Below are 43,391 nucleotides of genomic sequence, written 5' to 3'. Positions count from 1 at the left end.
GACTTAATACTTGCTCAATTTGAAGGAGTAAATCTGACGCTAACAGTGTTAAAAATTTCTCATTTAGAACAACTAAATAGCAAAATTTTTGCCTTGCCTACACGGATGTAGGTACCTTGGCGATAGCAGGACGCGGTAGCGGAGTTATTGACAAGATTTTCTCGCCTCAAAATAGACCACTGAATTAAGCAAATTGGTATAAGCTTAAAAAATATTGAAGATACAAAAATGCCGGACTTTGTCCGGCATTTTTTTAAGTCAAATTGGTATTACCACACAATCAATGTGCTGAAGTTAACCAGCTCAGAAACTGACGTGCTTCGCCGCCATTGGCGAATTGTGTGATCTTACGGCCTGTGCCGTCAGCAAAGATCACTTTAGATTTGTTCACCGAAATTGAGCGAATTGGTTGCTCAACACGGATCTCTGTTCCGTTATATGTATATGACATAATAAAACTCACTTTTATAATGCACAGCAAATTAGCTGATGCTTTTGATAGTAGATGAGCTTCATTACAGTTTAGCGAACAGGATATACTGTACTCACAACGACCCAATATGGGTATGACAGTCTGTACCAACATGCTGTTGGATTTTATTTCGCCTGACTATATTAAGCTCTGTTTGTATGTTTTATGCGGACTTACTGGATCAGGGCAAGGAGGCATTACTTGAGGTTTGCTTTATCTAGAGTGGAATTAATAAAGCAAGTCTTGAATTATACAGAATAGTTCTTATAAAAGCAAGCTTTTATATCGGTACAGCAAAAAGTGTTTTCGACATATATCCCGAGGCGTTAAGCCCCGAGACATAACCCACTTATTGGCATAGTGCTTGTTTGAGAGGTTGTTCACCATTAAATAGCTCAAACGTTAGATTCTGAGGATGCAAAGTGGCAAGGTAAGCTAGTGCGTCAGCGACATTCTCTCGATTTATTACAGCGTCTTCTCTATTTGCAGGGCGCGAAGTGGAGAATCCATCAGTTGCGGGCTCATTAAGTAATGTACCAGGTCGAACGATGGTGTAGTTTACGATACTTCTTTGTAGGTATTGGTCGGCCATGTGTTTGGCTACCAAGTACGGTTTGATTTCACTTTCAATGTTATCAGGATCGTCGGCACCAATAGAGCTGACCATAATAAAATGTTTAACGTTTGCTTTCACAGCATAATCAATAGCTTTAGTCGCAGCCCATAAATCAATCAGTAGGGTTTTGTCCGCACCCGTTTCTCCACCGGAGCCTGCGCTAAATATTACCTGCTCGACGTTGTCAAAAGCAGAGCTAAAATCGCTCTCAAGATCTTGCTCAGTGATAGTGAGTTGCTCAGATTCAATATCTGCCAACTTATCTTTATCACGCACTAACGCCACAACGTCGTGGCCTTGTTCCAGCATTTTCTTTGTCGTCATTTTTCCAATTTGACCACTGGCACCAATGATTAAGGTCTTCATAGATAAACTCCTTTAAAGTGTTTGCTTAACTAATACCAATTGAATTAATTCTCTAATCAATTTGAAGGGTGAAATAGCATATTAGCTTCGTTAAAAATTTCTCATTTAGAACAACTAAATAGCAAAATTTTTGCCTTGCCTATATGGATATAGGTACCTTAGCGGTAGCAGGACGCGAGAGCGGTGCTACTAAAGCTATTTCTCCGCTTCAAGATAGATCATTTACTTAATACAACTGGTATAAGACCTTGGGATCGTGGCGCAGATTTAAACCCCTGTAGTGTGAAATAAGTTATAAATAGGCGAGAAATTGCTGAGTTAATCTAAAAATTGCGGTGGTCAGGGAAAAGTTGACCACCGTAGGAAAAGCAAAGCTATCTGTTATTTTGTTACTTTGCGTGCTCTAAAGTTTCGGCCTTTCATTTTCCCTTCTGAAATTGTTTTAAGCGCTACGTTGGCAACACTGCGCTCAACTGCAACGTACGATGACATCGCAGTGACTTTGATTTTACCGATTTGATCACCTTTTAACGCTTGATTTGAGGTCAGTGCACCTAAGATATCACCCGGTCTTAATTTTGCTTTCTTACCGCCGTCGATTTGAATGGTTACCATCGGCGCTCGATTTATTTTGTTATTTAATACTTGATCGCTTGGCAGGGTATTGGGTTCAATGGTTTTGCCTAAATAGTCTTCGAGGGCATTTACTTTATGTGATTCCTTATAGCTCATCAAAGAGCACGCCACCCCTTTATTGCCTGCACGTCCAGTTCTGCCAACGCGGTGAACATGTACTTCTGGGTCATGGGCGATATGGTAGTTGATCACCATATCGACGTGATCGACGTCGATACCTCGTGCGGCGACATCCGTTGCTAATAAAATGGTGACGCTCTTATTCGCAAAGCGAACCAATGTGCGGTCACGGTCTTTTTGCTCTAAATCACCGTGAAGTGCTGCTGCATCAAAACCTAAACTATATAGGCTGTCGCATACGTTCTGGCATTCTGCCTTGGTGTTGCAGAAGATAACCGCAGAATTAGGTTGAAATTGCATTAACAGTTTTTGGACTGCAGGCAGTCTTGCATCGTTATTGTCGACTTCATAAAAGTACTGTTCAATTGAGCTATCATCGTGGGTTGATTCAACCGTGATTTTAGCTGCATCTTTCATGACATGCTGCGCAAGCTGTTCTATTTTTGGCGGGTAAGTTGCGCTAAAAAGCAGGTTTTGTCGTGTTTTAGGGCAGTGGTCAATGATACATTGTAATGACTCTTCAAAACCCATCTCCAGCATACGGTCGGCTTCATCTAGTACAAAGGTATTGACTTCATCTAGCGACAAGCGACCTTTGCGCAAATGCTCTTCAATGCGTCCTGGCGTACCCACAATGATGTGCGCGCCGTGTTCAAGAGAACCAATTTGCGGACCCATAGGTGCGCCACCACACAGTGCCAATACTTTAATGTTATGGATTGCACGGGCAAGCTTGCGAATTTCAACAGCAACCTGATCGGCAAGCTCTCGAGTTGGGCATACGACCAAAGCCTGCACACGAAAACGTTTCACATTTAAATTATGTAATAGTCCCAAAGAGAAAGCGGCGGTTTTACCTGAGCCCGTTTTGCCTTGGCCAATGACATCTTTACCCGCCAAGATAAGCGGTAAGGTTTGTGCTTGAATGTCAGTCATGGTGTGATAACCCAACGAAGTGAGGTTATCAAGTAAGGCGCTGGAAAGTGGAGTGCTGGAAAAAAGTGGCTGAGTCAAAGTCGCTGTCTCTGTAGTTCTAAAACAGCAATTATAACATGGCTCGAATGGATAGCGCGTGTAAGGCCGTGATAAAATTTTTTACCACGGACAAGTGCGTTAAAAAATGATTTTAAACATTTCCCATGAGCAAGGGTAGGTTGCATTACAACCAATAACCGTCGGCTCTGCATTTGCGCCCGAGCCACCATTACCAAGAGCCTGCACATAGTAGCCGTTGACGGATTTGAGCGCTACTTTATCACCGCTTTGGATGAGCGCACCGGGGTTATTTGGCAGTTCAATCGTKAATGTCTCCCAGATAGAGGCCGCGGTTCTATTGGCGTTTAGTTCACCTCCACCACCTTGTTCGGCAACAAAGTAGTAGCCAGATGTAGTCTGAATATGAACTTCATCACCGCTATTAAGGTCTCCGCCATTAATATCTACAAGGGTAAATTGCTCCCAAGGACCTATGGCTAATCGGTTTGCATTGACTGTACTGCCGCCGTTACCTTCAGCCACAAAGTAATATTGTCCGCCAGTTTCGAGCGACACATTAGCGTAGTTGGTGGGGCCGCAAGGCAACGTAGTGAAAGTGAGATCTTCCCCTTGGATTGTGGTGCGTGGGGGTTTTGGATCTCCACGGAAGCGGAAATGGTATTCAGTCCCACAGCTTAGGTTTGAAATTTGAGCACTTACGGGGCCATTTACTCCAGGTGGTGTTGCAAAGATACTACTGCCGTAGCTTGTGGTGGTGCCATAATCAAAAATCTCGCCACTTAGGCCTATGGTGGAAGAAGAGTAGCCATTTAATTGTGCGGATGTTTGGGTGATGTTGCTTGCAGGTTGGGTTAGATACTGTGTCCCCGCATGCGCTAAAAAGGTACTGCTGCATGCAGTCAACAGTAGTAATGTAAACTTATTCATAGCCTAGCTCCTTTAATGTTGATGCCGCAAGATGTATCGGCTCTATTAGCTTAGGAGGTAGTGCGTTATAGTCTATTACACGCGCTTACACGCTTCATCTAGTAAAAAAACAGCGCTGCAACATAGCAAAGTGCAGCGCATTTAAAATCAAGCTATTTAGTTTTTTCGCTAACAGCAGGCTGACCATATTTAGGCGAACGCGGTCCGTGTAGTAAGCCATTATGGATGTCAGACGAGAGTAAACGGCTGGAGGTAATAGCCGCGATATCAAACCCTCTGTCTGTGACGCTTTCTAGCACTTGGTTGAGTGCTGCTTCCACTAGCATGCCTACTAATCCACCACCATTGTTACCTCGAGTTTCTGCCGAAGATGCGGATGCTTTATCTTGCCAAAGCACTGTACCGCTCTTTAGATCAACGAGCGTTGCGGAAGCTGTCACAACCGTTTCACTCGATACCACAACGTAGCTGGTACCATATTCTTCAATGGTAATATAGAGCGCAGCATCAGCGCCAAAGATTTCATGAAGCTTAGTTACCGGAACTGCGTGGGTATCGCTGGCAACGGTGAGACCATTATTTTTAAATGTTTGCTCAACAACAGCCGCTGGAAAAACATAGTATCCCGACTCTGCAATCGGATGATAAATTTGAGACATCAAACTGTAAGGCGCAATTACCTCGGGTGTGTTATTGATCGGTGGTAGCACAATAATTGAATGTGGATCCGCTGTTCTAAATGCCGAGTAGTCATGCCCCTCAGGAGTGCTCACACAGCCTGTGATCAATGTCAGTGCTAAAAGCAGTAGTGTCAGTGTGGTCTGGCGCATATTATACTCCTGCAGACTTTAGTAAAAACGAGATGTAGTGCTCAGACTCTGGAAACAGCACCATTTCTGTTTCAAAATGCTGTTTACCAAGTTGGGCATTCCCTGTTTCAAAATACAACATGCCTAAGTGAGCATGAACGCCCGGTGCAACAGTTTTACTTTTAGCCTCGGCGGTTTGAATGATTTCTTGTAATATGCTGATTTGCTCTTCAAGAGTCACATCTTCTGCTTTAAAGTAGCTATATACGGCTTTGCCGTATTCTCCGTGGTAATAAAGTGGCTCAGTGGTTTTACAACCTGCAAGTACGAGTGAAGCCAATAAAGCTAGAGTATACTTTTTCATGTTCATTATTCCCTAGTTCGCCCAAGCGCCAGATTCTAGTCCATTGACTAGCTTATTAACGACCTCTCGAATCGCCAAATCTAGTACTTTACCATTTAGAGTCGAATCGTAGCTTGCTGTGCTACCAAAGCCGATAACCTCACGCTCAGACAAGCTATATTCACCAGCCCCTTGCACTGAGTAAACAACCTCTGATGTGGTTACATCCACAATATTAAGCGTTACTTTTGCGTAAGCAATTTGCGATTTACCTTTCCCCAATAAGCCAAATAGCTGTTTATCGCCTATGGCTTTGCGACCAAATTCGGTGACATCGCCTGTCACCACATATTTTGCGCCAGTAATTGACTGTTTTGTTCCTGTGTGCGCGGCTTCTTGTGCGAGCATTTCTAGATTGGCTCTATCAAGCACTCTAAAGCGATTAGTTTGTTGCAGGTGGCTCATTAACGTAGTTTTTGCCTGGTTGCCAAGCTTGTCATCACCTGTAGAAAAAATACCATTTTGAAAACTTGAACGGTTGACGAAGTTACCGACCACTAATTTGCTCTTTTTACCAGTATACTGGGTGTTATAGCTTGCAACTTTTGGCGTTTCTACAACCTGTGATGTGGTTGTGGCACAACCATTTAAAAAAGCAGCAGTGCCCAATACCAAAGCAAATGCTTTAGCAGGGTGACATTTTTGATTGATCACACTAAATCCCTATTTAGTCGTTGTTATTATACTTCCATTGAATGAGAAGAATGACTTGCTTGAACACTTTTTTACATTTGTTCGCAGGGCGCTTTGTACCTGATATTTTATATTTTTTCAATAAAAAGATGCAGCTAATTCACTTGGTTGGAAAATAGAAGCCCCACACTTATAGGTAGGGCTTTTTTGTATATCTTATTTACTACTTGATGAGCTTCGCTGAGTTGGCTTATTTTTTCTTGGAGCTGAAGAGCCAGGCTTATTGGTAGACTGTGATGGGCGACGTCTGCGGTTGCCATTGTTGTTACCAGTAGGTTTTCCGTTACCACTTGGCTTATTATTACGAGGACCTGAATTTTGCTTGGGTTTGTTTTTCGGCTGAGCAGAAGTTGCTTGCTCAGCGTCTGTTGTCTTTGGCTTTTTCGGTTTCTTTGGTTTTTTCGGCTTGATTGGGCGCGTATCTAACTTTGACTCAGGTACGGCAAGTTGCGGTTCAAATCCAGGTTCCACTTTACGCGGCACCAGCTGTTGAATTAGTCGCTCAATACCAAATAAATCGCTTGCGGTTTCTTGGGTAACAAATGAGATAGCTTCACCCGTTGCACCAGCACGGCCAGTTCTACCGATACGGTGAACATAATCTTCGTAAACATTTGGCAGGTCAAAGTTAACCACGTAGGGCAGCTCCTGAATATCCAAACCTCTTGCTACAATATCAGTGGCAACAAGTACGCGCACTTCACCGCTTTTAAAACCAGCAAGGGCTTTCATACGAGCACTTTGACTTTTATTACCATGTATTGCTGCGGCATTGATCTTGGCTTTTTCTAGATCCTTAACCAAGCGGTTGGCACCGTGTTTTGTGCGGGTAAATACCAACACTTGTTGCCAGTCATGCGTTTGAACTAAATGTTTAAGTAAGTTGGTGCGCTTACTTTTATCTACTGGATACACCCACTGAGTAACACTTTTGGCGGTGCTATTAGCCGGTGCTACAGAAACCTCTATAGGGTCATGGGTTAATCCTTTTGCTAACGCTCTAATCTCTTCAGAGAAAGTTGCAGAGAACATCAAATTTTGCCGACGAGCGGGCAGTACTTTGATTATGCGTTTGATATCGTGAATAAAGCCCATGTCTAGCATGCGGTCGGCTTCATCCAATACCAGTACCTCAAGGTCATCAAATTTGACAGCATTCTGTTGGTAAAGGTCTAGTAATCGTCCAGGTGTCGCTACTAAAACATCAATGCCTTTACGCAGCTTCATCATTTGCGGGTTGATCTTCACACCGCCGTAAACGACTTCAGAGCTGATAGGGAGGTGTTTGCTGTAGAGTTTAACACTTTGCCATACTTGATCAGCAAGTTCACGTGTTGGAGTTAGGATCAAGGCCCTTACATGGTTGGCTTTTGGTTTAGATCCCGACATCAGGTTTTGTAGCAAAGGTAGCGTAAAGCCAGCGGTCTTGCCTGTACCGGTTTGCGCTGCGGCCATCACATCTTTCCCAGCTAAAATGGCGGGAATAGCTTGTTCTTGGATCGGCGTTGGCTGGTCGTAGCCTTGCTCAACAACGGCTTGATTTATTTCTGGGGCTAAACCTAGGTGGCTAAAGCTCATGATTTGTTACTCTGTAGTAGGCGGCGGGCAAGAGTACAGTATTTACACCAGTTACGCAATTTTGCCACCGCCTAAATTACTGTTAAGTGTTCTCTGCTACGTATAATAGACTACAGGGGTTTAAAAATACGCTGTTCCTCGCACCTATACCAGTGATAGCGTAACAGAGTATAGCAGCACATCCTTGTGTGCTTAATTTCGAATAAAAATCTACGCTTTGAATAAACTGAGTTTACCAGAGAAGTTTTTAAGGTTTGGGAAAATCTGCAGCAGTGCACTGTCGTCTACCCCCATCCAGCTACCAAGGCTTGCAGCCAGTTGGTCAACAGCTGTGGTGGGAATGAGCCTGCCGCTACCCGCATCAAAGGCATGGTTTAATTCTGGGGGGGGGATATCGCCGAAAATAGTGCCACCATTGACTGCACCACCCATAATAAAGTGATGAGCGCCCCAACCATGATCAGTACCATCACCATTGACAGCAAGGGTACGACCGAAATCAGATGCGGTAAATAAAGTTACTTGCTTTTCTAACCCTAAGCTGGCAATGGCCGTATTAAACGCTACAAGTGCGCCATCAAGCGCTGATTGCAGTTTAGGCAAGCTCTGAGCTTGACCTGAGTGAGTATCAAATCCACCCATGCCAACAATATACACTTGTCGTTTGGTGTTGAGTTGCTGCCTTGTTGCAATACTTTGGCAAACATTCTTCAGCTGTTGCGCCAATGGTGTGGTAGGAAATTGTGGTAAGGTAAAACTAGTATTGGCAATGGCATCATTGTATTGCGAATTTGCCGCCATGGCGCTGCGAGTAAGCGTATCTAGGTCTTGCTGAAGTATATTATTGCTACTACTGTTTTCTTTGCCCGCAAAGTAGTCAGCGAGTGCTTGGTTGTTGTCGAACTCTTCTAAGATTTCTATTATTCCAGCTTTGCCATCACTCACATGGTATGGAAAGGTATTACTGCCGGTTAACCACAGATCAGCCTCGGCTGTGGTAATGGCATTAAAAGGCGTCTGCTGCGTTTTTCCTGTATTGATAAGCGCATCATTAATTAACCCGCCCCAACCAAATTGTGCCCCTTCCGTTTTACCAGACATCCAAGTTGACTGTTGATCATTATGAGAAAACAATCGAGGAGGCACACTTGCAGTGGCTTGTTCTAGATGCGAGGCATTAACAGGTTCAAGTAATGGTCCAACATTGCCAATTACAGACAGTTGTCCTTGATCGTAGAGTTTCGCAAGACCCGCCATTTCTGGAGGTAAGGCAAATTTGCGTTGATTAAATCGAGAGGGAGTACTGAGGGCGTGCAAATTTTGTGGTGTTCTTGGCGTAGGGTAAGCACTGAGTAGTGAGGATCTGTGTTTTGCCCACTGTTGATAGTTACTGTCATCTAGAGGAATAATCGTGTCATGGCAGTCCATTCCGCCGTATAAAAATACGCAAACAAGGGCTTTATAATCTTCGCCTTGTTCTGCTGCCGCAACGGCTTGACTCAACGAAAGCAAGGACGTTGACATCATGGTCGCGCCGCTTAGTTTCAAAAAATCACGTCTTTTCATCTTGTCTAGTCCTATTTTTGAATCAAATAATTTGCTGAGGTCATCACGAGTAAAATCGCCCATTGCACTCGAATAAGGCTATCTTGTGGTTCCTCCATCGGTAGTGTCTCAAGAATTTGGGTGATCTTATTCACTGTATGCTCAGTGAGCTGATCTGCGCTTAGGAGTAGATTTAAATGAGCCAATAGCGCTTTTGGGTCATCTGCCAAAGTGAGTTCGTATTCATAGTCTGCAAGAAAGCTATAAACAGCTTGACGAGCATCAAGCGGTATATTTTCGGCGTCATAATCCGCTTGTAAATCAGCCACATCAACATCTTGTTGATAGCCAAAAATATAATAGGTCATAAAGTTAATATAACCTGGGATTGACGAGGCGTTGGTAATTTGGAACTCAGGTGCAACCAGTTGGTTTTGCGATATTAGCGTTCCTGGTGCACTGTAACCCGGGCGAAAAAAGTTAAATACGCTACTTGAACGATAGGGGTGTTGATTTAATGCGTTTGCTGAACGAGTATCCCATAGTGGCTCTTGATACTCAGGCGTAATATTTTTTACCTCGAAGGCTCGGGCCCACTGCGTAAATCTTAATATTGGCTCTCTTAACTTGCCACTGCGCGCTGTTTTCTCGCTCCTAGCTTCTTTATCAAAGATAATTGCTGCAATCGTAGCGGTTAAATCTCCCCGTTGGCTAGCGCCCACTTTGGTACCATCGGGCAATACGTAGCTACCAGAATCAAAGCTTTCTACTGCCCTAGCAACATAGCTAGGTGAAGGGTTTGATGTTACTAAACGTTGGATTAACTGCTTAACCACAAATGGCCCAACATTAGGATGCGAAAAGATATGATCTAATGCGAGCGTGATTGATTGGTTGACATCGGTGCCAGCAGCTATGGTGTAGCCTAAAAAGGATTTGGCTTTAGTCGAATGTAGTTCAGGGTCTGCGACCATAGGTAGCGCGTACTCTTCTTGAGCGGCTTGTTCGGCGCCTGACTCATCAAGCACTAACCCAGTAAAAACACGGGCAAGACCAGTAATATCTTTATTGGTATACAACTCAATGGCTTGGTCATTGCTATCGCGTTTCTCGCTACCGTCTGGGTTTAACTCAACAAGACCCAAAGTAAAGAGCTGTAAGATCTCCCGAGCATAATTCTCATCAGGCATCCTGCCTGTTTGCTCGTCTCCCTTTTGGTTTCCTAAATATGTTAAGTAAGTTCCCATAGCGGGTGAGTAAGTTACCGCCTGAAGTAGCTCTCGATAATTGCCAAAGGCGTGCTCAATGAGTATATCTTGAAAGCGTGCTACTGCCGCTGGGATGTCAGTGAGCTCGTCACCACCGGCATTAGAAACTACTAAAATCTCAGATAAAGCGAAAGCTACTCGCTGACGCAGTTGATCTTCGCCAGTGATGGCATCTTGCCAAAACCCGATACTTGTTGATTCTACGAATAGGGTATTAAAACCGCCGTCTTCGGGGGTATATTTTGCAACTGAATTCATTTTCAAGCTTGGTTTTAGTGCTATTTGGTCGATGAACCATTTAGAAGCAGATTTGCCGACAAGCGTGTTGAGCTGTTGTGGTGTAGCGCCAAAAGTCGTTTGGTGTAAAAACGAGGCCGTACTTTGTGGTGTCGCAAACACATTATCCACTGCAATAGGTTGCGATGGCTCGGTAATTTCAGTGTTGTCAGTGAGCTGCTGATTGGCTTGCGCGACTTCGGTTTCTTGCGCACCGCCACAGCCTGTCGCTGTTAGGGTTAACACACACCAAACTGAAAAGTATTTAATGACTGATCTCATAACTTAACTCAAATAGTGAACGATAAGTTATGAGTGTAGGATGATTTTTGACTTTAGTGTTTTACAAGTTTGCGTGCGAAACCATACAAAATTGTAAACTAACCAAGTCAAAGCTTAGCTCAATCTATTAATGAGTTGGCACTTCAATATTAAACACAGCGCCCGGTTGACCCTCCAGCAAATAAATCCGAGCCTCATGTATGTCACAGATTGCTTTGACAATGCTAAGCCCGAGCCCATTACCTGAAGAGGAACGGCTGGTATCGGCACGATAAAAGCGCTCGAAAATATGTGCTTGGTCTGATGTTGCGATGCCAGGGCCATTATCACCGATTTGTAGTAATACGCCAGATGAGTGACTTTGCAGCCTGATCCATACAGACGCCCTTGGATTAGTATATTCAAGTGCATTTTCTAACAGGTTACAGACCAATTGCGCGAGCAAATCCGCATCTCCATAACAGCTGATATTTGGCAATATCGAGACGGATAAGGTTTTTTCTGCGTCTTCAAAAACCGGAGTGAAGCTATCAGTTAGATCTAAAAGCAGTGTTGATAAGTCAATCTGTTTAAAACCTTGTTGATATTTTCCAGATTCAATACTATTCAAGCGGATTAAATTATTAAAAGTCGAGATGATTTTTTCTAATTCTTCACAGGCCTTTTCAAGGTGAACGGCTAATTGTACCGGATCGTCTATGTCTTGCTCCATAGATTGCAATCGGTTTGCAACTCGGGTTAGAGGCGTTTTAAGGTCATGGGCAACTCCCACAGACATTGTTTTAATATTGTGATGGAGCTTGGTAATTTCGTCGAGCATCGTGTTGATCACACTGCATAATTGTAGCAGCTGTGGGTCATCGCTTTTTGCTACGGTGCGATGCAGCTCAGGCGCTTTAGCCACTAAAGAGAGCTGTTGACTCAGCTTGGTAATGGTATTGCCTTGCATTTGTCTAAAATAGACAAAGATGAGCAAAGGCGGCAGCCAGCAAAATATCGCTAGCCACACAATAAACTGGGTTCTGGCGTTCTGGGCAATAACAACATCGTGGTCAACACGCTGCCATAGATGTAAATGAAGACCATCGTTGATTTGCTGTGCCTGATAAAAAATGAGTTGTGTTTCTTCGTCTATTTCAGTTTGTGGCTGCGACTTTGAGGTATTTGCTCGCTCAAAACCCAAATCGCCACCAGCGATTGTCACGTCTTTTTGGTATAACGCCATAAGCCAGCCTTCCTCTTGCCAATGCTCCTGGGCTTCTTCTTTGGTCCAAGTTTCATTTTCTGCTAACTCAAATACTTCTACCAAAGACTCCAACCCATCACTATGGTAAAGCTCGACGGCTTCCTCAATAAGTTCAAGCATTTCGGTTTGTTGTCTGGACTGTTCACTTTTAGACACAAAGTGCGATACCAAAAGTGCTAGACCACATGTGAGTATCCAACATAGAAAAGAAAATTTAAGCGCCAGCACAAAATGGTATTTTTGAGTATTCGTTTTCATATTATTGTTCAGAAAGTAAGTAGCCACTGCCACGAATGGTTTTGATAACTTCACTGTTAAAAGGCTTGTCTAACTTGTTACGTAAGCGGCTGACATGTGTTTGAACTAAACTGGTTTTTGGGTCAAAACTAAACCCCCACACGTGTTCTAGCAGCATAGTTTTGGTAACCAGTTGATTAGGATGAAGCATTAAAAATTCCAAAATCTGATACTCTTTTGGCATTAGCTCAATCTCGTTTTCACCTCTAAACACTTGCCTTGATGTTCTGAGTAGTTTTACACAACCAACTTGTAATTCATTCACGGTTTGCGCAGCTGGTTTGCGACGATACAGTGCTTTTAGCCTTGCATGTAATTCGACAAACGCAAAGGGTTTAACTAAGTAGTCGTCTGCACCAGCTTCCAAGCCTTCAACCCGTGCTGCGGTGTCACTCAATGCCGTTAGCATAATGATAGGAGTTAAGATGTTGCTCGCTCGAAGGATTTTTACTGCGTCTAGGCCATCCATCGCCGGCAGTAGCCTATCAAAAATAATGGCATCGAATGAGGTGGTGGAGGCTTTTATTATTGCATCTTTTGGACACTGCGTATGATCCACAGATTCTCCAGCTTGCTTTAAGCCATTACAAATAAACTCTGCAGTGTCGTGGTCATCTTCTACAAGCAATATCTTCATTGTGCGGTTTGTTTGGTCGTTTAGCTATAGCATAACGCAGTTTTCAACGGGTTCAGAATACAATTTTGTATGATTATTGGAGCGTAGCGGTGTGAAATTTTTTTGCCGGAACCAAGGTCTGATGAGTGGCTGTCCATAAGCGAGTCGGCACTCGCCAGCGCAGTTTGTTATCTCAAGCTCGGTTTAATGAGGTTTTTATTTTTATGATTAGATATTCCTTGGCAAGGTTTTATGGAATAAGTGCGTTCGTCGCTTGGTATGGCGCGGTGCTATTTTTGACGCAATCGGCGCAGGCAAGCACAAAAGTTACCGCCCAACAATTTGTTGATTTACAACAAGGACAATCACACTTTCCCGGGTTTAGAAGGGCGCATGCCAAAGGCGTTTGTGTGTCGGGAGAATTTATATCGAATGGGTCGCTAACGCACTATTCGGATGCTGAAGTTTTTAGTGCAGGCGTTCACCCCTTTATTGGCCGGTTTTCTATCGCTGGTAACAATCCACATGCTGATGAGTTGAGTGCGCCTGTTAGAAGTTTTGCACTCAGCTTTGTTACCGGTTCAGAGCGTTGGAATATAGCCATGAATACACCTCCGGTAATGGCTGTGAGCAATCCGTATGACTTTTATCAGCAACTTGTCGCCATAAAGCAGGGTGGTGATGCAATCAAGGCATTTTTTGCCAAGCATCCTGAAAGCGCAGACTTTTTAGCATGGAAAGCAAGTTACACACCCACTGAAAGTTTGGCACTCGAGACTTACCATAGTATCAATGCCTTTTACTTACATGATGCACAAAGCAATAAGCAGGCCGTACGTTGGCAAATGTTACCATTAGGCGAGGCGAGCAAAAACCCGTTTACAGACAGTGCGGCGCTGCAAAAAGAGTTGGCGGCCAGAATTGCACAGGGCAATGTTCGTTTTACATGGCAGTTTACTCTTGCGGCACCGGCTGATGATGAAAATAACCCCGCTATTCAGTGGCCAAGTAATCGGGCTCAAGTAAACGCAGGGGAAATTAACATTACCCAGTGGCAACCACAATTGGAAGGAGCGTGCCATGCAATGAACTTTGACCCTTTAATCTTACCGACGGGGTTATCGGCAACAGCCGATCCTATTTTAAGAGCACGTTCGGCCGCCTATGCTGAGTCTTATAGACGCCGTGCGAAAGAACAGTTAATAGGGGCATTGGGAGGGCAAGAAAGTGAATAAGCAGGTGACTCGCTATACTTTTACCATGCGATTATTACACTGGTCGATGGCGGTTTTGATATTGTCTATGGTATGTGCAGGGCTTGCCATGGTGAGCTCACTGGAGCCATGGCAACTGAGCTTACTTGGATTGCATAAGTCATTTGGCGTGCTGGCGTTAATATTACTGATATTGCGTTTTATCGTGCGAGTACAATCGACAGCCCCAGCGCTGCCATCAACAATGCCCGTTATTCAAGTTAAGCTGGCAAAGTTTAGTCACTGGCTTTTGTATTTTTTAATGTTAGTCATACCGGTTAGCGGTCTATTGATGCAGTACTTTGGTGCAAGACCAATTGTCGTGTTCGACCTATTGACTATGCCAGCGGCAATGGTGCCAAATATTGAGTATTTTGCCGTGTTTCGTGAGGGACATGGTTTTGCGGTGCTACTACTGTTACTTGTTCTGGTCGTTCATATTGGTGCTGCATGTTTTCACCATTTTATACGCAAAGATGGCGTGTTTAAAAGCATGCTGTAATTGACGCAGAGTCGTTGTAAGTAAAAACAGTTAATCACTGCGCTATAACACTGATGTGCAATATCGGTCTCGAACGATCCCATGTTGCACATGGTTTATTAAATGGCGCTAACGCTGTGCTATTTCACAGTTTCTGGCGAGTTTTTATCATCACACAGGGCGCCAAAGTCGAGTCGCACAAGGTAAATAACGAGTGTTAAGTAACGAGAACTAAAAAAGTTTTGGATATCTTGTATGTGTTATTTGAACTAGCTGGTCTTTTTCCGACCGTTGTCATAATTTGTCTCTCAATCCATTGAGTGCAGGCTTAAAGTGTAGACGGCTGCTTTGGTATACACATATTAGCGGTGAGTGTCAGCGACTTTGCGTTGTAATGATTATCCGGCCGGCTCGAGTGGTATTGTGCTGTTGGATTGTGTATCTTACTCAAACAACAGCCTCCTTACCTTAGTCTAACTTAAGTAGCGTTGCAGTGGCGTTAAGTCTACTTTGGCTTGCAATTTGGCTGCGATTAAATATAACCCCGCCAGCTTTCGATGAATAAATAAAGCGTCTACAGGTGGTGTGTGCCACTCGTTGGAGTGGCGATTTAAAGCCAGTCCTTTTTCACTTATCTCTTTACTTAGCTGGCTGTTAGCAAAATCAAATGGACCGTCACACCGAAGTGGAGTTGTTGCAAGTAAAAACAGCTCAATAACCGCGTTACAGTACTCGGGTGCAATATCAGTATCAAAATATCCAATGTCACATGCAGCCTGTTTAACAGCTTCATGGTTTTGCTCTCTCGCTGCCCGTAACAGGTTTTTATAGCCAACACTAATCGCATCGTTGACGATGCGCGTTGCGCCAAAATCTAATAACACGATTTGGTGGGTGTCTTTGTTATATAAATAGTTACCAAAGTTAGGATCTGTTTGTATCAATTTAAGCTCAAACATTTCGATAAAGAACAGCTCAATGAGTGCAGTCATTATGTCATTGCGAACAGATTGTGGTAAAGCAAGGGTCTCTGCAAGCGGCGCGCCACAGACATATTCCATACTCATCAGATGCTGGCTACTTAGCGCTTGATGTACAGCTGGGACTTTAAAGCGCGTGTCATCAGAAAGTCCTCTGGCAAATTGCTGTAAATAATTTGCTTCTAATTGGTAATTGGTCTCCGCGAGAAGCTGCGACTTTGCTTCCTCAATTAAAGGGGCAATATTAATCCCTTTAGGAAGTAGCCCCGTCATATTGATTAGGCTCGCGACATTGTCTACATCGCTATGAATACTTTGAGCCACTCCTGGATATTGTATTTTGATTGCAAGAGGTTGCCCATTCTCGGTGGTGGCTTTGTGCACTTGCCCAATCGACGCTTGTGCGAAGCTTTTCAATTCAATATGACTAAACTTATCGAGCCAGTCTTGCCCTAATTCATGCTCCAAGACACCAACGAGTTGCTTATGTGGCATTGGCATAGCGTCTGCACGCAGGTGAGTCAGCAACATGGCAAGTTCCGGTGGTAGCAGATCTCCAGTATCCATTGAAAGTAACTGTCCTAACTTCATTGCGGCACCGCGCAAGTGACTCAGCTTCTTTGCAACTGCATCAATATTTTTGCTCTGTAGCAATAGATCGTTTCGTTTCACAGGTTGCCCTTGAAGCGCCTGCTTTGCGCCTTCAAATAACATATTTGATGCAACTTGACCTGCCAGTCCACCCAAATGAGCAAGGCGACTCAGCCTTGATGATGGTACCTTTCGCGAATGATTTTTCAAACCTAACCTCTTAGCGGTACAGCGTTATGGTTACACAATACGTCATAACTTTATCTCGGGTTCACCTCTTAGTGAACGGATCAAAGCGTGACTGCGTATTTATCCTGAGTTTACATTTATGGAGGATGCTATGTGGTGCGCAGATTGTGAAGCAATAGAGTCGTATTTTTTTGATAAAACATATTTTTGGTTTTTCTTACCGACCGGTAATGCAGAGCAAAACCTAAAGCAGATGTGTACCGAAATGGCCTTAACCCCTGAAGGGGTAGAAAGCAAATGTGTAAAGGTTGCAGTAGAAAAACGCGGCTTGAGTACATTTTTGAACAATATAGGCGGTTGCTTAGCTGGCCCTGAATTTGGCCAATCTAAAGTGACGACTATGGCACATGATGGTCATCCGGATATTAGTGCGATTAGTCGAGTGGCAAGTGTCGAAACGTTCGTGCGCCGTTATCAAGCGCGTTGGATAAAAACGGCAGTTGACAACGAGACCTACCAAAGTTGGTTCCAGCCTATTGTGAGAGCATATTCAGAACCGGGAAACCTAGATGTGTTTGCCAATGAAGCGTTATTTAGGCTATTCGATAATGAAAATAATATGGTGCCGCCAAACCTCGTTTTTAACTTAGCCGAGCAAAGCGGATTACTCTTTTCTCTTGATTTAATTGCGCGAAAGTCTGCTGTAGAGCATGCCGCAAAGGCGGGTTTACACTCAAAAATATTTATAAATTTCAACCCTTCTAGTATTTACGATCCGTCATATTGCTTACGTTCAACAGCCTCTGCTATCAGCGAACTTGGGTTTCAGCCACAAGACATTGTGTTTGAGGTCACCGAGACACATCAAGCCCGTGATATGAATCACTTAAGAGGTATTTTGGCATTCTACCGAAGCTGTGGTTTTGGCGTTGCACTAGATGATATTGGTTCTGGGTGGTCCAGTTTAAATATGTTGGCGCAACTAAGACCGGACTATATAAAGATAGATATGGAATTAGTAAGACACATAGACTCCAATCAACACAAACGAAGCATTGTCTCTCATCTCATTCAGCTTGCTCATGAAAACGGCATCGCCGTGATAGCTGAGGGTGTAGAGAGTCAACATGAGGCGCAAGTGCTACGAGAAATTGGAGCTGACTTTTTACAAGGTTATTACTTTGCAAAACCAGCGGCATTGAGTTCTCGGTTGTCCAACAATCTCGAAGACGAAATTACGCAAGGAGTGAAGCCTCTATCGAACGCAGCTCACAAGTTTGATACGTTGTGATGGACAAGGAAGGGTGGGGAGCTTATGAAGTTAGCGCTAGTAGTATTTAGCCTATCTAGGTAGCCGATGTCTAAATAAAATAATTAAGATGAAAGTTTCTCTTGCATCTATTTATCAGTTTACTTTGTAATAATGTCGTGTAATTGTTAGTCAGTATTATACCAGAGAATAACGGCTTATTTAGGTATTTTGATAGTGAATAAGGCGTTATATTTATAGTTTAATTAATGAGGTTACAGAATATATGTCAAAGGAATTGAAACCTTCATCAATGAAAGTGCAAGAGTTTTTATCCAAAAATGGTCAAGACTTTGTAGTTCAGGAAATGCCTAGCTCAACTCGTACAGCTTCAGATGCCGCAGCATCTATCGGGTGTACAGTTGCTCAAATCGCAAAGTCACTAATATTCAAACATGGAGAAACCGGTGAAGCGGTACTCGTTGTTGCTTCTGGTTCTAACATGGTATGCGCTGACAAAGTTAGAAAAGCAACAGGTATTACGCTTACCAAAGCTGATGCTAATTTTGTACGTGAAAAAGTTGGTTATGCAATAGGTGGCGTGCCACCAGTCGCTCATCATTCATCAGTTCATACAATATTAGACGAAGACTTGAATCAGTACTCTGAGATTTGGGCTGCGGCGGGCACTCCTAACTCAGTGTTTAAACTAAATCCACAGAAGTTAAGTGAGCTTACTCAGGGTCAATGGATAGATTTAGCAAAATAAATATTACAAGTAGCTAAAAGATTATATGTTGTTCATTAATGCAATTACCTTTTATAGGTATTTATGTGTGCTGACCCAATAATGGTATGGCTTGTTGATGACCGTTTGCTTTCAATTGCTTGCATTCGGTCTATTACAGTGACAAAACGTTGGGAAATCTGCTTTCTATGGTTAGTCGAAAATATTTAAAACTATAGCTGCTAAGCACTTTTAAAATGATGAAGTATCACTTGTCACTTGAAGTAATTAAAAAATTCGAAGATTAAGAGTTATGATTGTTAAAAGATAATATCAATGGAAGATAGTTGGATTAACAAGTGGTATTAATTTAAAATGGACTGTATATATAATAACAACTTGACAATATCTTTTTAATTCTTTTAAAATGCGCCACTTTTTTTAAGGATTAAATTATGAAAAAGACCATCATTTCCCTCCTTTTAGCGACATTATCGATTTTTATTTCTGGTTGTAAAACTGCTTCTAACACTGAAAGTACAGAAGTAGTTAAAAATACGATAGAGCTTGGCAGTGCTGAGATTAAAAAATCAGGTCATGCACAGCCTCTTTTTCAAAACAACCAACTTGTGGGGTATGAGTTCAAAAAAGGCTTTGCCGTACCTGCTGAGCTAGGAAACTTTTTTGGCTTTAGTTATCAAGTGAATCAATTAATCAATAGCACGACTGAAAATCCAAACAGTACGGGCTATGTTGCGACTAAAGTACCAGTTACTGTAACGGTTGTGCATCCAGAGATCATGATCAATGGAAAACCAGAAACAACCTCTTCTTGGGAAGATACATTATATTTTGGCCGTGATAATTTTGCGATGTGGAAGTTTGAAAGTCCGAATGAGCTTGTTAACGGCAAATGGACTATATCTGTTACTTACCAACACAAAGAAATCGCGACCAAAAACTTTTTTGTAAGTGTGCCACCAAAGATGCCGAAAAAAGTGACTCAAGTTTGCCAAGTTGAAATTGATAAGTTTCCACGTGCTTTGCAGCAAGCAAATACCGCATGTTGTACCAACAATGATGCGCAAGCATGTTATAACTTTGCATGGCGTGGTCTAGAGCGTATACGAGATAAAGAAGGCGCGGCATTATACTATGCAAAAAGCTGTGAACTTGGTGATATTTCGGGCTGCCGCCAAGCAGCGAAAATGGCAACGACTCCTGAAAAGCGCGATGCGTTTTATCATAAAGGTTGTGATTTAAAAGATATGGATAGCTGTATTGAAGTAAATCGATTAAATTAACCACGACTTAGTTCACACGTTAGCAGTTTGTATGAGGCGGGATCACCTGCCTCGTCATGCAAGCTAACCCCCACTTTTTATGGCTTTATTTGCCAATCTTTTTGTGTGCTTGAGCAATTCGATACTACCAATCGCACCATGACCAGGAACGACGATTTCTACATTAGGGTATTTTGATAGTACAGCAGCAACAGAATGCGGCCACCGCTCAATTTGAGCTTCTCCAGTATAGCCTAAGCTCAGCGATTGAAGGCTACGCACAAAACATCCTCCAAATAGCAATTTTGATTTTGGTAGCCAAACCACGATGTTATCAATTGTATGCCCGCCACCAGGGTAAAAAACTTCTAATAAGCCGTCAGCCAACACAAATTTATTCTTCTTGATAGAGTGCGTAGCTTGGGCCTTGCCTGCTTTTTCTAGCAAGTTATTGGTAAGGTCTGTTGCATAGGTTGAGACTCCATGTTCATTAAGCCATTTAATACCAGCGGCTCTGTCATCATGAGAATGGGTCGATATACTCCCTAATAAAGTAAACCCCCGCGAGTGTATCCAAGCAACTAATTTTTCCGTATCTCGAGAAGACCATGGAGTATCGATAATAAATGCCTTCTTATCTTCAACAACAATTAAGCCGTTTGCGCTTACCAAACCCCAGCCGGCAATCTGACTATATGATTTATGAATAAATACTCCCGGAGTCACCGGCTCAATTTCTAGCTCAGGTATTATTTCGTTGGCAGCAGTGTAACTGCTATATAAAATTGTTATAATTATTAAGTAATACATAGTCATGACCTATTTTTATGTGAAAAACATTATCCTCATTACAAATTGAACCAAAGCTTAACCTGAGTGGTATTAAACTTAATACAACCAGGTATTACAAGCCAATGTGATGTAGATGTGTTGCAAAGATATGCCGTTAAAAAATCGCTTTAAAGTTTATTTTAAAAAATAGGAGCTGTAAAAGAATGGTGGTGAATAAAAAAGAGGTTAAGTCACGTTATGAAATATCAAAGCCAGTATACGGTGATGGATATAATATATCGTTGAAATTGGGCCATGATGAATTGCTGACTAGCTTTGTTTCTAAAAAAGAAGATTTGGCAGCAAGAGTTGATAATATTAGAGAGTTTGCTGGTGATGAAATAAACTTTCATGTGATTAAAATGGACGAGGAGGAAGGCTTCTTTTTTAAATTAAGTAAGAGTGACAAACTTTACCGAGGCGATATATTGGCTTCGAGTGATATATTTGACTTTAGAAGTGAAGTAGAGTCGTTAATTAAGAGGGTGATACGAGAGTCACAAACAGTTGAAGTAGTCGATAATACTGAGTAAGCACAGCAAACAATTTAATAAACCCGCGATTTAGTTGTTGTGCTTAGCTCATTGGCAGTGTTAAGTAATGTTTAATTTATGCTTGTCATGTAACCGAAAAACCAAACCCCATGATAAAAACGAAAACGATCTTCAAGCACGCTCAGTCCAGTATTTTGGTGCTCCCTAAGCGCTTTTTGCTATGAAATATGGCTATCCAAGGAGTCCCATCAAGCATATCTTAGTTTCATTGAAAATAACGGAGTATTAGACAAGCTAAGTGCATTTCTTTTTGCACCACCAAGCATTAAATGCTTCAATATAACCGAGATCTAAAGGCTTAAGTGTTGAGTATTTGATATGCTGATTATTAATTGATTTAGGGCAAGAAATAATGCCTGTATAATCTTAATTAAGGTTTCTCTTTTATTTTTTAATTTAGGTTAAATAAAATATTATGTTGTATATTTTTGGAGGTCTCCCTGCGACTGGTAAAACTGAACTTGCTAGATTTCTTTCATCAATGTTCGGTGCAGTCCACATACGAGTTGATGCAATAGAGCAAACATTAAAAAATAGTGGTGTTAGTGATCTTTACGATGAAGGTTATAAAGTTGCTTATGCCCTTGCACTTGAAAATCTGAAAAATGGTATTCCAGTAATTGCTGATTCAACCAATCCGGTAGCGCATCTCGGGAAGCATGGTTGAATGTTGCGCGCACAGCAGAGTCATCGTATATCGAAATCGAAGTGATTTGCTCTGACCAAAAAATACATCGTGAGCGTGTAGAGAAAAGGCTGTCAGATATTCCTAATCTTATATTGCTGTCATGGGAAAGCGTAACGTCAAGAAAATACCAGCAATGGCAATCAGCTTGTATCGTGCTAGATACTTCAGGTAAAACACCAGAGCAAAGTAAGCAAGAACTGAATCGATTAATTATGGCTCACAATGAAACAAAGGATAGCTCTTTATAGACTCAAAAGCGAATAGCTGTGTATTCCCAAATTACTTTCGCTCGTACTATCAACAAGATCCCGGTAGCTCAAGATAAACCAATAGCTGAATAAAGTGGTACTACTCCCATTTTTGTTTTGGTATGTTATATTGTATCAAACTGAAGTGGGAGTAAGCGAATGAAACGACAAATTCTGGGAGATAAAATTGCAATTGGGTTATCAATACTGTGTATTTTTCATTGCTTGATTTTTCCTCTATTACTCATCGCCCTACCTGTTATGGCAAGTGTCGCGGTACTTTTTGATGAGTCGTTTCATCAATGGTTATTACTGGCGATTGTACCTATCAGTCTATCCATTCTTACACTTGGCTGCATGCGGCATAAATCTACAAAAGTATTCATGGTAGGGGTCGTGGGTATAGCTTTGCTGCTCACACCTTGGTTAATTGGAGAGGACAGAGTCAATGAAGCACTTGAAGTGTTTTTGACCGTAATAGGCTCCTTAGCCTTAGTCTATAGCCATTTCAAAAATTATTCGCTGCGCCAGTTTATTGAGTAAAAATACATTATATTGGGAAACAAATATGAGCAATTGTGTAGCACAAGATAGATCTACCCAACTAAGCCATTACCAAAGTGCTGATCAAGCCAACGTGCTAACCAAAATTTATCAGCCAGAGTGCAATCTTGCGGTATGGCAGCAGTCGCTATCAAGCCAATTACAAAAACAGATAAATGGCTTTTTAGAAACGGCGCCTGACATAGATATAGTAGCGCAAATTGCCGCTAACAATATTGCTGTTGAGATGAAAGATGCGCTCAGTCGATTACATATAGATGATGAGATTCTAGTTTATATTACCGGCATAGTTGACATGTTTAGTTGTCTATTTGACTTAACTGTAGTGGGGTTACGACTTAAAACTTTACATTCTGCGATGTGTCCTAAATTCCATGTCGATAAAGTACCAGTAAGATTGGTCACGACTTTGGCTGGACTTGGCAGCGAATGGCTTGATAATAACCTAGTTAAAAGAGAAAATAACAGGCTGATCATTGACTCTAATGTAACAGTCAGGTCTTTAGAATGTGGTGATGTGGCGCTTTTAAAGGGGGAACGGTGGGCTGGAAATGAAGGCAAGGGTCTAGTACACCGCTCTCCTAAAACGGCAAATCATCAGAAAAGACTGCTGCTAACGTTAGATTTTATTGCATAAACTAGGTTAATTATGACAACAACACTAAAAGCATTACTGCTCGCGTTTAGCGCTTCGATAACGGTTGCTGGGTGCAGCTCAACAGAAGAGGGGTCGACTTCAGTTGCACCGCTCAAAATAGCGTCGTGGAATATTGAACATTTAGCTTACCCTGCAAGTTCAGGGTGTAGACCAAGAAGTCAGGACGAAATATTGGCGCTACGCCAATATGCTGATGGTTTAGATGCTGACGTTATTGCGCTCCAAGAAGTAGACTCGGTAGCTGCTTTGGAGCAAATTTTTCCTGCACAAAAGTGGCAGCTGGTATTATCGGCGAGAGAAAATAGCCGTACGTATGACTGTAGAGGAAGTAGTTACACATCGACGCAACAAAAAACCGCTTTTGCAATAAAAAAAGAAATAGCACTTAGCAATGTAGAGAGCTTTGAGCCGTTAGCGATGGGAGTTGAAGGTTTAAGGCATGGACTAGAAGTCACCTTACAGACTCAAACTGGTGAAGTATCAGTACTCAATGTCCATCTCAAAAGCGGCTGTTTTGTCTCCGATTATCAAGACTCTGATAGGCCAGCGTGTCAGTTATTGGCTCGGCAACTACCAGTGCTGAAATCATGGATCCAAGCGCATGCTGACGAGCAGTATGTAGTGCTGGGGGATTTTAACCACCGCTTGAGTCAGGACGATAACGTCTTTTGGCGAAAACTGATTGATAACCAAACTCTAGAACAAGCTCCGCTGGTCAATGTGACAAAACCTCTACAGGGCTGTCATCCGCGTTACCCTGTGCCTATCGACCATATTCTAGTGAGCAAGGCACTGGCAAGCTCAGTTGCTATTGAACCGAACGTGCATTTTTTTGCTGATATGCAAGAGGACAAAATGCTAAGTGATCACTGTGCTATTTCAGTGTCGATGCGTGTGCAATAAAACATAATACCAATTTGACTTAATACTTGCTCAATTTGAAGGAGTAAACCTGACGCTAACAGCGTTAAAAATTTCTCATTTAGAACAACTAAATAGCAAAATTTTTGCCTTGCCTACACGGATGTAGGTACCTTGGCGATAGCAGGACGCGGTAGCGGAGTTATCGACAAGATTTTCTCGCCTCAAAATAGACCTCTTAATTAAGCAAATTGGTATAAAAAGGCGAGCACAGTATTATCTGTGCGCGCCAATTTACTTTAGGTGGTGTACTTTGCACAAGCTATGCTATTGCATTAGAACGTCCAGTTTAGGTTAGCAAAATAGGTTCGACCTATCGTATCGAACAAGCCACCGTCGGTTCCCAAATAGTAGTTGCCACCGCCACTGTAGGCATCTGGCATTTGCGGTGTTTTCTTATCAAACACGTTATTCGCACCAACATTAAAACGAAGAGTGTCACTGTAGAAATAAGACGCCGTTAAGTCGGTATAAATCATAGTCGGCGTCTCAAATGGCATAGCGAAAGATGCGTCATAATTTTCTCTACGTTTTTGCTTGCCAACATAGCGGGTAGAAGCGCCAAATCTAAACATATCATTCTCATAGCTAAGACTTAGCGTCGCTTTCCACTCAGGGAAAGCAAATAAGCCTTTTGTTGGCTCCAAGTCTAGTGTTGGGTCTGTTTGTATATCACGACGGATCAACTTCTGAACAATGGTGTTAATGCCTATTTCACCGGCCAGCGCATCAAACTTGTAGTTGGTAATAATATCTAAGCCACTGGTGCGTCGCTGGTTTAAGTTGAGTGTTTTTAATTCAACATCGGTAATAATACCGTTAGGCTGGCGGGTAAGTAGCTTACAAAACTGATTATCAAGGGAGTCTTGCTCAACACAGGCATCAACAACCGTTGCTACATTAAACTGGTCAATCAAGCCGTCAAGCTTAATGTCCCAGTAGTCAAATGTGACTTCAAAGTTTTCGACGGCAGTTGGGGTAATGACGACACCTGCGGTGAGAGTGTTGGCTGTCTCAACCTCAAGTTCAGTGTTACCAGAGCTCACGATGTTACCTGGTTGGTACCACCGGATGTCACTTGTGGTTTCTCCATCTTCATTGGTAAATACATTGACGCCGAGCTTTTTACAGTTTTCAACCACATTTGCCTTTGCTGTTTTGATACGGTTTTGGCTACAAGGTTGATATAGCCACTCAAAGCCTTCTCCAACCGTCGTAAACTGCTCGTTGATATTTGGCGCTCGAGCAGAGCGCGAACGTGAAACACGTAAAGTAATATCTTCGATAGGCTTCCATACTGCGCCTACATTCCAACTTGTATTTTGACCTGCCTCACTGTAGTGAGCTGAACGTGCCGATAAGTTAATATCTAGGCTTTTTGCAAATACTTGGTCACGAAGTATAGGGATGTTAAATTCTGCAAATACGTCTTTAACATCATAACTGCCGACGACTGGGCGAGCGACGGCATAACTTTGTCCAACACCTTGTCTTAGTACATCAGAAGGCGAAGTCTCACTTTTTTCTTTACGATACTCAGCGCCTATAGACATCGTGATAGGCCCAGCCCAAGTCTCAAGGAGTTCCCCGCTGGTGTTAAAATGAATAACTTGTTGCGACTGAGACTGAGATGACGTGTGCTCAAGCCCGATATAATCCAGCACTTCTTGTGTCATGGGTTTGAAGACGTCATGAGGAACGCAGTTGCTGTAATCATTGCCCGCTCTGGGCGCGGCGGTGCTGTCTATGGTTGCTCTGCATACGGGATCCCCATTTGCGTCTAATACAGCATCGAAGCTAGCTAACCAGCGATCTTCATAATAACTGTTAATGGTGGTTGAATCTGCTGTCGCTTTACCATATTGGGCGTAAAGCTCCCATCGCCAATCGCCACCAAAGTCACCTTGTAGCGATGCAACAATCTGATATACGTCACGGCTAAAGTCACTACCTTGTGCGCCCATCTCTGTGAAGTGTCGAGCGATGGGAAGTGAGGTCATTGCAAATTCATCCATTTTTGCACCTAGATCCGGGCGAATGAATGCGTTATCTCTGGCAAGCGGTACGCTGCCATAAAGCGAGGCCGGAAATAAACGGGATTCAGACTCAGTTTTTACGTACTTTGAGTCCATTGAGAAGAAAAGCCCCGAGTCAAATTCGTAGTTAATCGTATTGTTAAACATCAGCTTTTCTACAGGAACTTGTAAGCGCTGGAACTCATAAGCGCCAAGTTGCTCACCTCCCTCGTCGGTTTGTGCCCCGGTTAAACCGTTTTCAGGTCGGAAAAGTTGGCCACTTTTACCTAGTTTTACCGGGCGCATTGAGCCATCGGGATTAAAGGTGTAGGCTACACCACCAATAAATACAACGGTAGTAGGGCTTGCGGTGATAGAGTATCGCCTAGCGGTTAAGTTGTTTGGAATATCATCTGTGTCGGTTAGTTTAGTGACTTCTTCTGTTGTCATTCCCTCAGCAAGTAGCTTTTTGCGCTTCTCCACGTGAGCTGGATTTGGGTAGTACGCCCAGTTTGAATTAGCATATGGCCTATCTTTTGCGTTAACTTCGTCTTCTTCATTGTATGAAACATAGAAAGTGGCATTGCCTTTATTATCATCAAAGTTTAAGCCGTGAAGGAAGTTAAAACCTTGTTTTTGGCCATCAGAACGAGAGGTGATCCCCGCTGAGACGTTTAGCTTAGAGCCAACAAAGTCTTTTTTTGTAATGATGTTTACTACACCTGCAACGGCGTCTGCACCATAAATAGAGGATGCACCACCTGTCAAAATTTCAATTCGTTCAATGAGCCCCGTTGGGATTGAACTCATATCCACGGTACTTTCACCAGGGATTGAGCCCACATGACGACGGCCATTCACAAGGGTTAGCGTACGTTTCGTGCCTTGACCTCGTAAATCTTGAGTACTCATCCCCGCATTCCCATTATAATTACTTGTACCCGAACTTAGCCCGGGTGCCATGGAGGGGAGTTTGTTGAGTAGCTCAGATATATCGGTAGCACCACTTGCTAGGATAAACTCTTGATCTAAAACGGTAACTGGTGACGCAGATTCAGCCTCGATACTCAAAATCCGACTTCCCGTCACTGCTATACGTTCAATGTCTGAACTCGTGTTGGCATGTGCGACGTGAACCGATGAGATTGCCAAGCTCGTCAGTAATGTTTTAGTTATTATATTTATATTATTCATAGATTTTCCCTGTTAACGAAAGGCTTACTTTAGTTTGTTTTTATAAAGGGTACAAATCCGATGAGATAGAATTATGTACTCATTAACAGGAAATTGAGGTAACTTTTACCTGATATAGAAGAAAAGCGTGTTACTCATTGGTAAATAACGGATCTCAACAGTAGTAAGTGAGTATGCTCATTATCAAAACCATAGTCTATGTTGTTTCTTGACAATATAAAGTTGGATAAGTCAGGCTTTGAGTAACATTACCCATAATAATAAAAAGAATGACAGGAAGTTTTATGAAGCGATATCTATTTTCTCTCTTAGGTTTAATTGTCATCGCCGCCGCTGGTTGGAAGCTTACCCAGTATCAGTCTTATTACACTTCAGATTATGTTGATGTAGTATTGTCTTCACAAGTGCTTAATGAAGATCGCAAGGTCTTTATTCGCCTCCCAAAAGGATATGACAAGGCACATAGTTATCCACTCATTATTCGCACCGACGGCAACTTTAATCTCGCCCGTTGGGATGAGGTATTAAGCAGCCTTGCCGAACAAGGTAAGGTAGAAGATGCCATTTTAGTGTCTATTCCCAATCAATTTTGGACGCAGACCCGCAACCGCGACTTAGTGCCGCCTTATGCTCGACAAGATGTTGCGATTGAGGCCCGTCCAGAGAGTGACAATGATCCTGCCATTTTTGGTCGTGCAGATAGGTTTTTGCGGTTCATTGAAACCGAACTTTTACCTTATCTGGAAAAGAACTACTCAATTAATGACAATCGTATCTTAAGCGGATTCTCTGCTGGTGGAAGTTTTGTACTTTATACCATGGTGACTAAACCTGCGCTTTTTGATGGCTACTTTGCTTTTAGTCCTGCGGCGTGGTACGACGACTCCGTTGTCGTAAGAGAATTTGCAAAAGGCCTAGCCAATATTCAAAGCAAACCTAAGTATATTTACCTCTCCATTGGCGGTGCTGAGAATGACATCATTACGGGGTCATTTCACGGCTTATTAGATGCACTCGAACAGCATGCGCCCGCTAATGTGCGATGGGGGCACAGCATTAGCGAGGGCGCAGGGCACTCACAAAACCCAGTGGTTTCCGTGCCACTTGCGTTAAGTGAATATCATCACTTTAGAAAAAATCAGTTAATGTAAGTGTTGCAATGCTTTGATTTCAGAGAGCAAATGCTTTTGTTCGCTTTCACTTAGTCCTTCAAGCTTAAGCATGGCTTGATAGGTCTGTAGTAGCGATGGCTTATCTCCTTTTTGCTGATAAGCCATTGCCAATTGCTGCAGTGCATTGAGGGATTCTGAGTTGTGCTGGCTCACAAAGCTAAATAGGTTGATGGCCGCAGTGAAGTTACGTTCGAATAGGGCGGTATACCCTAGCGAAGTCAGTGCGTCGTAGGGGTAAGCCTTGAGTCCATATAGTGACTTAGCGATGGCGATATGCTTTTCTAGCTGAGTGACACTGGCAGCCGCTACTTTCAAGGATGGCTGATAATGGTTAAAGAGATGCTGCAAACCATGATAGTAGCTCGGGTAGACGACGCTCATATGGGTTTCGCCGCTAAAGTKCTGCGCTTTGAAGTCAATTCCATTTGGCTTTCGCCAAGCATCATTAAGACGTTGAAAAGGCTGCGTTATGATTGCACTTTCGTCTGCCATGCTGATGTAGATACACTTGTTGATTAACGCTTTTGCCAGTAAGTCATTTAATAATCGCTCTTTATCCCACCAGAGGCTTGGACTTGCCAACATCACACCATTAAATAAATCGGGTTTCTCAAGTAGCGCATAGGTTGCAAACAGCCCGCCAAATGAGTGTCCTGCTAACGCGCGATAGCCTGATGTTCGATAATGCTTGTCTACATAAGGGATGAGTTCTTTGTCGATAAATTGCAGTAGCATTTCTGCACCGCCCGGATTTTGCTGCCGTGTTGAACCTGCAAAATGTCCCAGTACCGCAAGGCTGCCTTTGCGATAAGATGGGGTCAGATCTCGAGTGCGGTGTTCGTTGGTTTCGATGGCAACAATGATAAGTTCCGGTATTTTATGTTGTTGTGCCAAGAAGCGAGCCGCTGAAGCGGTATGTTCAAGATTGCTCTGACCATCAGTTAGATATAACACTGGATAGCTTGTATTGCCTTGCTCATAGCTTGGTGGCAGGACGATATGAACCGTTCTTTTTTGCGAAAAATAAGCGGATGAAAGCTGCAGTGTCGAGTTCGGATCTGCTGAGTTATTAGCAACAGCGCTACCAATTGACAGCAATGTAAAAATAGCCACGATAACAATGTGAGTAACTAACTTAGTTTGCATAACCGCTCGTTCCTTGCTTAACAATCATCGCTAATTTAACACGAGTCAAAACGACAAGGAACGAGTTATATAGCAGCGCTTAGGGGTTATTTGTTTTGTCTTGAGCTCTCCAAGGTCACTATTACTCCATTCTTATTGGTGCTTGCGTCTTCTTTAGTAGTTTAGAAAAGATAGGTTTTAAGCAAAAAAGAGAAAACACTGAAACGATTGCCATCACTAAAATGCCAATTAGTGGAATAACATAACCAAAGGTAAAACTAGCACCGATTACGTGTCCCAATATGCATTCTGCGCGGTAGATTGGATAAAATAACCCAGCTATTAATAGTCCTAAGGCTGTATACATGGTGAGGCTTTGATAACCGAACTCCCAAAGGGCTGATTGCAACAAGCTAAAGATTAACATCACAAAGAATGCGACCAAAAACTCAGTAGGAATAACTACGGGGGCTGTTTTTTTAATGCTCTCTGTGCCACTTGCTTTATGAAGCCGCAGTGCAGTAAGCCAAGCTAATACGGGAATTATGATAATTCCCCATGCGTTAGATACTGCTGGAAGATCTGCTCTGTGAAGTAAGTAGTGACTCACTATTCCGCCATTTAAATGTTGCCACATCAGCGTTGATATCACGAGTAAGATTGCCGATGTAATTAGGCCTTTGTTGATTTTGTTCGCTTTGACTAAAAGCATGTTTCTACTCCTAACTAATTAAACTGTAATTTAACTAAAAAAGACCGCTGAAATGCGTGGCCACCACATCATGACAGCGGCCGCGCAAACGCCTATCGCGGTGATCACAAAACCTAAGCTCATCATCACCGCGATTATCCACACTGGTGCGCTAGCTTTGGTTTGGCGTTTTGCCCAAAAGTAGAGTTCTGCGAGTGTCATTGGTAGCAGATAGCAGGCAAACGAAATAAATATATCGACGGGGCCATCTAAGGTTGCGGTATTGCCATTGAAGCCTTGGTTGACCATGTACCAACCAAACAAATAAAGGCGAAACGTCCACACCCCATTAACCAAGAAAAAACTATGTACGGCATAGCGTTGATGTGTAGCGATATTTTTTTGTATGGCTGTACGCCAAGCAAAAAATATCGCAATGGGAATTAATATACCGTTGAGTGTGATACCAATGGCACCAACATCGCTTAGCCTAAGGCCGGTTACCCAAGTGAGGTATAACCCGGTGAGTGCGCCCGAAATACCGAGAATAAAAAATACTCTTCCGTTGTAGCGGTGAAAGCGTGGAAAGTGTTTTCGTACCTTAGGAATAAGCTGTAATAAGCCGCTGGTGGCCAAAATCACAGCGGGTAAAACATGGCTAAAAAATACCTTGGCATCTTTTGTGTGTCCACTCGCAGGTGAAGCGGCTGCACTTTGCTCTGTGAGCCCTGTGAAGAGCGGGATGGCATATAGGCTTAAGATGTAAACAGCAAACATCCATTGCCCGAGTAATGCAACACATACCCAGCTCTTTGTAGCACCATTCAATACGCTAAAGGGATTTAAGGAAACCCCTGTTGAATTGGTCAAATTGAGGGAAGACAAAATACTTATCCTTATAAATCAATAAATTTGATATATAAAATGACAAGGTTTTTCGATCTCGTCGCTTTGATTTTGAAAATCAAAGCAAAGAAAGTTGGCCAAACTTTGAAAATGGTGGTGTTAAGTTTACTTACAAAGTTAATTTGAATGCTTTTGGTGTGACTGTTAGAGTTTCTGTGTCTATCAATATTCTTTCAATCACCATGACTATTGAAAATTATTATCTACTTCTGCTTAGCCTATGTTGTACTTTGGTTGTTGCTCAGCTCTTTGTAAAAGAAAAAAAAGCAGCACACTTACTCTTTGCTTTAGTGTGCGGTTCAATAGCACTGGCTACGACCAAAAAACTAACTCAAGATTCCTTAAATGGTTATCAGTATTTAATTGGCATTGGTGCTTGTGTGACCTGTAATGGGTTCTGGCTGCTTGCTCGGGCATTATTTAGAGAAAAAAATGCCATTTTAAAGAGACATATTGTGTTTGCAGCTGCCATTGCTGCCTTGGTTGTGTGGCGACAAGGCTATTTGTTTATCGACAGCCAGTTACACATGAATGCTAACGGATTCGTGGAGTGGCTTAACAGTGCGGCGTATGAGCTTACCCTATTGTTGTCATCTAGTGTGCTCATGTTGGCATTTTGGGAAGGATGTCGAGGATTCTCCCAGTCTCAAGGGCCAGAAAAAGCACAAAGGGTGCTGTTTTTATGCGCTTATTTTATTTGTGTCGCAGGCACCAAATTGGCCGAAAATCGCTTTGCCGATAATCGTGAGGTTCAAGAATGGGCAGTGACAAGCGCAGCTATCCTCATCATATTGACAGCGCAAGTGTTACTGTATTGGCGATTTTCAACTCAACGTACAATAACGTCCGTAAGGTACGCTAGATCAAGTGAGTCAACGCAAGCCGAGGGTGATAATGAACTTCAGCAGCAGGTCGAACACTTTCTTATTACGCAAAAAGGATACCTCAAAGAAGGGTTAAAGGTTGCTGATTTAGCTCAGCAATTTAATCAACCGGAATACAAGATAAGCCGAGTGATACGGCAAAACCTGAAAGCGCGAAATTTTAGCCAATTGGTCAATGAGTTAAGAGTTGCGCATGCCAAGGTGTTGTTACAAGACCCCACTAAACAGCATTGGCCGGTACTTGTCGTTGGACTGGAAAGTGGTTTTGCGTCGGTTGGACCATTTACTAGAGCATTTAAAATCGCTACAGGAACCACGCCAAATCAATTTAGAAAACAAACTAACCACATGCAAGTGTTAAGTGAAGCACAAGAGTAAGTGGCAATTAATCTAGCTTGGTCAGTTTGTATTGTAGTTGCTGAATAGGCAATTCTATCGTCTGTGGGTCAAGATTTGGTGTAATATCACTGACCGGAAAAACGTTATCTATTTCTACCGCATTCGCAATGGCGTTAGTATCGCCACTGGTTAAAAAAGTAAGTTGGGTGTAATCACTGGGCTGTAAGCCATACCGAGCCAGTGTTGCCTTTAAATCTATACTGTACTCGTATGCGGCTAACAGGCTACCTGCGTTATCGTTGTATCTACAGATCCGCCATTGATAGCTACTTTCGATAAACTCCAGTGCCCAAATTCCACCTTTATCTTGGATCATTTGCTGTGGTTGTTTGCAGGGCTGGGGTAGGGGGAGCAAACGGCTGTGAGACCAAAGCCCTTCGTGGTTTTGGCATAGTGAGTCGCTTTTACCAAGGTCAATAATATGCGAGCTTAGACCATACTGGCAAAACTGGGAGGCGGGAATGAAAAAGGGCGCGCTGTGTTTGTTGTACGCGCCAAACGCAATATAGCCAATTAAAACGTCAGCCTTAGTCACCCAGCCAAGATAAAAATAGTCATCATCCTGCCAGTTTGTTGATGCGATTTTCCCCTGTTTAACGGTGTTAGTTAGTATGAAGTGGTCGCTTTTGCCATTAAATGTACACGTCAAACTATCTTGTGTAGTGTCGATGTTGCATGATTGCAGAGCTTGATTCTGTGATAGCCGCTTTATTTTAACGTTTGGCGTTTGATGAGTTAGCGCGGAGGTGAATTTAGCCGCAGCAGACAACTGGCCGGTTTGATCTTGTTTAAAACGACATTTAGGCTGCACCTTTGAGGAATTGAGCACGACATTACCATCAAGTACTGCAAGCTCGCAGCTATTGACTCGGGTACAAGCTGTGAGCAGCACAACGCCAAAAAAGGCAATCCAGATGTTTTGCARATTACAATACTCATTGATTATCAGCTACATCCTATAAACATAGCTGATAACACCTTGATTAAGCAATCTTTGGTGATGGATGCTGAACTGCCAGACTATGGTTGAGTCTTGTTAGTCGTTTCATCCAGTTCCTCGCTATCTTGCTTATTGTCATCGAGTTCATCGTCGTTATCGCGAGGCGTGTCTTCATCAACGACAAGAAGCTGCTCATGAGCCGTTTTTTCTTCAATTCTTGGATCCATTGTAGCGGCAAGCGGTGAGTTGGTAATGTCAGAAGTCGCAGCAACATAATCGCTAGGCTCTGGCTGTTCAGCCTTTTGCCTGGCGTTGATAAAGTGTAGGAGTAAGAACATGACAACAGTTAGCACGCTTAACGAAGCATATAATGCTTGATGGCCAAAATGAGACATGATCTGTGCAATAGAGGCTGAGCCAACACAGGCACCTCCCCCAAATGCCACCAGCAGTGCAGAAGAAACACCAACACGGTCTTCATCATCAACGCGTGAGTTTGCCAGAGCTGAAGAAAGTGGGTACATGGTAAACGCGAATAAGCCAAAACCAAAAGTAAGCCAGAGGCTGTAACTTGGACTCAGTGGCAATAAAAATATAGCTAAGGAGATAAGGCCAATCATGACGGCATTGCTACGTAATAAAATGCTGCGGCGCACTCTGTCTGAAATGACGCCCATTGGCCACTGTGCCAGAAGACCTGCAAAAATCGTCACTGACATATACAAGGCGATTTCTTCGGCATCAAAACCTGATAGGCTGGCAAAAGTAGGTGCAAGACCATAAAAGCTACCATTAATAACACCAGCAAAACACACCGCAGTGAGAGATTGCGGCACTTTTTTGAAGTAAGTAAACAGACTTACTTGAATCGGCTTAAGTGGTTTTGGGTGGATCCGCCTTGTGGTTGAGATTGGGATAATTCCGAATGAAAGTGCAACAACGACCAAAAATAATGGTGCATAGCCGAGCTCAGGAAAGTTTGATAGCGCAAATTGTCCTGTCACCATGCCTAGATATGAAGTGAGCATATAAAAGGAGAATACGCGGCCACGTTGCTCCGGCGCTGCTTGCTCATTTAGCCAACTTTCTAGCACCATAAAATTGCACATCATACCGAGACCGACAACAAGTCGTAGTGCAAGCCAAAGGTAGACGTTGTCGCTTACGCCATGTAAAGCTACACATGCGGTTACGGCAGCCGTACTTGCCGCAAAGGCACGAATATGGCCTACAGATTTAATCAAGTGGTAGCCGAGTTTGGCACCGAGTAAAAGACCCAAATAATAAAAAGACGTCAGTAAACCAATCCAAAAGGTGCTAACACCATGCTGACCTAAGTACAACGCTAAATAGGTAGTAAGTAAGCCCGTACCTCCGACCAAAAACAAATTTGTAAAATAAAGCGACGGAAAAGATTTCATATCGACATTGGGTCTCATGATAAGTTACTTGTAACGTCATAATAGTAGGGGACAAATCGTTTATTTCCAAGCAAAAGCTGAAGCTTACGTGCCACCCAGTATTAAAAAGTGCGTTCGACTTTATTCGTTTATTCTGTCTACTAATAGTGTCAAATTACGGCGTAGGCTAAACATCTAAAGTTTAGTTGAATTAGGAAAGGGTTGAAAAAGCCCAAACAAAAAAGCCAAGCTTATTGTTTAGGCTCTCATAGTAGATGTTATATCGCTTTGATGTCGGTTATTGCTGCTCCATCTGCGTTAATTTATCGCCAATCGGGCGAGAAAAGTTGTAGCCATCATATTTATCCCAGTTGATTGACCACGTCATGACACCACCGAAGTTTGGATACGCTCTGCTCGGTTGAATCGTTCCGCAGTCTACTCCTTTGGTTAAGCAATCTAGGGCATTGATTATGTTCCCGATAGGTGCTTGTCCTGAATTGGCGGATTGTGGTCCTGAAGGCAGTCCTATTGCAACTTGGTCGTCCCGTAACGGTGCAAAGCGGCTACCATCAGCAAGGTCAAAGCCCTCGATTAACATTTTTGCATGTGCCACCATCATATTGACCGAGCCTTCAGGCGCACTGCCAGGCTCGTAGGGGTTAGGTAATCCACCATTATTGTAAAGCTGGACATGAAGTAAATCTAAGGTATCTCGTAACTCATTGATAAGAGGAATATACGCTCCCCAAATACCTGAGTAGGCAATCATCCCGCCATGAACATAAGGGTGCTCTGGAGCCATGGTTAGCACCATGTTGCCACCAATATTTTGCTCAATTTGTTTGATAGCGCGTGGTAGCCTTGCTTGGATCTGAGACCCATGCACGAGGTTAGAGCCACTTTCTAAATCAATATCCAAACCATCAAATCCCCACTCTTGAATGATGTCGGTCAAGCTACGCACAAATGCCGCCTCATCCGCGTCGGTGTTTAGTGTAATCGTTCCTTCAGCTCCACCTAGGCTCAATACAAAAATTTTGCCTTGGGCCTGTAGTGCTTGCATATCTGTCTTAAATTTAGCCGGATCGATAGGAGGGCAGTTAGAGCGAATATCCTTTTCAAATGGTTTAAAATGTACCGTACCATTTGAGCTTCTGTCATTTTCTGCAAAAGCGATATCAATGACATCCCAAGCCTGTGACATCTGATCAAGGGGAATGGGGCAGCCTGCTGGATTGACAAAGTTGTGCCAGTACCCAATGAGCTTGTGTTTTTTCCCAATCGGTTTATCAATAACCTTAAGGGTAACACCGCTGCTTGATACTTGCTCGTTGCTGTCATTAGTGGCTGTTACATGAAGGGTTTTTACGCCTATGGACGTGGGGGAATAAGTATATTCAAAAGGCGCAGAGGTGTCAGTATTGAGCAATACACCATCAGCATAAAATTGAACTTGTGTTACTTGTCCTACAAAAGCAGTAGCTTGAGCAATTAACTGGGTTGAGTTACCAAGCGTAAGCTGGCTACCGCTAGTGGGGGCCAATAGATCAACTGCAATAGGCTGATCAGTGACATTAATAGTAATGGTTTTTTCACTTTGGTTGTTTTCATTGTCCATCGCTTTTGCTGTTAGGAGCACAGGCGTGGCCGCTATAGGTGTAAACTCATAGTTTAAGCTGGGTTGGCTCACACTCGAAAGCAGACTGTTGTCAGCATAAAGTGATAAGTTAGTGATGCTGCCATCGGGGTCTTGTGCATTGATGGATATAGTTGTCGGAGTGTTAATTAGCACCGTGCTGTTATTGTCGGGAGTCGTAAATGTGACGTTCGGTGCGATAGCGCAGAGTCCTAAATCACTCCAAGCATCACGCCAATGTTGACCTGTGCCTGGTTCATAAGCCCACTGCGCATTAGAACTACACCAGCCTGAAACATCACAGCGGTATTTGTGATTATTGTGTGCGACAAGCTCACCAGCACGATAACTTTGTCCAGCACGATAGGATCTTAATCCTTGGCAACCACCTGCGGTTTTGCTTAGCACTTCAATCGCTACATTTGCTTCGCTGATAAGTCCTTGGTTATCTCTAACTTTAACATTGAACTGAGTAATACCAAGCGGCAACGCTTGCCACTGAACTTGGAATGGGGGAGCTGTTAAGGTTGAAATCGTTTGGCTATTCGCACTGATGATAACTTCTGTAATACTGCCATCGGTGTCTTCAGCCGCAACATCAATATTTACTATGTCGTTTTGATAAAATTGTTGGCCATTGGTTGGGGTGTTTACCGATACCGCCGGAGGCAGGTTTGTACCGTTGGCCTTGACAGAAATGGTTGCTGAACGAGAAGCTGTGGAGTGCCCTTGAGCGTCTGTCGCAATCGCACTCACACTATGTTCACCCAGTGCTGCGCGCCATGTTGCTTGAAAAGGCGGGGTATTATCAACTGCAATACTCTGTCCATCGACCAAAAATTCCACATAAGATAAATCACCATCGATATCACTTGCATCTGCCGATAAAACAGCGCTGTCATTTTCACCCAGCACAGCGCCATCATTAGGGCTTGTGAGTGTGATGCTTGGTGGATGATCTTGACCTGAGTTACATATACCGAGATTTTTCCAAACATCATAGGGGCCTGAGTATGTCGTCGGGTCTTCGTTTTGACTATACCACTTGGCCTCAAATGCTTGGTTTTGAGTTTGAATAAGTGCGCCTTTTTTGTAGACCTGCTGTTGTGACCAATTAGCTAACGTACTGCAATCATATGCGGCAGCTTGGCCTGCAATGGTCAACAAGCTACTCGTCCATACTAATTGAAGAATAGAAGTTGGTTTCATATTAAATCCTTACATGTTGTATGTTTTATGAACAAAACGATGACAGCATATAGGTAAAAAAATAGTTAATCAATACAGTTGCAGGGAAAGTGAGGAGGTGAATGTTAGCAATATCATCAATAAAATTTATATCTTTTTAAAACAGTACTTTAATTAATTTTAAAACTCATTTTTACTGATAATTAATTGATATTTAAAACATATACTAGATGAGGTTGTTGTTTTTTGATTTTTTGTTTCCGGTTTGTTATTTTGTGTTGAATATTTTTCACTTGTATGACAGATTAGAGTTGATGACAAAATCAAAACACTAAACTCTTATTTCAAGGAAATGATTATGCAGTTAAAATTAAAAAAATCATCGCTGAAGCAGCTTAACGAAAAGCAGCAAGCACTGCCCTTGCAGCAAACCCCTAATGTTGGTGGGGGAGCTGAGCCAAATACGAGGATCCCGTGCCGTTTAACAGAAACATTAACGGGTGATTTTGCCCATTGCCGTTGTTAGCGAGTAATACTAATTAGTCTTAGTACTTGCTCAATTTGAAGGTGTAAATCTGACGCTAACTGCGGTAAAAATATCCTATTTGGCACAACTAAATAGCAAAATTTTTGCCTTGCCTACAGGACGTAGGTACCTCGGCGTGAGCAGGACGCGGAAGCGGTGTTATCGACAAGATCCCCTCGCCTCAAAATAGATCATTTAATTAAGATGATTGGTATTAGATCTTTTAATCACTAACACAATTAATTTAAATAACAAATCAAGGACAAGAAAATGAAACTTAAATTTAAAAAAACAGCGTTAAAACAATTAGACAAACAGCAGGATTTACCACAACAGCAAACCCCTAATGTTGCAGGTGGTGTGAGTGGTTTTCGTTGTCGCCCGCCAATGTCTGAAACAGGCAATAGATATTGGCAATGTGAGTGCTAATAGCTCGCTTTTAAAATAAAAAGCTCACTTTGTGAGCTTTTTTGATGGTAAAAATAAAGGTGAATACCTCATTAACCTGAGCTGTAGATAACTAATATCTTTCTAGCAGCCAGTTTCAGCCGCAAAGTGGGTTGAATTTCTCTCAATATCCAGCCGATTCCTTATTCAGCGCTTTGATTAACTCATTTTCATATAATTTAAGGATTTACGTATTTTATAACGTCTAAGCAAATTCAAGGGTTTGCGTTTTAAGCCTGTATCAATAACCGCTTCTGTAGCTGCAAGCACACGATTAGCACTTTGCCCGTCACGATAAGGATGAACTTGTAAGATATATTGTTCGATCCGCGCCTTTTGCGTGTCTGAAAGGGTTAGTGCTTGCTTTACCGCTGCGGGTAGTTGCTGTGGATCAGTGATATTGATCAGTGCGTCTTGAGGTTGATGATTGTTAAAGGTGATCACAGGTTTGCCTATTAACAAAGATTCATCAACCGCACTTGAGGTATCTGAAATTACTACATCTGCCTGTTGGATAAGTGGGATCAAGTTATCATCACCCGCTATTTCAAAATCATCGATGGCTTCAAGTTGGGCATATAACTCTTGCCATTGCGTTTTTGTTTTTGGGTGAAACTTGAGTTGGATTTTGTAGTCACCAGATTTGGCAAGCAGCTTAACCTGTTCGTATAGTGCCTCTAACGAGCTCAAATTTGGTGAGAATGTTGGCGCGTAAAGTAACACTGGCTTTTCGTTATGACACTTGGTGTAATCAAAATACGGGTCAAGTTTTGGCCAGCCGGTTTCGATGACAGAAAAGTAGCCATGTTTTTTTGCTAATGCTTCAAACGGTTTGGTCGTTAGTGGACCATGGGTGCAATATAAATCAAAAAAGCCCCGGATCCCAAAATGCCCTTTCTTTTTGTACTCCAAACCATGGAAGACTTGTACTTTTGCCCCTGGGAAAAAGTCAGGTACAACGTTGCCTGGTACAAACACCGCCCTTGGATTAAACGCTTTTACAGCTTCTACAGTAGTGAGCTCAAGCTCATCATCACGCAGTGAACTTGATGCCACTTCTTGGCCTTTTAAAAACCACTTCACGATTGCACCATTTGCTCGGATCGCATCTTGTAGTGGTCTCAAGATAGCAAAGCTATATGGCTGTTCAACATAAAAAAGGTAGTGTTTAGGCATCGGAAGTCACTTTAAAAGATCAATTGATTAAGGCAGTTTCGCCGCTGATGATACCGTTTTTATCACTTTATTACAAAGTTTTGACAGAGCCACTGTACTTGAAGTCGCGTTATATTCACGCTCGACTTTGGTCTTACTTTACCTCGGGTGTCCTTGTAAAACGCTGGTGTGTTTCTAACCCTACTTGAGCTGCTTCTAGCATAATTTTATCCATGAGTATCTGTACCGACTCAATCTCTCGTATTAGACCTTGAGATTGACCAATGAATTGCACGCCGTGCTCTAAGTCACCATGGATTGTTGCTGCTTCAAGCTTTTCTGTGGCCGCGCCAAACAGCGAAAGCAATTTGATTTTGTCGAACTGAGACAGTAAACCTAAGAGGAGTTTCCAAAGTGGCATGTCGACCATTTTTGCTGCTTTAAATGACTTCATTACTGCGACGAGAAAGTGCATAGGGCGACGCGTTGCCTTTTCTGCCATGGGCGTTTTCATTACTCGAGCGTACAATCCATCAAAGTTTTTTGAGTAAATTGTTTGCTCTACATCTTTTTCCACAACTGTATTTTTAACATGTTGGTGTAACGGACTTTCTTTGGATGTTGCGAAGCGGGAGCCCATTGCTACACCACTTGCACCCAAAGCCAGTGCAGCGACTAAGCCTCTGCCATCAGCAAATCCACCAGCAGCGATAACAGGAATATCAACAATATCGACGATACTTGGTACAAGACACAGAGAAGTCACAGCACCACCATGTGCTGCTGCTTCGTGTCCCGTCACAAGCAAGGCATCCACCCCAGATTTTTGTGCCGCAAGAGCATGCTTTTGGGTTACCACAGTGGCAATAACTTTCCCTCCATACTGCTTAGCAGCTTGCACTATCCAGTCTCCTTTACCGAGAGAAAAGTTAATAACAGGCACTTGTTCTTCGAGCGCGATTTTTGCGTTTTCTTTTGCTCCGGGCATCATTAAGGTAACACCAATACCAAATGGTTTATCGGTGAGTGTGCGTATTTTCTTGATAGCTTGACGCGTTTCGTCTTGACTGAGAGGGCCCGTCGCCAGAATGCCTAAGCCACCAGCATTACTTACTGCCGCAACTAATTCGGGTACTGAAATCCAGCTCATTCCTGGTAATATAATGGGTTTTTCAATGGCAAATAATTCGGTAATAGCGGTTTTCATTTTTCTTATTCTACTGGTCTGATGTGTTGGTGAGCATAGCTGGAATTTGCTGTAAAGTGAACATACAGATACTCTCTTGTTGAAACTTTGAGGAGTAATACTGTTATAGTGCCTGAATACTTTGCGTTTTTATGGTTAATTTTTGGCTCGGAGGGGTGATGAACGTTATAGTACTATTAGTGTGTTTAATCGTAGCCTTAGTGATTTTAGTGCCTTTATTAGAGAAGTATCAGCAACGTATGGGGCTAGATAAAATGCAGAAATACAGCAAATATGTATTTCCGCTATTGATGGTAACCTTGGTCATCAAGTTTATATATATGCTGCTGGTTGAGTAATCTTTTGTAATACCGCTATTTACGACGCTTGATGTTTTGTAGCTTTAGCCAGCCAGGCTTTTGTGAGCGATTGAGCTCATTTAAAATAGTAGTCGCTTTTTCAATGGTGATCCGAAAGTCTGCAATATCTTTGTAGATCTGCACTGCAATTTTTTTTCGTTTGACTGCTGCACCTGCATCTAAAAACGATTCAAGAAGCTTACTTAAAAAGTGTGATATTGCAGAGCGCTCACGAGTATCATTATGCTCTTCAAGACGCAATTGCTGTTGTGCAAGTTTGCTTTTTATTTGACTCAATTCGGCTTGGCTATATTCACTTTGCGCATTTGGTAGATTTGCCAGAATGTCCACATGTTCCGCTAAGTACTGGCACTCAAGCACGCTCAGCTCCTCTTGCAGTAAAATTCGACTCAGTCCATGTCTAAATTCGGCTTGAGTAATATTATGGTGAGTTAAGCGCTCACAATGCTGATGGAACAGATGCCATTTTTGCCACATGTATACATACCCCAAACCCGCCCCTTTAATATTTTGCATACCAACGATAATTTGGTGTGTTTGAGGTAAGGCGAGTTGAGCAATGATTTGGTTCAAGCTATCTGGTTTAATATCACTGTTCTGAACTAAAGTACATTTGCGGGTTGCTAATTGCTGCGCGATGTCATGGGCAAGCGGTTTTTGTGTGGTGAGATCTTCACATGCTAAGAGCGACTGGGCCAACTCGTTTGCTTCAACCTTCTTAAACAGCAAATAATGATTCTGCGTTTCTAAGTCTAACTTGGCCTTCAAAGCGGAAATCTCAGAGGGTGATATGTCACTGCACTTGGGGGCAAACTTTTCAATTAAATCACTTAACGTTTGTGGCGATTGGATGAGGTTGAAACGTGTAAGTAGGGCATACAGAGCTTGTTTATCATTATTGACAAAAATGTTTTCTAACAGATTTTCTAGCGCGGTCAGAAAGTATTTAAAGAAGCCATCAATATTTGTACCGATAATGACAATCTGATCAAAGTGTAAGTCATTGGCAAGAATATTTGCAAACACCTGAGAGCGAGCAACCCTATCGTTTCTATTGTTGATAAGGGCAATAACTTGGCCGTTTTTTCCTTGTTCTACAATATTTAAGCGTTTCCAATTTTCGATGGTTGCCAGTTTTTCATTCGCCGACATACTATTAATAAAGGTCTGGCTAACGTGGCCATATTTTGCGGGAGTAAACTGTTGTAATACTCCCACATCAGGAATAACTCGTGATGCGGTTTCTTTGTACACATAATCCTTATTGATGCCAATGTACTGCGCCATTTTACAAACCAACGCGATGTTGTCAGGATGTTCAACATAGGGATATTTTGCAAGAATATCGGCGGTGATTTGGTAGCCATCCCCCCAGTGGTTTTGGATCAAAGAGGTATTCTTTTGTTCAGCCGCCAAATTGAGCACTGACGCCATGTTCTGCTCAGAGGTAAAAACTTGGGTATTGTAGCCAAGAAATGCCGACATTTCTTTGGCCACATCTAGTCCAGTTGGTCCCAAAATATCCTCATGATCTGGGTAAGCATTGGTAATGGTGGCAAAATTGTCTTTCATCCATCGCACAAGAATTTTTACGTATCTCGGTGTTAATCCCATACATTCCCATAAGAAAATGTCTGCTTTGACTTGTTTGGCAAAGTGCAGCACATCGGCTTGCTCCCAAATACTGGCTTTATCAAAAGGTCGAAAGAGTGGGATTTCATATTGCTCACCAGATATTTTGGAATAGATGAGCATGGCTTCACAGCCAGTTGTTTTACTGA

The 43,391-nt window shown here is 42.6% G+C and carries 40 protein-coding genes (1 of these 40 only partly in view); 16 read left to right on the top strand and 24 right to left on the bottom strand.

The window, feature by feature from the left end; genetic code table 11:
• Positions 1-280: 280 nt before the first annotated feature.
• From EAG18_RS22170 to EAG18_RS09950, 12 genes are all read right to left on the bottom strand, one after another.
• Positions 281-451: a hypothetical protein gene (locus EAG18_RS22170; protein ID WP_010370673.1), complete on the bottom strand. Its 171-nt coding sequence runs from the start codon at positions 449-451 to the stop codon at positions 281-283.
• A 370-nt stretch (positions 452-821) separates the two neighbouring features.
• Entirely contained in the window at positions 822-1,454 is a 633-nt protein-coding gene (locus EAG18_RS10000) for an SDR family oxidoreductase (protein WP_125252237.1), read from the bottom strand.
• A 381-nt stretch (positions 1,455-1,835) separates the two neighbouring features.
• Positions 1,836-3,224 carry an ATP-dependent RNA helicase DbpA gene (gene dbpA, locus EAG18_RS09995; RefSeq protein WP_125252236.1) on the bottom strand — a complete coding sequence of 463 codons (1,389 nt, stop codon included), beginning with the start codon at positions 3,222-3,224 and terminating at the stop codon, positions 1,836-1,838.
• Positions 3,225-3,323: 99 nt separating this feature from the next.
• Positions 3,324-4,133 (bottom strand): peptidase S8, encoded by an 810-nt coding sequence (locus tag EAG18_RS09990; protein ID WP_125252235.1) that lies wholly within the window; start codon positions 4,131-4,133, stop codon positions 3,324-3,326.
• Positions 4,134-4,285: 152 nt separating this feature from the next.
• Positions 4,286-4,963 (bottom strand): DUF799 domain-containing protein, encoded by a 678-nt coding sequence (locus tag EAG18_RS09985; protein WP_125252234.1) that lies wholly within the window; start codon positions 4,961-4,963, stop codon positions 4,286-4,288.
• 1 nt (position 4,964) lies between these two features.
• On the bottom strand, positions 4,965-5,306 hold the full coding sequence (locus EAG18_RS09980) for a DUF4810 domain-containing protein (RefSeq protein WP_125252233.1): 342 nt from the start codon (positions 5,304-5,306) through the stop codon (positions 4,965-4,967).
• A 12-nt stretch (positions 5,307-5,318) separates the two neighbouring features.
• Entirely contained in the window at positions 5,319-5,960 is a 642-nt protein-coding gene (locus EAG18_RS09975) for a CsgG/HfaB family protein (RefSeq protein ID WP_125252242.1), read from the bottom strand.
• A gap of 234 nt (positions 5,961-6,194) precedes the next feature.
• On the bottom strand, positions 6,195-7,616 hold the full coding sequence (locus EAG18_RS09970) for a DEAD/DEAH box helicase (protein WP_275557264.1): 1,422 nt from the start codon (positions 7,614-7,616) through the stop codon (positions 6,195-6,197).
• A 210-nt stretch (positions 7,617-7,826) separates the two neighbouring features.
• Positions 7,827-9,182, bottom strand: coding sequence for a DUF1501 domain-containing protein (locus EAG18_RS09965; protein ID WP_125252232.1), 1,356 nt, complete (start codon positions 9,180-9,182; stop codon positions 7,827-7,829).
• An 11-nt stretch (positions 9,183-9,193) separates the two neighbouring features.
• Entirely contained in the window at positions 9,194-10,987 is a 1,794-nt protein-coding gene (locus EAG18_RS09960; protein WP_125252231.1) for a DUF1800 family protein, read from the bottom strand.
• Between the two features lie 127 nt (positions 10,988-11,114).
• Positions 11,115-12,491, bottom strand: coding sequence for a HAMP domain-containing sensor histidine kinase (locus tag EAG18_RS09955; RefSeq protein ID WP_125252230.1), 1,377 nt, complete (start codon positions 12,489-12,491; stop codon positions 11,115-11,117).
• Position 12,492: 1 nt separating this feature from the next.
• On the bottom strand, positions 12,493-13,167 hold the full coding sequence (locus tag EAG18_RS09950; protein WP_125252229.1) for a response regulator transcription factor: 675 nt from the start codon (positions 13,165-13,167) through the stop codon (positions 12,493-12,495).
• 125 nt (positions 13,168-13,292) lie between these two features.
• Between EAG18_RS09950 and EAG18_RS09945 the strand changes: the two genes are divergently transcribed.
• Positions 13,293-14,381, top strand: a complete 1,089-nt coding sequence (locus tag EAG18_RS09945) for a catalase family peroxidase (protein ID WP_275557263.1) — start codon at positions 13,293-13,295, stop codon at positions 14,379-14,381.
• A complete protein-coding gene (locus EAG18_RS09940; RefSeq protein ID WP_275557262.1) occupies positions 14,374-14,901 on the top strand; it encodes a cytochrome b in 528 nt (175 codons plus the stop codon). The genes EAG18_RS09945 and EAG18_RS09940 overlap by 8 nt, the downstream gene beginning before the upstream one ends.
• 452 nt (positions 14,902-15,353) lie before the next feature.
• Here EAG18_RS09940 and EAG18_RS09935 read toward each other — a convergent pair whose 3' ends face one another.
• Positions 15,354-16,661, bottom strand: a complete 1,308-nt coding sequence (locus tag EAG18_RS09935) for an AarF/ABC1/UbiB kinase family protein (RefSeq protein ID WP_275557261.1) — start codon at positions 16,659-16,661, stop codon at positions 15,354-15,356.
• Positions 16,662-16,791: 130 nt separating this feature from the next.
• Here EAG18_RS09935 and EAG18_RS09930 point away from each other — a divergent pair, with 130 nt between their 5' ends.
• The 3 genes from EAG18_RS09930 (at position 16,792) to EAG18_RS09920 (ending at position 19,920) form a co-directional block, all read left to right on the top strand.
• Positions 16,792-17,931 carry an EAL domain-containing protein gene (locus EAG18_RS09930; RefSeq protein WP_125252228.1) on the top strand — a complete coding sequence of 380 codons (1,140 nt, stop codon included), beginning with the start codon at positions 16,792-16,794 and terminating at the stop codon, positions 17,929-17,931.
• Positions 17,932-18,175: 244 nt separating this feature from the next.
• The gene (locus EAG18_RS09925; protein ID WP_125252227.1) at positions 18,176-18,658 is read left to right on the top strand and encodes a YbaK/EbsC family protein; all 483 of its coding nucleotides are present in this window, start codon (positions 18,176-18,178) and stop codon (positions 18,656-18,658) included.
• A 413-nt stretch (positions 18,659-19,071) separates the two neighbouring features.
• On the top strand, positions 19,072-19,920 hold the full coding sequence (locus EAG18_RS09920) for a DUF3859 domain-containing protein (protein WP_125252226.1): 849 nt from the start codon (positions 19,072-19,074) through the stop codon (positions 19,918-19,920).
• Positions 19,921-19,983: 63 nt separating this feature from the next.
• On the opposite strand, the gene blaDIM is transcribed toward EAG18_RS09920, so the two are convergent.
• Positions 19,984-20,709, bottom strand: a complete 726-nt coding sequence (gene blaDIM, locus EAG18_RS09915; RefSeq protein WP_125252225.1) for a DIM/SIM/IMP family subclass B1 metallo-beta-lactamase — start codon at positions 20,707-20,709, stop codon at positions 19,984-19,986.
• Between the two features lie 191 nt (positions 20,710-20,900).
• Here blaDIM and EAG18_RS09910 point away from each other — a divergent pair, with 191 nt between their 5' ends.
• The 6 genes from EAG18_RS09910 (at position 20,901) to EAG18_RS09890 (ending at position 24,345) form a co-directional block, all read left to right on the top strand.
• Positions 20,901-21,263 carry a hypothetical protein gene (locus EAG18_RS09910; protein ID WP_125252224.1) on the top strand — a complete coding sequence of 121 codons (363 nt, stop codon included), beginning with the start codon at positions 20,901-20,903 and terminating at the stop codon, positions 21,261-21,263.
• Positions 21,264-21,699: 436 nt separating this feature from the next.
• Entirely contained in the window at positions 21,700-21,951 is a 252-nt protein-coding gene (locus EAG18_RS22345) for an AAA family ATPase (RefSeq protein ID WP_275557260.1), read from the top strand.
• Positions 21,948-22,220 carry a hypothetical protein gene (locus tag EAG18_RS22340; RefSeq protein WP_275557259.1) on the top strand — a complete coding sequence of 91 codons (273 nt, stop codon included), beginning with the start codon at positions 21,948-21,950 and terminating at the stop codon, positions 22,218-22,220. Before EAG18_RS22345 ends, EAG18_RS22340 begins: the two co-directional genes overlap by 4 nt.
• A 159-nt stretch (positions 22,221-22,379) precedes the next feature.
• Entirely contained in the window at positions 22,380-22,763 is a 384-nt protein-coding gene (locus tag EAG18_RS09900; RefSeq protein WP_125252223.1) for a MerC domain-containing protein, read from the top strand.
• 25 nt (positions 22,764-22,788) lie between these two features.
• The gene (locus EAG18_RS09895; RefSeq protein ID WP_125252222.1) at positions 22,789-23,421 is read left to right on the top strand and encodes a DUF1826 domain-containing protein; all 633 of its coding nucleotides are present in this window, start codon (positions 22,789-22,791) and stop codon (positions 23,419-23,421) included.
• A 12-nt stretch (positions 23,422-23,433) separates the two neighbouring features.
• Entirely contained in the window at positions 23,434-24,345 is a 912-nt protein-coding gene (locus tag EAG18_RS09890; RefSeq protein ID WP_125252221.1) for an endonuclease/exonuclease/phosphatase family protein, read from the top strand.
• A gap of 293 nt (positions 24,346-24,638) precedes the next feature.
• On the opposite strand, the gene EAG18_RS09885 is transcribed toward EAG18_RS09890, so the two are convergent.
• Positions 24,639-27,572 carry a TonB-dependent receptor gene (locus EAG18_RS09885; protein ID WP_125252220.1) on the bottom strand — a complete coding sequence of 978 codons (2,934 nt, stop codon included), beginning with the start codon at positions 27,570-27,572 and terminating at the stop codon, positions 24,639-24,641.
• Between the two features lie 284 nt (positions 27,573-27,856).
• On the opposite strand from EAG18_RS09885, the gene EAG18_RS09880 reads away from it, so the two are divergent.
• Entirely contained in the window at positions 27,857-28,723 is an 867-nt protein-coding gene (locus EAG18_RS09880) for an alpha/beta hydrolase-fold protein (RefSeq protein ID WP_125252219.1), read from the top strand.
• On the opposite strand, the gene EAG18_RS09875 is transcribed toward EAG18_RS09880, so the two are convergent.
• The 3 genes from EAG18_RS09875 to EAG18_RS09865 all read right to left on the bottom strand — a co-directional run bounded on the left by EAG18_RS09875 (position 28,715) and on the right by EAG18_RS09865 (position 31,445).
• Positions 28,715-29,890 (bottom strand): alpha/beta hydrolase-fold protein, encoded by a 1,176-nt coding sequence (locus EAG18_RS09875; RefSeq protein ID WP_125252218.1) that lies wholly within the window; start codon positions 29,888-29,890, stop codon positions 28,715-28,717. The two genes, EAG18_RS09880 and EAG18_RS09875, sit on opposite strands and share 9 nt — an antisense overlap.
• Positions 29,891-30,011: 121 nt before the next feature.
• Positions 30,012-30,581: a hypothetical protein gene (locus tag EAG18_RS09870; RefSeq protein WP_125252217.1), complete on the bottom strand. Its 570-nt coding sequence runs from the start codon at positions 30,579-30,581 to the stop codon at positions 30,012-30,014.
• A 30-nt stretch (positions 30,582-30,611) separates the two neighbouring features.
• Positions 30,612-31,445: a DUF2306 domain-containing protein gene (locus EAG18_RS09865; RefSeq protein WP_125252216.1), complete on the bottom strand. Its 834-nt coding sequence runs from the start codon at positions 31,443-31,445 to the stop codon at positions 30,612-30,614.
• A gap of 176 nt (positions 31,446-31,621) precedes the next feature.
• On the opposite strand from EAG18_RS09865, the gene EAG18_RS09860 reads away from it, so the two are divergent.
• A complete protein-coding gene (locus EAG18_RS09860) occupies positions 31,622-32,728 on the top strand; it encodes an AraC family transcriptional regulator (RefSeq protein ID WP_275557258.1) in 1,107 nt (368 codons plus the stop codon).
• Between the two features lie 7 nt (positions 32,729-32,735).
• On the opposite strand, the gene EAG18_RS09855 is transcribed toward EAG18_RS09860, so the two are convergent.
• From EAG18_RS09855 to EAG18_RS09845, 3 genes are all read right to left on the bottom strand, one after another.
• Positions 32,736-33,578, bottom strand: coding sequence for a hypothetical protein (locus EAG18_RS09855; RefSeq protein WP_275557257.1), 843 nt, complete (start codon positions 33,576-33,578; stop codon positions 32,736-32,738).
• Between the two features lie 191 nt (positions 33,579-33,769).
• The gene (locus EAG18_RS09850) at positions 33,770-35,110 is read right to left on the bottom strand and encodes an MFS transporter (protein WP_125252238.1); all 1,341 of its coding nucleotides are present in this window, start codon (positions 35,108-35,110) and stop codon (positions 33,770-33,772) included.
• A 277-nt stretch (positions 35,111-35,387) separates the two neighbouring features.
• Complete coding sequence (locus EAG18_RS09845) at positions 35,388-37,937, bottom strand: Ig-like domain-containing protein (RefSeq protein WP_125252213.1); 2,550 nt, start codon at positions 37,935-37,937, stop codon at positions 35,388-35,390.
• 337 nt (positions 37,938-38,274) lie between these two features.
• Here EAG18_RS09845 and EAG18_RS22165 point away from each other — a divergent pair, with 337 nt between their 5' ends.
• Both EAG18_RS22165 and EAG18_RS22160 read left to right on the top strand, forming a co-directional pair.
• Positions 38,275-38,442: a hypothetical protein gene (locus tag EAG18_RS22165; RefSeq protein ID WP_185745582.1), complete on the top strand. Its 168-nt coding sequence runs from the start codon at positions 38,275-38,277 to the stop codon at positions 38,440-38,442.
• Between the two features lie 270 nt (positions 38,443-38,712).
• Positions 38,713-38,871, top strand: a complete 159-nt coding sequence (locus EAG18_RS22160) for a hypothetical protein (RefSeq protein ID WP_167508223.1) — start codon at positions 38,713-38,715, stop codon at positions 38,869-38,871.
• 177 nt (positions 38,872-39,048) lie between these two features.
• On the opposite strand, the gene EAG18_RS09840 is transcribed toward EAG18_RS22160, so the two are convergent.
• Entirely contained in the window at positions 39,049-40,065 is a 1,017-nt protein-coding gene (locus EAG18_RS09840) for a CDP-glycerol glycerophosphotransferase family protein (RefSeq protein ID WP_125252212.1), read from the bottom strand.
• Positions 40,066-40,198: 133 nt separating this feature from the next.
• Positions 40,199-41,350, bottom strand: coding sequence for a nitronate monooxygenase (locus tag EAG18_RS09835; protein ID WP_275557265.1), 1,152 nt, complete (start codon positions 41,348-41,350; stop codon positions 40,199-40,201).
• Between the two features lie 59 nt (positions 41,351-41,409).
• Here EAG18_RS09835 and EAG18_RS09830 point away from each other — a divergent pair, with 59 nt between their 5' ends.
• On the top strand, positions 41,410-41,589 hold the full coding sequence (locus EAG18_RS09830; protein ID WP_125252210.1) for a hypothetical protein: 180 nt from the start codon (positions 41,410-41,412) through the stop codon (positions 41,587-41,589).
• A gap of 15 nt (positions 41,590-41,604) precedes the next feature.
• On the opposite strand, the gene EAG18_RS09825 is transcribed toward EAG18_RS09830, so the two are convergent.
• Positions 41,605-43,391 carry the 3' portion of a poly-gamma-glutamate synthase PgsB gene (locus EAG18_RS09825; protein ID WP_125252209.1) on the bottom strand. It continues 2,278 nt past the right edge of the window, so 1,787 of the gene's 4,065 nt are visible here — the last part of the coding sequence; the start codon falls outside the window, past its right edge; its stop codon occupies positions 41,605-41,607.

It is taken from the genome of Pseudoalteromonas sp. J010 (assembly GCF_003934235.1).
GTDB lineage: Bacteria > Pseudomonadota > Gammaproteobacteria > Enterobacterales > Alteromonadaceae > Pseudoalteromonas > Pseudoalteromonas peptidolytica.
This window is presented reverse-complemented; position numbering and strand designations above follow the sequence as displayed.

Coding starts and splice junctions, on each gene's coding strand:
- EAG18_RS22345 (WP_275557260.1), top strand. CDS start 21,700: ATGTTGTATATTTTTGGAGGTCTCCCTGCGACTGGTAAAACTGAACTT.
- EAG18_RS09920 (WP_125252226.1), top strand. CDS start 19,072: ATGAAAAAGACCATCATTTCCCTCCTTTTAGCGACATTATCGATTTTT.
- blaDIM (WP_125252225.1), bottom strand. CDS start 20,709: ATGTATTACTTAATAATTATAACAATTTTATATAGCAGTTACACTGCT.
- EAG18_RS09870 (WP_125252217.1), bottom strand. CDS start 30,581: ATGCTTTTAGTCAAAGCGAACAAAATCAACAAAGGCCTAATTACATCG.
- EAG18_RS09850 (WP_125252238.1), bottom strand. CDS start 35,110: ATGAAATCTTTTCCGTCGCTTTATTTTACAAATTTGTTTTTGGTCGGA.
- EAG18_RS22160 (WP_167508223.1), top strand. CDS start 38,713: ATGAAACTTAAATTTAAAAAAACAGCGTTAAAACAATTAGACAAACAG.
- EAG18_RS09930 (WP_125252228.1), top strand. CDS start 16,792: ATGTGGTGCGCAGATTGTGAAGCAATAGAGTCGTATTTTTTTGATAAA.
- EAG18_RS22170 (WP_010370673.1), bottom strand. CDS start 451: ATGTCATATACATATAACGGAACAGAGATCCGTGTTGAGCAACCAATT.
- EAG18_RS09960 (WP_125252231.1), bottom strand. CDS start 10,987: ATGAGATCAGTCATTAAATACTTTTCAGTTTGGTGTGTGTTAACCCTA.
- EAG18_RS09900 (WP_125252223.1), top strand. CDS start 22,380: ATGAAACGACAAATTCTGGGAGATAAAATTGCAATTGGGTTATCAATA.
- EAG18_RS09955 (WP_125252230.1), bottom strand. CDS start 12,491: ATGAAAACGAATACTCAAAAATACCATTTTGTGCTGGCGCTTAAATTT.
- EAG18_RS09830 (WP_125252210.1), top strand. CDS start 41,410: ATGAACGTTATAGTACTATTAGTGTGTTTAATCGTAGCCTTAGTGATT.
- EAG18_RS09845 (WP_125252213.1), bottom strand. CDS start 37,937: ATGAAACCAACTTCTATTCTTCAATTAGTATGGACGAGTAGCTTGTTG.
- EAG18_RS09965 (WP_125252232.1), bottom strand. CDS start 9,182: ATGAAAAGACGTGATTTTTTGAAACTAAGCGGCGCGACCATGATGTCA.
- EAG18_RS09890 (WP_125252221.1), top strand. CDS start 23,434: ATGACAACAACACTAAAAGCATTACTGCTCGCGTTTAGCGCTTCGATA.
- EAG18_RS09985 (WP_125252234.1), bottom strand. CDS start 4,963: ATGCGCCAGACCACACTGACACTACTGCTTTTAGCACTGACATTGATC.
- EAG18_RS09980 (WP_125252233.1), bottom strand. CDS start 5,306: ATGAAAAAGTATACTCTAGCTTTATTGGCTTCACTCGTACTTGCAGGT.
- EAG18_RS09880 (WP_125252219.1), top strand. CDS start 27,857: ATGAAGCGATATCTATTTTCTCTCTTAGGTTTAATTGTCATCGCCGCC.
- EAG18_RS09925 (WP_125252227.1), top strand. CDS start 18,176: ATGTCAAAGGAATTGAAACCTTCATCAATGAAAGTGCAAGAGTTTTTA.
- EAG18_RS09895 (WP_125252222.1), top strand. CDS start 22,789: ATGAGCAATTGTGTAGCACAAGATAGATCTACCCAACTAAGCCATTAC.
- EAG18_RS22165 (WP_185745582.1), top strand. CDS start 38,275: ATGCAGTTAAAATTAAAAAAATCATCGCTGAAGCAGCTTAACGAAAAG.
- EAG18_RS09970 (WP_275557264.1), bottom strand. CDS start 7,616: ATGAGCTTTAGCCACCTAGGTTTAGCCCCAGAAATAAATCAAGCCGTT.
- EAG18_RS09840 (WP_125252212.1), bottom strand. CDS start 40,065: ATGCCTAAACACTACCTTTTTTATGTTGAACAGCCATATAGCTTTGCT.
- EAG18_RS10000 (WP_125252237.1), bottom strand. CDS start 1,454: ATGAAGACCTTAATCATTGGTGCCAGTGGTCAAATTGGAAAAATGACG.
- EAG18_RS09885 (WP_125252220.1), bottom strand. CDS start 27,572: ATGAATAATATAAATATAATAACTAAAACATTACTGACGAGCTTGGCA.
- EAG18_RS09950 (WP_125252229.1), bottom strand. CDS start 13,167: ATGAAGATATTGCTTGTAGAAGATGACCACGACACTGCAGAGTTTATT.